The organism is Kangiella spongicola, from assembly GCF_003194565.2.
GTDB classification, from domain to species: Bacteria; Pseudomonadota; Gammaproteobacteria; order Enterobacterales; family Kangiellaceae; genus Kangiella; species Kangiella spongicola.
On sequence record NZ_QICH01000001.1, the window covers coordinates 1,036,281 to 1,093,951 of the forward strand.

The 57,671-nt window shown below is 44.3% G+C and carries 51 protein-coding genes (1 of these 51 only partly in view); 27 read left to right on the forward strand and 24 right to left on the reverse strand.

All coding sequences use genetic code 11. The features are described from left to right. Positions 1–152, reverse strand: partial view of a glutathione synthase gene (gene gshB / locus DL796_RS04735; protein WP_110200475.1) — the start only. Its footprint begins 805 nt before the window's first position; the window shows 152 of its 957 coding nt (coding positions 1–152); the start codon lies at positions 150–152; its stop codon lies off the left edge, out of view. A 392-nt stretch (positions 153–544) separates the two neighbouring features. Here gshB and pilG point away from each other — a divergent pair, with 392 nt between their 5' ends. The 8 genes from pilG to DL796_RS04775 are packed head-to-tail and all read left to right on the forward strand — an operon-like array spanning position 545 to position 13,174. Continuing rightward, complete coding sequence (pilG, locus tag DL796_RS04740; RefSeq protein WP_110200477.1) at positions 545–946, forward strand: twitching motility response regulator PilG; 402 nt, start codon at positions 545–547, stop codon at positions 944–946. 36 nt (positions 947–982) lie between these two features. Continuing rightward, positions 983–1,348: a response regulator transcription factor gene (locus DL796_RS04745; protein WP_110200479.1), complete on the forward strand. Its 366-nt coding sequence runs from the start codon at positions 983–985 to the stop codon at positions 1,346–1,348. Between the two features lie 21 nt (positions 1,349–1,369). Beyond that, a complete protein-coding gene (locus DL796_RS04750; RefSeq protein ID WP_227592967.1) occupies positions 1,370–1,903 on the forward strand; it encodes a chemotaxis protein CheW in 534 nt (177 codons plus the stop codon). Positions 1,904–1,950: 47 nt separating this feature from the next. Then, positions 1,951–4,383: a methyl-accepting chemotaxis protein gene (locus tag DL796_RS04755; protein WP_110200483.1), complete on the forward strand. Its 2,433-nt coding sequence runs from the start codon at positions 1,951–1,953 to the stop codon at positions 4,381–4,383. Between the two features lie 59 nt (positions 4,384–4,442). Further along, entirely contained in the window at positions 4,443–5,285 is an 843-nt protein-coding gene (locus tag DL796_RS04760) for a CheR family methyltransferase (RefSeq protein WP_110200485.1), read from the forward strand. Positions 5,286–5,304: 19 nt separating this feature from the next. After that, the gene (locus tag DL796_RS04765; protein WP_110200487.1) at positions 5,305–12,096 is read left to right on the forward strand and encodes an Hpt domain-containing protein; all 6,792 of its coding nucleotides are present in this window, start codon (positions 5,305–5,307) and stop codon (positions 12,094–12,096) included. A gap of 11 nt (positions 12,097–12,107) precedes the next feature. After that, positions 12,108–12,701: a chemotaxis protein CheB gene (locus DL796_RS04770; RefSeq protein ID WP_110200489.1), complete on the forward strand. Its 594-nt coding sequence runs from the start codon at positions 12,108–12,110 to the stop codon at positions 12,699–12,701. A gap of 8 nt (positions 12,702–12,709) precedes the next feature. Then, a complete protein-coding gene (locus tag DL796_RS04775; protein WP_110200491.1) occupies positions 12,710–13,174 on the forward strand; it encodes a chemotaxis protein CheW in 465 nt (154 codons plus the stop codon). Between the two features lie 73 nt (positions 13,175–13,247). Here DL796_RS04775 and DL796_RS04780 read toward each other — a convergent pair whose 3' ends face one another. From DL796_RS04780 to metK, 5 genes are all read right to left on the reverse strand, one after another. Further along, positions 13,248–13,982, reverse strand: a complete 735-nt coding sequence (locus tag DL796_RS04780) for a 16S rRNA (uracil(1498)-N(3))-methyltransferase (protein WP_110200493.1) — start codon at positions 13,980–13,982, stop codon at positions 13,248–13,250. 29 nt (positions 13,983–14,011) lie between these two features. Beyond that, entirely contained in the window at positions 14,012–15,361 is a 1,350-nt protein-coding gene (locus tag DL796_RS04785; RefSeq protein WP_110200495.1) for an adenosylmethionine--8-amino-7-oxononanoate transaminase, read from the reverse strand. 300 nt (positions 15,362–15,661) lie between these two features. Next, positions 15,662–16,171 (reverse strand): YdeI/OmpD-associated family protein, encoded by a 510-nt coding sequence (locus DL796_RS04790; RefSeq protein WP_196597951.1) that lies wholly within the window; start codon positions 16,169–16,171, stop codon positions 15,662–15,664. Positions 16,172–16,969: 798 nt separating this feature from the next. Next, positions 16,970–18,367 carry an adenosylhomocysteinase gene (gene ahcY, locus DL796_RS04795; RefSeq protein WP_110200501.1) on the reverse strand — a complete coding sequence of 466 codons (1,398 nt, stop codon included), beginning with the start codon at positions 18,365–18,367 and terminating at the stop codon, positions 16,970–16,972. Between the two features lie 71 nt (positions 18,368–18,438). Beyond that, positions 18,439–19,599, reverse strand: a complete 1,161-nt coding sequence (metK, locus tag DL796_RS04800; RefSeq protein ID WP_110200503.1) for a methionine adenosyltransferase — start codon at positions 19,597–19,599, stop codon at positions 18,439–18,441. Positions 19,600–19,843: 244 nt separating this feature from the next. On the opposite strand from metK, the gene DL796_RS04805 reads away from it, so the two are divergent. Further along, a complete protein-coding gene (locus tag DL796_RS04805; protein WP_110200505.1) occupies positions 19,844–20,710 on the forward strand; it encodes an ion transporter in 867 nt (288 codons plus the stop codon). Between the two features lie 13 nt (positions 20,711–20,723). Here the strand turns inward: DL796_RS04805 and DL796_RS04810 are convergent, their stop codons facing one another. Together DL796_RS04810 and coq7 are read right to left on the reverse strand one after the other, a co-directional pair. Beyond that, entirely contained in the window at positions 20,724–21,098 is a 375-nt protein-coding gene (locus tag DL796_RS04810; RefSeq protein WP_110200507.1) for a DUF6746 family protein, read from the reverse strand. 93 nt (positions 21,099–21,191) lie between these two features. Continuing rightward, positions 21,192–21,839 carry a 2-polyprenyl-3-methyl-6-methoxy-1,4-benzoquinone monooxygenase gene (gene coq7 / locus DL796_RS04815; protein WP_196597967.1) on the reverse strand — a complete coding sequence of 216 codons (648 nt, stop codon included), beginning with the start codon at positions 21,837–21,839 and terminating at the stop codon, positions 21,192–21,194. 74 nt (positions 21,840–21,913) lie between these two features. Between coq7 and DL796_RS04820 the strand changes: the two genes are divergently transcribed. Next, positions 21,914–23,413 carry an AAA family ATPase gene (locus DL796_RS04820; RefSeq protein WP_110200511.1) on the forward strand — a complete coding sequence of 500 codons (1,500 nt, stop codon included), beginning with the start codon at positions 21,914–21,916 and terminating at the stop codon, positions 23,411–23,413. A gap of 28 nt (positions 23,414–23,441) precedes the next feature. Further along, positions 23,442–24,038 (forward strand): glutathione S-transferase, encoded by a 597-nt coding sequence (locus DL796_RS04825; protein ID WP_110200513.1) that lies wholly within the window; start codon positions 23,442–23,444, stop codon positions 24,036–24,038. Between the two features lie 42 nt (positions 24,039–24,080). Here DL796_RS04825 and DL796_RS04830 read toward each other — a convergent pair whose 3' ends face one another. The 9 genes from DL796_RS04830 to prmA form a co-directional block, all read right to left on the reverse strand. Further along, positions 24,081–24,416: a YdbL family protein gene (locus DL796_RS04830; RefSeq protein WP_110200515.1), complete on the reverse strand. Its 336-nt coding sequence runs from the start codon at positions 24,414–24,416 to the stop codon at positions 24,081–24,083. Positions 24,417–24,494: 78 nt separating this feature from the next. Continuing rightward, entirely contained in the window at positions 24,495–24,689 is a 195-nt protein-coding gene (locus tag DL796_RS04835; protein WP_110200517.1) for a YnbE family lipoprotein, read from the reverse strand. Between the two features lie 95 nt (positions 24,690–24,784). Next, complete coding sequence (locus tag DL796_RS04840) at positions 24,785–27,475, reverse strand: intermembrane phospholipid transport protein YdbH family protein (protein WP_110200519.1); 2,691 nt, start codon at positions 27,473–27,475, stop codon at positions 24,785–24,787. 181 nt (positions 27,476–27,656) lie between these two features. Further along, positions 27,657–28,946, reverse strand: coding sequence for a phosphoribosylamine--glycine ligase (purD, locus tag DL796_RS04845; RefSeq protein WP_110200521.1), 1,290 nt, complete (start codon positions 28,944–28,946; stop codon positions 27,657–27,659). A 21-nt stretch (positions 28,947–28,967) separates the two neighbouring features. Beyond that, positions 28,968–30,533 carry a bifunctional phosphoribosylaminoimidazolecarboxamide formyltransferase/IMP cyclohydrolase gene (gene purH / locus DL796_RS04850; protein WP_110200523.1) on the reverse strand — a complete coding sequence of 522 codons (1,566 nt, stop codon included), beginning with the start codon at positions 30,531–30,533 and terminating at the stop codon, positions 28,968–28,970. A gap of 74 nt (positions 30,534–30,607) precedes the next feature. Then, entirely contained in the window at positions 30,608–30,934 is a 327-nt protein-coding gene (fis, locus tag DL796_RS04855) for a DNA-binding transcriptional regulator Fis (RefSeq protein WP_110200525.1), read from the reverse strand. Then, complete coding sequence (gene dusB / locus DL796_RS04860) at positions 30,931–31,911, reverse strand: tRNA dihydrouridine synthase DusB (RefSeq protein ID WP_110200527.1); 981 nt, start codon at positions 31,909–31,911, stop codon at positions 30,931–30,933. The genes fis and dusB overlap by 4 nt, the downstream gene beginning before the upstream one ends. 190 nt (positions 31,912–32,101) lie before the next feature. Beyond that, the gene (locus DL796_RS04865) at positions 32,102–32,872 is read right to left on the reverse strand and encodes a zinc-ribbon and DUF3426 domain-containing protein (RefSeq protein WP_110200529.1); all 771 of its coding nucleotides are present in this window, start codon (positions 32,870–32,872) and stop codon (positions 32,102–32,104) included. Positions 32,873–32,918: 46 nt separating this feature from the next. Further along, complete coding sequence (prmA, locus tag DL796_RS04870) at positions 32,919–33,812, reverse strand: 50S ribosomal protein L11 methyltransferase (RefSeq protein ID WP_110200530.1); 894 nt, start codon at positions 33,810–33,812, stop codon at positions 32,919–32,921. 364 nt (positions 33,813–34,176) lie between these two features. On the opposite strand from prmA, the gene DL796_RS04875 reads away from it, so the two are divergent. Then, positions 34,177–34,443, forward strand: coding sequence for a hypothetical protein (locus tag DL796_RS04875; RefSeq protein WP_110200531.1), 267 nt, complete (start codon positions 34,177–34,179; stop codon positions 34,441–34,443). A gap of 42 nt (positions 34,444–34,485) precedes the next feature. Further along, positions 34,486–34,797: a hypothetical protein gene (locus DL796_RS04880; RefSeq protein WP_110200532.1), complete on the forward strand. Its 312-nt coding sequence runs from the start codon at positions 34,486–34,488 to the stop codon at positions 34,795–34,797. A 71-nt stretch (positions 34,798–34,868) separates the two neighbouring features. Here DL796_RS04880 and accC read toward each other — a convergent pair whose 3' ends face one another. Genes accC through aroQ form a run of 3 tightly spaced genes read right to left on the reverse strand, consistent with a single transcriptional unit; the run spans position 34,869 to position 37,164 of the window. Then, positions 34,869–36,218 carry an acetyl-CoA carboxylase biotin carboxylase subunit gene (accC, locus tag DL796_RS04885; RefSeq protein WP_110200533.1) on the reverse strand — a complete coding sequence of 450 codons (1,350 nt, stop codon included), beginning with the start codon at positions 36,216–36,218 and terminating at the stop codon, positions 34,869–34,871. A gap of 25 nt (positions 36,219–36,243) precedes the next feature. Then, on the reverse strand, positions 36,244–36,705 hold the full coding sequence (gene accB, locus DL796_RS04890; protein ID WP_110200534.1) for an acetyl-CoA carboxylase biotin carboxyl carrier protein: 462 nt from the start codon (positions 36,703–36,705) through the stop codon (positions 36,244–36,246). Positions 36,706–36,720: 15 nt separating this feature from the next. Continuing rightward, positions 36,721–37,164 carry a type II 3-dehydroquinate dehydratase gene (gene aroQ, locus DL796_RS04895; protein ID WP_110200535.1) on the reverse strand — a complete coding sequence of 148 codons (444 nt, stop codon included), beginning with the start codon at positions 37,162–37,164 and terminating at the stop codon, positions 36,721–36,723. A 333-nt stretch (positions 37,165–37,497) separates the two neighbouring features. Here aroQ and DL796_RS04900 point away from each other — a divergent pair, with 333 nt between their 5' ends. The 4 genes from DL796_RS04900 (at position 37,498) to DL796_RS04915 (ending at position 43,564) form a co-directional block, all read left to right on the forward strand. Continuing rightward, positions 37,498–38,211, forward strand: coding sequence for a response regulator transcription factor (locus DL796_RS04900; protein ID WP_110200537.1), 714 nt, complete (start codon positions 37,498–37,500; stop codon positions 38,209–38,211). A gap of 66 nt (positions 38,212–38,277) precedes the next feature. Further along, complete coding sequence (locus tag DL796_RS04905; RefSeq protein WP_110200538.1) at positions 38,278–39,915, forward strand: FecR domain-containing protein; 1,638 nt, start codon at positions 38,278–38,280, stop codon at positions 39,913–39,915. Positions 39,916–39,946: 31 nt separating this feature from the next. Next, the gene (locus tag DL796_RS04910; RefSeq protein ID WP_196597952.1) at positions 39,947–42,454 is read left to right on the forward strand and encodes a CHASE2 domain-containing protein; all 2,508 of its coding nucleotides are present in this window, start codon (positions 39,947–39,949) and stop codon (positions 42,452–42,454) included. Positions 42,455–42,577: 123 nt separating this feature from the next. After that, the gene (locus tag DL796_RS04915; protein ID WP_110200540.1) at positions 42,578–43,564 is read left to right on the forward strand and encodes a DMT family transporter; all 987 of its coding nucleotides are present in this window, start codon (positions 42,578–42,580) and stop codon (positions 43,562–43,564) included. 106 nt (positions 43,565–43,670) lie between these two features. Here the strand turns inward: DL796_RS04915 and dsbD are convergent, their stop codons facing one another. Then, complete coding sequence (dsbD, locus tag DL796_RS04920) at positions 43,671–45,539, reverse strand: protein-disulfide reductase DsbD (protein ID WP_110200541.1); 1,869 nt, start codon at positions 45,537–45,539, stop codon at positions 43,671–43,673. Positions 45,540–45,647: 108 nt separating this feature from the next. Beyond that, a complete protein-coding gene (gene cutA, locus DL796_RS04925; protein ID WP_110200542.1) occupies positions 45,648–45,989 on the reverse strand; it encodes a divalent-cation tolerance protein CutA in 342 nt (113 codons plus the stop codon). Between the two features lie 122 nt (positions 45,990–46,111). Here cutA and DL796_RS04930 point away from each other — a divergent pair, with 122 nt between their 5' ends. The 7 genes from DL796_RS04930 to DL796_RS04960 all read left to right on the forward strand — a co-directional run bounded on the left by DL796_RS04930 (position 46,112) and on the right by DL796_RS04960 (position 52,163). Continuing rightward, complete coding sequence (locus DL796_RS04930; protein ID WP_110200543.1) at positions 46,112–46,612, forward strand: FxsA family protein; 501 nt, start codon at positions 46,112–46,114, stop codon at positions 46,610–46,612. Positions 46,613–46,727: 115 nt separating this feature from the next. Further along, positions 46,728–47,018: a co-chaperone GroES gene (groES, locus tag DL796_RS04935; RefSeq protein ID WP_110200544.1), complete on the forward strand. Its 291-nt coding sequence runs from the start codon at positions 46,728–46,730 to the stop codon at positions 47,016–47,018. A 33-nt stretch (positions 47,019–47,051) separates the two neighbouring features. Beyond that, positions 47,052–48,698 (forward strand): chaperonin GroEL, encoded by a 1,647-nt coding sequence (gene groL / locus DL796_RS04940; RefSeq protein WP_110200545.1) that lies wholly within the window; start codon positions 47,052–47,054, stop codon positions 48,696–48,698. Between the two features lie 247 nt (positions 48,699–48,945). Further along, the gene (locus DL796_RS04945) at positions 48,946–49,629 is read left to right on the forward strand and encodes a hypothetical protein (protein WP_110200546.1); all 684 of its coding nucleotides are present in this window, start codon (positions 48,946–48,948) and stop codon (positions 49,627–49,629) included. A 205-nt stretch (positions 49,630–49,834) separates the two neighbouring features. Continuing rightward, the gene (locus DL796_RS04950) at positions 49,835–50,587 is read left to right on the forward strand and encodes a hypothetical protein (RefSeq protein ID WP_110200547.1); all 753 of its coding nucleotides are present in this window, start codon (positions 49,835–49,837) and stop codon (positions 50,585–50,587) included. Positions 50,588–50,657: 70 nt separating this feature from the next. Further along, on the forward strand, positions 50,658–51,290 hold the full coding sequence (gene can / locus DL796_RS04955) for a carbonate dehydratase (protein ID WP_110200548.1): 633 nt from the start codon (positions 50,658–50,660) through the stop codon (positions 51,288–51,290). Positions 51,291–51,383: 93 nt separating this feature from the next. Further along, positions 51,384–52,163, forward strand: coding sequence for a hypothetical protein (locus DL796_RS04960; RefSeq protein WP_110200549.1), 780 nt, complete (start codon positions 51,384–51,386; stop codon positions 52,161–52,163). A 13-nt stretch (positions 52,164–52,176) separates the two neighbouring features. On the opposite strand, the gene DL796_RS04965 is transcribed toward DL796_RS04960, so the two are convergent. Then, the gene (locus DL796_RS04965) at positions 52,177–53,544 is read right to left on the reverse strand and encodes a substrate-binding domain-containing protein (RefSeq protein ID WP_110200725.1); all 1,368 of its coding nucleotides are present in this window, start codon (positions 53,542–53,544) and stop codon (positions 52,177–52,179) included. 156 nt (positions 53,545–53,700) lie between these two features. Further along, positions 53,701–54,144 (reverse strand): YiiD C-terminal domain-containing protein, encoded by a 444-nt coding sequence (locus DL796_RS04970; protein ID WP_110200550.1) that lies wholly within the window; start codon positions 54,142–54,144, stop codon positions 53,701–53,703. Between the two features lie 164 nt (positions 54,145–54,308). On the opposite strand from DL796_RS04970, the gene DL796_RS04975 reads away from it, so the two are divergent. Genes DL796_RS04975 through DL796_RS04985 form a run of 3 tightly spaced genes read left to right on the forward strand, consistent with a single transcriptional unit; the run spans position 54,309 to position 57,659 of the window. Further along, positions 54,309–56,111, forward strand: a complete 1,803-nt coding sequence (locus DL796_RS04975) for a vWA domain-containing protein (protein WP_110200551.1) — start codon at positions 54,309–54,311, stop codon at positions 56,109–56,111. Next, the gene (locus DL796_RS04980; RefSeq protein WP_110200552.1) at positions 56,086–56,838 is read left to right on the forward strand and encodes a sigma-70 family RNA polymerase sigma factor; all 753 of its coding nucleotides are present in this window, start codon (positions 56,086–56,088) and stop codon (positions 56,836–56,838) included. Before DL796_RS04975 ends, DL796_RS04980 begins: the two co-directional genes overlap by 26 nt. Continuing rightward, the gene (locus tag DL796_RS04985; protein ID WP_110200553.1) at positions 56,835–57,659 is read left to right on the forward strand and encodes a hypothetical protein; all 825 of its coding nucleotides are present in this window, start codon (positions 56,835–56,837) and stop codon (positions 57,657–57,659) included. Before DL796_RS04980 ends, DL796_RS04985 begins: the two co-directional genes overlap by 4 nt. The last annotated feature ends 12 nt before the right edge of the window (positions 57,660–57,671 follow it).

Sequence of the window (57,671 nt, forward strand, 5' to 3'; positions counted from 1 at the left end):
ACTTTACCTTCCGCTAAATAAAGATCCTGCGGTTGGCAGTAATAAAGTGTCCAATTGCGACGCTGGGCTTCCAGCATCAAAGCAAAACTGGTGTCTTTTTGTGTTTTGACGGAGTCAATGGGATCCATCACCACGAGTACAGAGTGGGCCATAAATAATAAAGAGTAGTGATTTTGTACTAAATTACCATGTTCTTAGGGTAAGCTAAATAAGTATATAGACAAAAGGTCAATTGCAGACGAAGGCAAAGACCGCGCTATATTCACAAATACGCAAGAAATATTCAGGAACCACTTTCAGAAAACAGTTGGACACTATAAAGTGGGCAAATAAATAGAAGGAGAGTATTTTTCCTTCTTTAGTAGAAATATCGATTAAAAAGCTTGCAAGCAAAAGGCAAGCAATTTAGTCTTAAAATGTGATCTGCTTTGCGAGTTTGGTACTTTTGTGGTAAAAGTTACCTATAAAGTTAAAAAACAGTTGAAGAAAGATCGCTAACTTATTATTAAATAGTGAATTTTCGCTATTCATAGGTAACCATTAGATGAGTGATTTATTTAACGGACTAAAAGTGATGGTAGTGGATGATAGCAAGACTATCAGACGTACTGCTGAAACACTTTTAAAAAAGCAAGGCTGTGACGTGGTCACAGGAGTAGACGGTTACGACGCACTCTCCAAAATTGCTGATTATAAGCCCGAGATAATATTTATTGATATAATGATGCCAAGGTTAGACGGGTACCAAACCTGTGCCTTGGTTAAAAGCAATCAAGCTTTCAAGAACACCCCAATAATTATGCTTTCGAGTAAAGATGGGGTATTTGATAAGGCAAAAGGCCGAGTAGTAGGGTCGGATAATTACTTAACCAAACCTTTTAGCCGAGATGAACTTTTAAACGCTATTTCCGCACAATTAGATGGCAAGGCTAAAGCCGCCGTTTAATTGACGCGATTGTTATTATTAGAGAGGTAGAAAAACATGGCGCGTGTACTGATAGTTGACGATTCTCCAGCAGAAGCACATAGCCTGACCAAGATTTTAGAAAAGAATGGTCATCAGGTTATTACAGCTCCTGACGGTGAGTCAGGCATAGCATCAGCAAAGGCAAATACGCCGGATTTAATTTTAATGGACGTGGTAATGCCTGGGCTGAATGGATTTCAGGCAACTCGCCAATTAAAAAAGGATTCAGGCACTTCAGCAATTCCAATCATAATTGTTTCAACAAAATCGCAAGCGACGGACCGAGTCTGGGGTATGCGACAAGGTGCAAACGATTATATTACGAAGCCTGTAGACGAGTCTGCATTGGTAGAGTCTATTAACAACGTATTGGGATCGTAACGACTTATGCCTGAAACACACATGAGCAGTGTTGTCCAACTACTCGACGATATTCGTCAGCGAGGACAAGATCATAAGGACTCATTGCCTCAACGTGATGTTCGAGGCGAAGCCTTTTGGAGTGGAATTGGGTTTAGTTTGAACGGTGTGAACTATATCGTTCCGATTGATGAAATCGTCGAACTCATCCCAGTTCCACATACAACGAAAGTGCCAGGAACCAAAAGCTGGCATAAGGGCGTCGCAAACCTTCGTGGTGTCCTACTTTCGTTAGTTGATTTACAAGAATATCTCGGGCGTTCAAGCTCACGAAGTATCCTCAAGCAAAGAGTTTTGGTCATCGACCAAGAGGGATCCTATTTAGGTCTGGTAGTGGATGAAATTCGTGGTCTACATCATTTCGACGAAGATGAGCAGGTAGAAGCAGACTTGACCGCTGACGCCGTTTTAGCACCTTATATTATTGGTGGCTTTGAGCGTGACGGGGAACTTTGGCGAATTTTTGGGATAAAAGAGCTTTTTGAAAGCCCTGAATTCCATCAAGTCGCTGTTTAATTTAATTTTTACAACAATATGAAGTCAAAAAGTCTCGGGAGCAACCTATGAGTGAGACCACTAATAACAGGAAAAAAGCAGGCCGTTCAGGAATCGGTATCTATGCGTTTCTTTTGGTCGTAATTTTGATCGGACTGGCGGTTAACGCTGGTTACGGCTTTTTACAAAGCCAAGATCAAAGTAAACGGATTGAATTAGCGTCGGATATGAAGGTATTGTCGCAGCAGATCGCGACCAACGCCTCAGAGTCTGCGCAGGGTACCCAAAGCGCATTCGGCGACTTGGATGCGGCTGCAAAGCAGTTTGAAGGTAACTTGCGTGATCTGATCGATGGAGAGAAAGTCAGTAACCTTCCTCCAGCACCAGCCAGTATCCGTCAGGCAGAATTAAAAACTCTCGAAGACACTTGGAATAATGTTCGCCCGCGAACTCAAGCAATTTTAGCTAACCAAGAAGTCGTAAATCAGATGTTCTTAAAAGCTGATGAGTTGTCCGAGCAGATTCCTGCAATGCAACGTAAATACGATAGCGTGATTGATATTCTGCTTGATAACCGAGCAAATGCAGAGGAAGTTCACCAAGCAACGCGCCAAAAATGGTTGGCAGAGCGTATTTCATCGGGCATGCAGAAAGTATTGCGTGGTGGTGAAGAAGCAGCGATTGCAGCGGAAGACTTTGGCCAAGACGTAGGTACGTTCGGTGTATATCTTGAAGGGCAGCTTTATGGAGATGACCTGTTAGAAATTCGCCGTGTAACAAACCCAGAAGCTCGTGCAGCTCTTGAATCTATTGTTGATGACTTCCAGAGCGTTAACGAGAACGTTGATTACATCGTTTTCAGTACACCTAAGCTGTTTGAAGTACAAAATGCATCAAACGCAGTTTATGCAAACGCTCAAGCACTTCTAAACAGTACTAACGAAGTAGAAGAAGCTTTCACTGGTCAAGCGACTAGTTTTACAGATTTAGGTAGTGTTTATATTTCTGCAGCACTGTTCGGTGTCATCATCTTACTATTGATTGGTATGTATCTGAGCCAGCGTAAAGCTGAGAAGAAACGTTTAGCCGAATCAGAAATTGCTGCTGAACGCGAAAAAGAAGAAAACGCGCAGAACCAGGAAGCGATTATTCGACTACTGGACGAGATTGACAGTCTGGCAGATGGTGACTTGACGGTAAAAGCAACGGTAACCGAGGACTTCACGGGTGCAATTGCTGACTCATTCAACTTAACCATTGACCAGCTGAGAGGCGTGGTAAGTGCGATTAACGAAGCGGTTGACCAAGTATCGAAATCTGCGGAAGAAACACAGCAAACGTCGACAGCACAAGCCGATGCATCGCGTCAGCAAGCACAAGAAATTACAGGAGCTTCTGCTGCGATTAACGAGATGGCAGTGTCGATTGAGCAAGTATCTGCAAACGCATCTGAGTCGTCTCAGGTAGCGGAAAAGTCGGTAGAAATCGCTAAGAAGGGTGGTGCGGTTGTACGTAACACAATTCGAGGCATGGACACGATTCGTGAGCAGATTCAAGAAACCTCTAAGCGTATTAAGCGACTAGGTGAGTCATCGCAAGAGATTGGTAACATCGTATCATTGATTAACGATATTGCTGACCAAACGAACATTCTGGCACTTAACGCTGCGATTCAGGCATCGGCGGCAGGTGAAGCCGGTCGTGGTTTCGCGGTTGTTGCGGATGAGGTACAGCGACTGGCAGAGCGTTCAAGTAACGCGACGAAGCAGATTGAAGCACTTGTAAAAACGATTCAGACGGATACTAACGAAGCGGTAATCTCGATGGAGGATACGACTTCTGAGGTTGTTCGTGGTGCTCGATTAGCACAGGACGCGGGTGTTGCACTGGAAGAAATTGAGTCGGTATCGACTAACCTCGCTGACTTGATTCAATCGATTTCGAATGCGGCGCGTCAACAGGCAGCGTCAGCAGGTCATGTATCTAATACGATGACTGTTATTCAGGAAATTACTACTCAGACTTCTGAAGGTACACAAGAAACTGCTAAGTCGATTGGTCAGTTAACATTGTTGTCTGATGAATTGCGTCGCTCAGTATCGGGCTTCAAGTTGGATTCAACCAACGACGATATGTTTGGTGCTGATAGTGCAGCCATGGAAGACTTCTCATCTGACTTCGCGAAAACTGGCGAAGAGTTGAATGAAGACAAGGCTGGACTAACTGATGACTTTGATAGTGACACTTCGCTAGAAGAGTTTTTAGAACAGAGCGAAAATGATGAGATAGACGAGTCATCTAACGATGACGATCTTTTAGATGAAATCCCAGAGGTTGATGATGAAGATTCTGAGCTAGATTCAGATGACGATATCTTTGGTGAAGAAGAATTAAAAGATTTGAACGAAGACGAAGAAGATTTCTTAAAAGAAATTGATGAAACGTTAGACGGTTTAGATGACGACAGCGACTCTACTGACAGCGAAAAAACTCACTCTTAAATAACAATTAGTATAGGTAGAGACGCTTGAGGCAGAATTCACTCACTCATGTTCCTGAAATGAAGTCTGCTAGCTTTAAACGCTGGCAGTCTTTAATTCGACAATATTCAGGAATTTGGATCCCGACAAATAGGGCTTTGTTCTTAAAGACAAGTTTGTTAAGAAGAATCAGAGCCTTAGATTTGACGGATTATGAGGAGTATTACCAAAAGTTACAGGATAAAAACTGGGCTTCAATTGAATGGTTTCAGTTAATAGATGCTTTAACCATTCACGAAACCAGCTTTTTTAGGCATAAGGAATCTTTCGACCTAGTTCAACATGTATGCCAGCAAAAGGTAATACAATCAGCTAACGCGAATAGCGATTGTAATATCCAAATCTGGAGTGTTGGATGCTCTACGGGAGAAGAGCCATATAGCTTAGCCATAGCTTTGGAAGAGTTAGCCCTCGGAAGTTTAAACGAAAAAGGTTTACGATTTTTCTACGGCATAACAGGGGTGGATATTAGCTATCCATCGCTTACTGCAGCAAGAAAAGCCATATACAGTGAGCGTAAGATCCATATGATAGCTCCAGAAATTCGTGAACGTTATTTTAATCGTCATGATTCAAACCACTGGCGGGTAAAGGAAAGCTTAAGAAATAGGGTGCTTTATTTGCAGAGTAACCTAAATCAGTTATCCAAAGCTCCCAAAAGAAATTACGACGTAATTTACTGCCAGAACGTGTTAATTTATTTTCGACCAGAAGATCGAGTCGAAATATTGAACGAGTTGGTTGAACGGTTAATCCCGGGTGGTGTGTTGATTCTAGGAGTCGGTGAAATAATTAACTGGCAACATCCTGAGTTAGTACGAATAGACGAAAAGAATTGTTTGGCATATCAGCGACAATTATAGCTACAAACACGGTGTAAGCATGAAAGATAATCAAACAAAAGTAGCTTTTAACTGGGTTAAAGAAGAAGTAGAGACGACCCTAGAGCAAGCGCAACAGGCAATCCAAGCGTTTGCCGACGATGAGTCGGATAAAACCCAGTTACACTTCTGTGCAAACTGTATGCATCAGATCAGTGGAACCATGCAAATTCTTGAATTTGCTGGTGCATCGTTACTAGCCCAGGAAATGGAAGCATTAGCAGAAGCCATTGGTGAAGGTACAGTTGAATCGAATTCTGCTGCTTATGAAGAGTTTTTATCGGCAGTGCTGCGTCTGCGTAGCTATCTATCACGATACAGTGAAGGTAAAGCTGACTTACCCGTTCTATTATTACCTACCATTAATTCAATCCGTACTTGCCGTAAAGCTGAGCCTTTAGGCGCGGGTGATCTGATTAATATTGATGTTGAAGGCGTTGTAGCGCCTCCTGCCCCAGAGCCAGTTGAGCTTAAGGGCGATATCGTTGCTGAAGTAAAAGCATTGCGCATGAAATTCCAGCAATCGTTACTAGGGGTTATACGCGAAGTCGATACTGAAAAAAATATCGCAACTATGCAGTCAATCACTCAGGAGCTTTGGGGCTTAGGTGAACGAGTTCCATACAATACGTTATGGTGGGTATCGACAGTATTCTTGAGCAAAGTAGAGTCTCTGCTAGCTGAGCATAAAAACTCGATTAAAGGCTTATTTGGCCAAATGGATCGTCGTATTCGTGAATTAATTGAGCAAGATGTTAATAAAGAAGGTGAAAAGAAGTTACTCGCCAATATGCTTTTTTACGTCGCGCAGTTAGATAGCCATGACGAAGCGGTAAAAGATGTTCAAAATAGATTCAAGCTCAATCAGCTACTAGAAACCTTAGGTGACTTTGCGCAAGAAACTGAACAACTGCAGGGCCCTGGTACTGAAAGTTTGAGAATTGCTTTAGGCGCAATCAGCCAAGATCTGTCAGAGATAAAAGAGTCTTTAGATCTTTATATTCGTACTAAGTCGATTGATGATGAGCCGCTAGAAGAAATGTTGCCAATGATGCGAAAGATTGCGGATACATTGGCGATTCTAGGCTTAAATGAGTCGCGCGAAGTTGTAGAAACAAAAATGAAGGCAGTTTCAGACCTAGTCGATGGTACTGAGACTGATCGCGAAAAAGGCTTAGTTTCAATCGCGGAAACAGTCCTTAAACTCGAAGATTATATTCAGCGAGCAATGTCGATGGACAGCCATCAGCTTGCACGAGAAACAAAAAGCTCTGATATCAATGATTCATTACAGCTGGTGAACGCTCGTTATCAGTTAGTGCAAGAAAGTCGTGGCAACTTGTATAAAGTAAAAGATGCAATTACCGACTACCTTGAAGAAAGTCATAACATTAAGCGCTTACATAAAGTGCCAGAGCTGTTATCGGATGTTGAAGGTGCGTTAAGCTTCGCTCAACTCGATAACTTGTTAGAGGTTGTGCAAAAAACAAACCGTTTCATCAGCAAGTATTTAATCAGTGAAAAGGTTGTACTGAGTGATAAAGAGGTTGAAACCTTAGCTGATGCCTTGAGCTCGGTTGATTATTATCTTGAAGGCTTAATGTCTTCTGGTTTGCATGGCCTGCCAATCGTACTTGAAAAAGCAATTAATAGTATTGCTGAATTAGAAGATCACTACGGAAGTTTAGAAGCAGAGAAGCTTCCTGTGCTTGAGGATTCTGTAGAACTTCCAGAAATTGAATTGGTTGGTGTTCAAGAGCCTGAAGAAGATTTAATCGATGATAATTATGGTTCTGAGGCGAGCGAAGAAGTAGCACAAGTAGCTGAGCCCGAAGAGAATGCAGACGACGATGATTTAATTGATGATGAAGTTCGAGAGATCTTCATCGAAGAAGCAGAAGAAGTCTTAGAAGAAATGCACAGTTTATTGCCTGTTTGGAAAAATGACCAAGCCAATGAAGATGCATTAACCACGATCAGGAGAAACTTCCACACCTTGAAAGGTAGTGGACGCATGGTCGGAGCAACTGATGTCGGTGAGTTAAGCTGGTCAGTTGAAAACATGTTAAACCGCTTAATTGATAATAGCATCAGCTATAGTCCAGAGTTAATGGAAACAGTTGAGGCGGTAGCGAATGCACTTCCAGCAATGGTGGAAGATTACGCTAAAGGTAATACTAGCGAATTCCCACAGGAGCTTGCAGATCGTGCAGAGAGAATCAGCAAAGGTGAAGCGGTCACTACGGAATCTACCGAAGTTGTGGCGGAAGAAACGACACAAGAAATTGAAGAAGTAGAAGAAACAGTAGAAGAGACTGTAGAGGAGCCGGTAGAGGAGCAAACACCAGAACAGGAGCTGTTCGAAGTCTTTAAACAAGAAGCTGATGATCATATTGAAAACTTAGAAGCCTTCTCTAGCCAATTAGAGCAAGGCATCACACAGTGCCACATTAGCGATAATTTATTACGCTCGCTACACACCTTAAAAGGCGTAGCGCATATTGCTGACCTAAAATCCTTGGCAAAAGTCATTGGTCCTATAGAAAGCTACTTCCAAGAGCTTAACGCTCGAGGCTTGATGGCTGAGCAGCAAGATATGGCCTTAGTCGCTCATACTAAAGAGCTACTACAGCACATTATTTCTACGCCAGAAGATGAAGGTGTAATTCAAGCACATGAGCAATCCTTACTAGAAGAAGTTTCTGTTGCTAAATCGCGCATAGCTGAAAACGACAGCGGTTCCGACGAAGGTCGTGACCCAGAGTTGTTAAAAGATGTCTTCAATATTGCCGCGGATGTGCTTGCTGATATTGATGCAACGAATTTACAAGAAACGCCAGAAGAAGTACGTGCTGACGCAGTTGCTAATCTATTCGCCTCTGTTGAGCGTTTATCGACAATTATGGCTGAGGTAGAAATCGATGAAATAAAATCTACCGTAGACAGCTTAGCGGGTGCATTACAACGCAATATGTCAGCACCGAAAGTTGATACATCTTTAGGTGTGTTATTGTCAGAAGCTTACCTACAGCTTGAAAATCAATTCGATTGTCTGGCTGCAAATTTATCTATTCCTACTGCTAAAGATTTAATTCAAGCGCTAGATACTTGGACACCAGAAATTGTAGAAGAAGACGGTGGCTTTGACCTAGTTGATTTACAACTTGAGAATCTCGACGACGAAGACAGCAGCGAATCTGAGCAGCAAGTTACAGAAGAAACCTCAGAAGACTCATCTGAAGACAGCTTAGAGATAGATGAGTTAGATGATGCTTTATTTGGCGATTTAGAGCTTGCTGATATAGACACAGTAGACAGCTCAGAATCTGATGAGGTAGATGCTGTAGATGAAGCTGCAGAAGAAGACAATACTGTTGATCTAGAGACTGAGCTTGATGTATTTGGGTTGATTGATTTCTCTACTGATGAAAAAGAAACCGAAGATACCACTGCAGACTCTGCTGACGATGAAGCCTTGGAGTGGGATTTGGATCTTTCTGGAATCGATACAGAAAGCTCAGAAGCAGAGGAAACTATTGAAGAGTCACTTGTTCAAGCTGCTGATGAGGCAGAAAGCGACGAGCCTATAACTGATGATACCTACGTTAGTGATGAAAACCTTGGCCAAGATGAGGTTGAAGAAACTGCTAGAGAAACTGAGCAAGTTGAAGAGTCAGAAGCCGAACTTGTTGAAGAAAGTGAGCTGATTGACACTATAGAGAGTGAAAAAGACTTAGAAGAAACAGTTGATACGATAGAGTCGGAGACATCAGTTGAAGAGCTTGTGGCTTCTGACGAGGTTGAGACTGAATCTGTAGATGATCCTGCTGATGATGAGCAAGAAATTGTAGCAGAAGAAGCAGATTCAGAAGAAGCCTCTGATGAATCGGCTACAGTGGCAGATGAAGAATTAGAAGAACCAGTATCTGAGCCTATGGCAGCGAAAACTGCTGACACAGTAAGCCTAGATATTGAGATGGATGATGAGTTGCTGGAAATCTTCACAGAAGAAGCAGAAGAGTTATTCGATAATGATATGCGACTTCTTGAACAGTGGCGTGAAGCACCATCAAATCTAGAGCCTATTGCGGAACTACAGCGTAACTTACATACCTTAAAAGGTAGTGCGCGTATGGCCGGCTTTACACCAATCGGTGATTTAGCCCACGGTTTAGAAGATTTATATACTGCAATTATCGAAAAGCGTATAGATGCAAGTCCACAAGCGATTAAGCTTGCAACTAAAGCAGAAGATAAATTGATCTCAATCTTCTCAGCTCGTACTAATCCAGATGCGATTCCATCTCCTCAATCAATGCTCAGAGAAATTGAAGAATTCATTGAGGTTGAGAAGTCTGGTGGCACTGCGGTTGTCGAAGATGCTGTTGTAGAAGATAAAGTTGCTTCACAAGAAACACCGGACTCAGCAGCTTCGAAAGAAGAAGTTATAGAAGAAACCGCGCCAGTGAAAGACGATATCTGGGAGCAAGAGCTGGTTGATCTATTCTTGAGTGAAGCCTCAGAATTGTTGGCTAACTACCAAGAGTCAGTTAATAACTGGTCGAGTAACTTCTCTAAAGTTGAGCCGTTAGAAGGTGCTGCAAGAAATCTACACACCTTAAAAGGTGGAGCTAAGCTGGCTCTAATTCGTCCGATAGCAGACGTAGCAGAGTCGCTTGAGAAAATTGTAGGCTTACTGCAAAGAGATGCTCGCGCAGGCCAACAACGTTGGGTCGAGCTGCTTAAGACAGGACATGAAGCATTAACAGAGATGGTAGAAACCGTTAAAGACGGTAAGATGCCAGCGGTTTCTGCAGAACTTGAGCGTCGACTCAGCAATGATAAAGATGCCATTGTTGCTCAACTATATCAGCTCGATAAGAGTGACTTGGCCGAGTCTGATGAGCAAGCAAAAGTTAATATTGTTTCGCTGGTCGAGCGTCAGAAACAGAAAGAAGAGCAAGCTAAAGATGCTGCTTCTCGTGACGTTATCCGTGTTCGTTCAGAGATTTTAGACAACTTAGTAAACCTATCGGGCGAGAGTTCTATTTACCGTTCTCGTCTAGAACAACAGGTAGCGGATCTTAACTTCAACTTAGGCGAGATGTCGTCAACGGTTGATCGTTTAAGAGAGCAATTACGTAATCTTGAAATCGAAACCGAAGCACAGGTTTTATACCGTCGTGAAATTTCTGGTGAATTCGATGACTTCGACCCACTTGAAATGGACCGTTATACGCGTCAGCAAGAATTAACGCGAAGCTTGCTTGAGGCCGCGAGTGACTTGATGTCTATTCAAGAAACACTTGATACCAAAGTGGGTGACGCGGAAGCAACCTTGCTTGCCCAAGGTCGTGTAAATACCGAGCTTCAAGATCGCTTGATTCGTACCCGAATGGTACCGTTCAACAGTATCGAAAGTCGTTTGCGCCGAATGGTTCGACAAATTTCTTCGGAACTTAATAAAGACGTCGATCTGATCTTAACCTCAGAAGGTGAGATGGACCGTACGGTAATTGAACGTATGGTTGCACCGCTGGATCACATGCTACGAAATGCAATTGACCACGGTATCGAAGATAAGGAAGAGCGCAAGCGCGCCGGTAAACCTGCTAAAGGCCAGATCAGGCTGAACTTAAGCAGACGTGGTAATGAAGTTTACATCGAGATTGAAGATGATGGTGCTGGTATCCGTAAGGATAAAGTAAAGCAGCGCGCGGTTGCGCAAGGCATGATCGACGAGTCGTATCAGCCTTCAGATCGTGAGCTGTACCGCTTGATTCTACAGCCAGGCTTCTCAACAGCCGACACAGTCACACAGATTTCAGGTCGTGGTGTTGGTATGGATGTTGTGCATAGTGAAATCCTGCAGTTAGGTGGCTCATTAAACGTTAACTCTGAGGACGGTAAAGGCACAACCATGACGGTTCGTTTGCCATTCACCTTGTCGTCGAATCAGTCGCTAATGGTTAAAGTTAAAGGCGAGCCATACGCAATTCCATTGTCGAATATCACAACGGTAGCGCGTGTCAAAGCCAGCGACCTCTTAGATATTTATCAAAGTAAGAAAGATACTTTTGAGCACCTTGGTGAAGAATATGAGCTGCGCTATCTAGGTCAGATCTTAGAGCGTAACTCAGAAATTACACCGCCGACCTCTGATTTTGTACCGGTATTGATTATTCAGGGCGAAGGTAAGCCAATTGCGGTTCACGTTGATGAGCTACTTGGCTCGCGAGAAATCATTGTTAAAAACGTAGGTCGTCAAATTTCAGCAGTACCTGGAATTTCAGGTGCCTCGATTACAGGTGACGGTACGGTAGTACTGATTCTCGATATGCAAACCTTGGTTGATAGATTCCACGAGTGGGATTTCTCACACGAAGGCGGCATAGTCGAAGAGGTGAAGCAGGAAGATCGCGTACCTACAGTAATGGTAGTGGACGACTCGATTACGGTACGTAAAGTAACAGCGCGTCTGTTACAGCGCCACCAATTCCAAGTGATGACGGCGAAAGACGGTGTCGATGCGATTACGCAGTTGCATGATGATATACCAGATGTCATGTTGCTGGATATCGAGATGCCTCGAATGGATGGTTTCGAACTTGCAACTATTATTCGTCACGATGAACGATTGAAGCATATCCCAATCATCATGATTACGTCACGTACCGGTGAGAAACACCGTGAACGAGCCGAGGAAATTGGTGTAAACCAATATCTAGGTAAACCGTATAATGAAGATAAGCTGCTTTCAACCATCGATGAAATGCTTGAGCTGGAAATATAGAAAGGCGGCTCATGAATACAGTATTAGTTTTGCTAGGTGGCTCTACTGGCGGCCCAGCTGCGGTGAAAGCGTTCATCGACGCTCTACCTAACAAAACTTTGCCTGTATGCTTTGTGTTGGCAAACCATATAACACAGGAGTTTTTGCCAGGGTTGCAGTCAATGCTAAATGAGCACCCTTACATTAGTGCAGAAGTTGTTGATGGAACAAAGCCAATTGTGCCCGGTAAACTGTATATCGCGCCAATTAATCAAAAAATAAACTTCAATCCTAACGGACGAATCTATTTAGAAGAAGCCTGTTGGGAAGCGCCGTTCGCGCCAAACATTAGCCAGATGTTTAGCGCTGTAACGAGCCTAGAGCAGTTCAAGAAATTAGCTATAATTTTCAGTGGTATGGACGATGATGGCGCATCTAGTGCCGATATACTCGACGAGAATGATGTCGAAATATGGTGCCAAACGCTTGAGACTTGTGTTCAAGCTTCTATGCCGCTAAATATGATGCGAACTGGTAAAGTAATCTATAAAGACAGCCCCGAAGGGCTAGCAAGACAGTTGTGTGACTACTTAGAGAGTCATCATTCACTTGATCAATATGCGTGAGAATTTGCATGAGCAAGACAGTTAAAGATGTATACAGCTTTTTGGTACCGATGCTTGAAGATAGCCTTTTGTTACCAAATACAGTAATTGCCGAGATTGTTCCATTTATGAACGTAACCCTTGATGAAGGGGTTGAGGACAATGATGAGTGGAAGGTCGGAACCGTTGTTTGGCGTAATATTAGCATCCCAGTAGTTGCATTGGAGCGCTTACAAGGCAAGAAGGACTTGGGCGATATTAAGCGTTCTCGAATTGCTATTTGTTACACCCTTAACGGTAACGAAGAGATTCCGTTTGTTGCTATCATGGTACGCGGTATTCCACGTCTGATTCCAGTCGATAGTGATAATAGCGAATTTGTTGCTGATGAAATCCAAGGTACAGACGATGGTGTAAAAGCTTGGGTCACCGTCAACGGCAAGAAAGCTCTAATACCTGATTTGGATTTGATTGAGTCTAAGTTAAGCGCTTAGTCATTGAATCGTTAATAAAAAGGCTACTTAATGTAGCCTTTTTTGATCTAAAGCTAATCTACTAATTGTTGTGCTAAAAATCACCCCATACTGAGTTAATCACTGATACCGCCGCCAAGGCCGCAGTTTCAGTTCTTAAGACTCTCGGTCCTAATGCGACCGGGGTAATATCGCTGCGCTTAACTTCGTCAATTTCCGATTCGCTGAAGCCTCCCTCCGGGCCGACCCAGAGTGTAATGGCTTGATCTTGGCTCACTTCACCATAGTTTTTAAACTGAGTCTTGGCATCAGGATGTAAGAAAAAGTCTTGCCCAGAACGCTGGGTAATAGCTTGTGAGAGTTGTGTTACTGGGTTAAGCCTTGGGATCTGATTCCGGCCACATTGCTCGCAGGCGCTAACAATGACCTTTCCCCAGTGTTGTAGCTTTTTGGCCCAGCGCTTTTCATCAAGTTTTACGCCACAGCGCTCGGTAATGATTGGCGTAAACTCTTTAATGCCAAGCTCAACACCTTTCTGTAACGTCAAATCCATCTTATCGCCACGGGAAATCCCTTGATATAAGTGGATATGCAAGGGTGACTCTAGGTTTACCTCTTGAGTCTGTAGCAGGTGCACCTGTACCTGATTCCGCTCTATGGCTTCGATTTTGCCCTGGTAATCATGGCCATCGCCGTTAAAAAGTACAACTTCACTGCCAACTCGCAAGCGTAATACACGGCTTAGATGGTTACTGGCTTCGCGATCGAGCGCTACCATAGTGCCAACCTGTAGCTGCTCGTCAGCGGTATAAATACGAGGAATGCGCATAGTTGAGTCCTTACTCAGAATTCTTAGCTTTAATCCTTAGTCGCCAACTGGATGCCTTTCCATGCGATATCGGCAAGAGTGTCGATTTCCTCAGGCGTAATCACATACGGTGGCATAAAATAGACCACATTACCCAGCGGGCGTAATAAAGCACCACGCGATAAAGCATATTCATAAACGCGCATACCGCGACGCTCTTTCCAGTCATAACCTTGACGCGACTTTTTATCCTGTACCATTTCTGCTGCAAGGATCATGCCCGTCTGGCGAACTTCGGCGACATTCGGGTGCTCAGCGAAGTGAGCAGTCGCTTGCGCCATGTGCTTCGCCAGTTCTCGGTTGTTTTCAATAATTGGCTGTTCGCGGAATATCTTAAGAGTAGCGTTAGCAACGGCACAACCTGTCGCATAGCCGGTGTAGCTGTGCGAGTGTAAGAAAGCTTTTAGCGTTTCATAGTCGTCGTAAAACGCTTCAAAAATTTCTTCGCGAGTTAGCATAGCTGACAAAGGTAAAAAGCCCGCGGTTAAACCTTTAGAGATACACATGAAGTCAGGAGAAATATCTGCTTGTTCGCAGGCAAACATAGTGCCGGTACGGCCGAAGCCCACAGCGATTTCATCTACTATTAAATGCACCTGATATTCATCACACAGCTTACGCAGTTCGGTTAAGTAAACAGGGTGATACATACGCATGCCGGTAGCGCATTGGACTAATGGCTCTAGGATAACTGCGGCAACGGTTTCATGCTTTTCCTCGATCATCTTGCGCATATGCACAAACTGACGCAAGGAATACTCTTCCCAGCTTTCGCCTTCCTCGCGGTAATAACAATCAGGCGATGGCACCGTCATGACGTCGAACATCATGGTTTTATACGGCTCTTTATAAAGCCCCACGTCGGAAACCGCTAATGCGCCTGTGGTTTCACCGTGATAACCATTCTCTAAGGTCACAAACTGAGTTTTTTGTGGCTTATCTTTTAACTGCCAGTAGTGAATACTCATCTTAAGCGCGATTTCTACCGCAGACGAGCCATTCTCACCATAGAACACACGGTCTAAGCCCTCGGGCGTAACCTTGACTAGGTTTTCAGCTAACTCGATAGCTGGCTCATGGGTAAAGCCAGAAAAGATAACGTGCTCAAGCTGATCGACCTGATCTTTCATCGCCTGCGCAATAGTCGGGTTGGCATGACCAAAAAGATTGACCCACCAAGAACTCACCGCATCAATATAGCGATTACCATCGAAATCTTCGAGATAGACCCCATCGCCTTTTTTAATCGGCGTCATCGGGTATTTTTCGTAGTCCTTCATCTGACTGCATGGATGCCATAAAACGGCCAGATCGCGCTCTTTCAGACTTGCGTTATTCATAAGTTAAATCTTTTGATTGAATCAATCGTGGCGATATTATCGCGTATTTGAGTGGAAGTCTCAAAGGGGGATAAATTAATGATGTGATGAAAGGATAGCTCTAGTAGGGTGCGTCGAGACGCACCGTAATATACAAAAGTTCCAATGGTGCGTTATAACGCAGGGTCTGCCCCACGGGGTACCCTACGCTAGCTATAACGCCCGCATTTGCGGTTGGTTTGGAGCGCAGCGGAAAACCAATCCGACAACATGCGTTTGTTATGCATTGGCTTAATCCTTCGCTTTGTTTTTCACTATTTCTTACTTCTTAGAATTTCTTTCGATAGCGGCTTCCAGTGCTTCCTGAATTCGCTTTTCCCTCGTAATGGGTTTAGCAGCCTCACCGATCCTTCGGATTAAATAGTTCCTTTTTCCAGGCGGAAGATCTACGAATCCATCTATCATGCCACTATTTTCTAATGTAGCTAGTAGATCATCTGGTACATCTACGTCTTCTGGGTCAATTACAACGAAATCAAGTTTGATAGAATCGCCCATTTTAATATTCGTCAGCTTACGTACCTTTGATTTAATACGAATAAAATGCTTCCCACCGCCAACAGGAAACAGGCTTACTTGAAATGGCTCTGAATTATTAACTCTTGCATGAACCAATACAGGCCCTTTAGTTCCAAGTGCTTTGGTTACGCTTGAAGGCACGCTAACAGCACAGTAATCCATACCTTCAGCCCAATTCTCTAATGTCGCATTGAATTCAAACTGCTTTCCAATTAAAGACCTATCTATCATGGATTGTTCCCAGTTTTGCATAACGCCGTGCTAAGCCGGCCGCACCGAGAGTGTAGCACAGCGCATACAATGGCGAAGCCATGCGCTGGGCGGAGCGTAGGTGAAGGTTCGGCTTGAGCACCTTGTTAGGTTTCACGGGTTTTCTGGCTCGAATTTTTCATTTTTTTCGATTTTATCTATAGCTTCGAACGCACCACCCGATCCATGGTATGTTTCTGCGTGCAGATGAAAAAGTTGGGTGCAATGAGTACACCTGAAGAAATTTGTTACAAAATCCCCCCAAGAACCACCATGTCGAATTTTAGCGAACCTATCTCCCCAATAGCCCTTGCCCAAGTATTCTAGCTTTTCTGAATCAACTAGTTCCGATGCTTTACGTAAGCTTCTTTTTAACTCTTGAGGTGAACGTATTTGACATGGAAAACGGCTACATACCTCGCAGCTCACTATACCTCCTCGAGAACCTAACATATTATTATACGAATTCTTTCATAACACTTTATTATTCTTAATGTTTTTTTACAAGTGTCTACTTTCTAGATATTTAGAGGGTTAGCGGATCTTCATACCGCTATATCCGGTATATTTCAGACAAAGTAGGTAGGTTTCCATGCCATTACCACCGCTATTTACTGGTAATGATATTTTTATAAAGTTTGTGCTTACTTTTATTTTGCAATTAGGACTTCGAAATAGACTAAGGTTCACCGATTCGTGGTTTTGGTTGAGGATGTTAGGCACAAAAAAGCCGGCAGAAGCCGGCTTTTTTACTCAAAGACACTAGATCCCGTGGTCAAGCCACGGGATGACGCTAATGTATTAATAACGATAGTGTTCAGGCTTGTAAGGGCCATCTACTGTTACGTTAATGTAAGCTGCTTGCTCGTCAGTAAGTGTCGTAAGGTTTGCACCGATACGCTCTAGGTGAAGCTTGGCAACTTTTTCGTCAAGGTGCTTTGGCAAGATGTAGACGTCGTTTTCGTATTTGTCACCGTTTTTCCAAAGTTCGATTTGAGCAAGAACTTGGTTAGTGAAGGAGTTCGACATTACGAAGCTTGGGTGGCCAGTAGCACAACCAAGGTTTACTAAACGACCTTTCGCTAGCAGAGTAATACGCTTACCGTCTGGGAATACCACTTGGTCAACTTGGTCTTTAATGTTGATCCATTCGTAGTCTTCTAAACTAGCGATATTAATTTCGTTATCGAAGTGACCGATGTTACAAACGATTGCCTGGTCTTTCATGCGCTCCATGTGCTCATGGCGAATGATGTCGTAGTTACCGGTTGCTGTAACGAAAATGTCAGCTTGCTCGACTACACCTTCATCTTCAAGGTTAACCACTCGGTAACCTTCCATCGCTGCTTGTAATGCACAAATTGGGTCGATTTCAGTTACCCAAACGGTCGCGCCAAGGCCACGTAGCGATTGCGCAGAACCTTTACCCACATCACCATAACCACAAACGATAGCGACTTTACCAGCGATCATAACGTCAGTTGCACGCTTGATACCGTCTACCAGTGATTCACGGCAACCGTATAAGTTGTCGAACTTAGACTTAGTTACTGAGTCGTTTACGTTGATTGCAGGGAATGGTAATTCACCAGATTTTTTCATTTGGTAAAGACGGGCTACACCTGTAGTCGTTTCTTCAGTAACGCCTTGAATCTCGGCTAATGTGCGCGAGTAGAAAGTGTCGTCTTCAGCCAATTTCGCTTTGATTGATTTGAATAGGGCAGTTTCTTCTTCGCTACCTGGGTTATCCAATACGCTGATATCTTTTTCCGCACGGCTACCTAGGATAAGTAGCATGGTCGCGTCGCCACCATCATCAAGAATCATGTTTGGTGAACCGCCGTCGCTCCACTTCATGATGCGGTGCGTGTAGTCCCAGTATTCGTCTAGTGTTTCGCCTTTGTATGCGAAAACTGGAATACCTTGGTCAGCCATCGCTGCTGCCGCGTGATCTTGCGTCGAGTAGATATTACAAGAAACCCAACGGACTTCAGCGCCAAGCGCGATAAGCGTTTCCATTAACATGGCGGTTTGGATCGTCATGTGTAATGATCCTGCGATGCGTGCGCCTTTTAGTGGCTGTTCGCCTTCGTATTCTTCACGAATTTGGATCAGGCCAGGCATTTCGCTTTTCGCCATTTCAATTTCTTTGTGGCCCCATGAAGCGAGGCTAATATCTTTTACAATGTAATCTGTCATGTTGTTCCCAATAATTGGTTACGATTTACGTAAATACTTAGTGTGTTGCTGCTTTTCTGTAAGCAGATAATTTATAGCCCAGCGGCGGCGCGCAATGCGTCGGCCTTGTCGGTGCGCTCCCACGTGAAAGTGTTTTCGGTGCGACCGAAGTGACCGTATGCTGCTGTGGCTTTGTAAATAGGGTGTAATAAGTCGAGCATCTGAATCAGACCGCGAGGGCGTAAGTCGAAGTGCTCACGAACTAGTTCGACTAATTTATCTTCGCTGACTTTGCCTGTTCCAAAGGTATTAACGCTAATCGACGTCGGCTCAGCAACACCAATAGCGTAGGACACTTGAATCTCACAACGTTCCGCTAACCCTGCGGCAACGATGTTTTTGGCGACGTAACGGCCAGCGTATGCTGCGCTACGGTCAACTTTTGATGGGTCCTTGCCCGAGAAGGCACCGCCACCGTGACGCGCCATACCGCCGTATGTGTCGACGATAATCTTACGGCCAGTTAAACCGCAGTCGCCCATTGGACCGCCGATTTCGAACTTGCCCGTTGGGTTTACGAAGTAATTAGTGTCCGCTGTGATCCATTCGCTCGGTAACACCGGTTTAATGATTTCTTCGATGACCGCTTCTTTTAGATCTTTCTGTGAAATGTCTGGCGTGTGCTGCGTTGATAACACTACCGCATCAATACCCACAGGCTTATCGTCTTCATAACGGAAGGTTAGCTGGCTTTTTGCATCAGGACGCAACCAAGTAAGCTTTCCGTTTTTACGAAGCTGTGCTTGGCGTTCGACTAAGCGGTGCGAATAAGTAATTGGTGCAGGCATTAGCACATCAGTTTCGTTGCTGGCGTAACCAAACATAAGACCTTGGTCACCGGCGCCTTGAGCATCCGGATCGTCGCGATCGACGCCTTGAGCAATATCAGGGCTTTGTTTACCAATAGCATTTAAAACAGCACAAGAACTATAATCAAATCCCATGTCCGAGCCGGTGTAGCCAATATCTTGAATGGTTTTTCTCGCGATACCTTCGATATCAACCCATGCGGTTGTCGCCACTTCACCAGCAACAATGACCATACCTGTTTTAACCATAGTTTCGACGGCAACGCGAGCGTTAACATCTTGCTCTAAGATGGCATCGAGAACTGCGTCAGAAATTTGGTCAGCGATTTTGTCTGGATGGCCTTCTGAAACCGATTCAGAAGTAAAGACGGAATAATTGCTCATTGTCTAACTAATACCTTTAGTTTGTGTGGGTACACTTACATAAAAACCGTCATGGTTACTCCATGGCGGTCAAAAAGTAATCGAATTTTACATGGTTTGGACGTCTAAAACACCCTATTTTTACATCTTTTGATGTGAAAAACACATGAATATAAATAATTAGTCTATTGTTGAATATTATAAGCATCTGTTTATGATTGCCTAATAACCGAAACTAATGACATAAAAGGAATCGTTATACTTAATGGGCCGAACAACGATCCACAGAAAGCACAACTTTGATGAAGGCGAGCCTTTGGCTCCTTGGCGCGAAAAAATTCATGAAATTATTTTCGAGGCCGATACTCCTTGGGGGAAAACCTTCGATGTTGTCTTGATTATCAGTATTTTCGCCAGTGTTGGCGCCGTTATGCTGGATAGTGTCGAAAGTATATCGAGCAAGTATCGCTGGGCATTATGGGTAGCGGAGTGGTCTTTTACCGCCTTATTCACTATTGAATATATTCTACGGCTCATTTGCGTCAGAAAGCCGATGCTCTATGCCAGAAGCTTTTATGGCATCGTCGACTTACTGTCTATATTGCCGACATATTTAGCCTTATTCCTCGCCGACGCGAAATACTTCCTGGTTATTCGAATTCTGCGTGTTTTGCGGGTTTTCCGTATTTTTAAACTCGCCAGTTATATTGATGAAGCCGGTGTCATGATGAAGGCGCTGAAAAACAGTCATGCCAAAATTAGCGTGTTCCTTTATACCGTGGTCTTGCTGGTAGTGATTTTCGGTTCGCTAATCTACGTTATCGAAGGCGAAGAAAATGGCTTCACCAGCATACCCAAATCGGTCTACTGGGCTATCGTCACACTAACTACCGTCGGTTATGGCGATATTTCACCACAATCACCGCTCGGCCAGTTCCTCGCTTCTTGCATCATGATCATGGGTTATGGCTTAATCGCCGTTCCGACTGGAATCTACAGCGCAGAAATTACGCGCCAAGCGATTAAAGACCATAAAGCCAAAGAGATAACCAATAATGCCTGCCCATCCTGTGCCTACGAAGGTCATGATGCCGATGCGGTACATTGTAAAAAGTGTGGCGCGGAGCTATAGAGCTCCGTCGTCATCATTTTTTATCGGTATAAAAAGCCGCGCCTTCTAGGTAAAGCCCGCCGTAGATCTTGGCTTTTTCTGTTTCCATGCGCTCGGAAGACAGGTGAAGTTCTTCAAGGTTACGCTGGGTGATTTTTAGAGAGCCTTCAAGAATCTTTAAAGCATTCTCCATGGTGTAGGTCATTTCATGGATTTTCCCCATGTCTTGCGGGTTTAGTTCCTCCGCTTCGAGCATGACTTTAAGTTTTGGGTTGTATTCTTGTAATACCGCGATAGCTTCTTCAACGGTGTTGATGTCTTTGCCTTTGTAGTGGCGAATTTCTGAGGCGTTTACGCTGGCGCTAAAAGCAATCGCAAGGGCAAACATGCTACTTGGAAGTAATTTCATATGGATTCCTATATAAGTTGTAAATAATAATCATTCCCATTATAAGCTTAAGTGCCACCTATTTGAATGGCTTAATGAAATCTTTTATAGAACTTAGATGTAATAGACTGTGCCGGTCATAACTTTAGACATGGCTTTCATTCCTAGTTTTATTGGCGCAGGTAATTCGGCGGCACCATTTTCAATGGCGGTGGTGGCGTGTTTTAATTCTTCTGTGTGCATTTGCGACAATATAGCTTTGCTTTTGTGATCTTGCTCAGGCAACTTTTTTAAGTGATCTTCGAGGTGTTTACAGACTTGGTTTTCCGTTTCAGCGACGAACCCGAGGCTCCACTTGTCGCCAACTAGCCCAGCTACTGCGCCAATGGTGAATGAGCTGGCATACCAAAAAGGATTAAGGTAACTTTCGTGGCTGTTAAGCTCGTTGAGGCGTTGGCTACACCAAGCAAGGTGGTCGACTTCCTCTTGCGCCGCGTGTTCCATCTCTTGGCGGATTTCAGGTAGCTTAGCGGTTAGTGCTTGACCTTGATACAAGGCTTGCGCACAAACCTCTCCTGTATGGTTAATGCGCATCAGATTTGCTGCATGCGACTGTTCTTCGACACTCAACTCTGGTTCTGCAATTTCAGCCGCAGGGTTCGTGCGTGGAGCCGTGTCATAGATGCCATTAGTTGTTTTAAGGGCTGAGTCGGCGACCATACATAGTCGATCGAAAAAACTGTATTGGCGCATAAGAATTATGAGTAAAATCGTGTTATAAATTCATTTTAGCGTCAAATCATAATAAATAGAACAATGGAGTCGGATTAAAATTTATGGCGAGCATCACGGAGCAGAATGACCTTCATATCTTGATACGGTCGAAAAATCCTATTTTAGTGATTGAAACTCACGAAGAAAATCGTGCGATGCAACTGATTAATCAAGTTGCGATTAATATTAACAAGCCAGTATTCGGCTGGCACCTGACCGAAGGCTTAAGACGGCAGGAAGTTGCTGGGGATAGCTTTGCTGCCTTGGGTAATACTAAGACTGCTGAAAGCTGCTTAACGCATATTAAGAAAATGGAGCGAGAAGGGCTCTATGTGTTGTGTGATATGCATCCTTTTTTGGACGCGGAGCATCCACAAAATATTAGACTGCTGCGTGATATTGCACTGGCTTACGGTAAGCATAAGCAAACCATCATTCTGATTAGCCATAAGATTAAGCTTCCTGACGAACTGAGAAGGCTTTCCCGTTCATTTCAGTTGAAATTACCCGATGAAAAAGATTTAGAAAGTATTATTCGCAAAGAGGCGGCGCGCTGGGGCATACAAAATCCTGATAGGAAAGTACGCACCGATAAAAAAGTATTGTCACGTTTAATCAAAAACCTGCGTGGTCTGTCTTGGGCGGATGCCGAACAAATGGTGCGCAACTTGATCTATGATGATGGTGCGATTACCGAAGATGAAGTGGATGAGGTTAATCAGGCTCGATACAAACTGCTAGATCTAGACGGTGCTGTTCATTACGAATGTGAAACGGCGCATTTCGCTGAAGTTGGCGGCATGGTAAATCTGAAAAAATGGTTACAGTTACGTCAGAAAGTCTTTTTAAGCGAAACAGATATAGGCTTGGATATCCCCAAAGGCATCATGCTGATGGGGGTTCAAGGCAGTGGTAAATCGTTAGCAGCGAAAGCTGTCGCGGGAATGTGGGGAATTCCATTACTGAGACTAGACTTTGGTGCTTTATACAATAAATGGCATGGTGAAAGCGAAAAGAACTTACGCGAAGCATTAAAGCTTGCTCAAACTATGTCACCTTGTGTTTTATGGCTTGATGAAATCGAAAAGGGTTTAAGCACATCAGATAGCGATGGGGGAACCTCTAAGCGGATGCTTGGTACCTTGCTAACCTTTATGCAGGAGAATAAAAGCCCAGTATTCTTTGTGGCGACGGCAAACGATATTAACGCGTTACCACCAGAGTTAATTCGTAAGGGGCGTTTTGACGAATTGTTTTTTGTCGATTTGCCGGACGAAATGGCACGACAAGAAATCTTTAGAATCCACTTAGAAAAGCGAAAACAGTCTGGTGTGAACTTTGATCTCGTGTCTCTTTCAAAGCATACTGAAGGCTTTAGTGGCGCTGAAATTGAGCAGGCGATTGTCGCTAGTTTATACGCCGCTCACTATCAAGAAAGTCCTTTAACAACACAAATGGTACTTGATGAAATAACGCAGACAAGGCCTCTATCGGTAGTGATGTCGGAGAAGGTATCTGCGCTACGAGCATGGGCTGAGCAGCGGGCAGTTAAAGCTAATTAAGTCAGTTTGAAACAAAATTAGGTGAAGTATGAAATTAATTTACTCCGATGCATCGCCTTACGCGCGAACCGCACGAATTGTGGTGCGAGAGTTGGGTTTAATTGAACAGGTCGAAGAGATCGCACAACATCCGTTTGATAACCCCAAAGAGCTAATCGAGGCTAATCCTTTGTGCAAGGTTCCGTGCTTGATTGACGATGACGGCATGGCGATTTTCGATAGCCAGGTAATTGCAGAGTATTTAGATAGCAATTTTGGCGCCGATAAGAGTCTGTTCAAAGCAGTAAATACTGATTGGCAATTGAGAACGTTATATTCGCTAACAAGAGGCCTGCTAGATACAGCAGTGGCATTACAACAAGATAAGATGCGTGGTGAAGGTCAATCTGAGTTCTGGCAAGAGCGATTTTATGGGGCATTAGATCGCGGCTTAGCCTATTTACAAAAGCATTTAGCGAGCTATCCAAAGCAGTTTGAGGTATTGTCGATTAATACGCTAGCGCTTGTCAGTTACTTACGCTTTAGACACCCTGAGTATACTCGGCTGGATGGTTTTACGAAACTTGGTATGTGGTTTGATGAACTAGAAAACCGCCCGAGCGTGACTCAGACGGTTCCTAAATAGTCGTTTTTTAAAGAATAAAACAATGAAGACGTGGTTTCTTGACTACTTCTTCTGCCAAGCGCCACCGACTTTAATGTAGTGACCAGCTTGTGTGCGGTCGATGTTTCGACGTGCAGCTATGGCCTCGATCTCTGCAAGTGTTTTGTTATTTGCTTTAGCTTGCTCAGCGTAGATATCACGGCGCTTATCATTGACAGATTCGACCAAAGCTTTAACGTCAGGAGTCGCTTTTGACATGTCGACAATGCCAACGTAGCCATTTGAAAGTTCACCGACAACACCCTGATCTTTTAGAGTACCAAGGTTTGCGGCGAAAGCTTGCGCCGTTAAAAGTAAAGCGGCAGATACTGTTAGTGCAAATTTTGTTAGAGCTTTCATCTTACTCTCCTAATTTTAGACCTATATTCTAGAAAGAACTAAAATCGTTACGATCCTTATTAATGTAGGGTTAGCGACTTAGAACAAGCCTGACTCTTCAGTGAGAGCTTGATCGAGCGCCTTTTCAACTTTTACCACAATCTCATGCTTAATGGTGAAGTCACCAATGATGTGAATGGGCTTGTCAGGTGCTTGCAGCTTTACTGTGCAACCACTGGCGACTAATAAAGCCGTCAAGATGGCGCTGAAAGCGAAGTATTTTTGCTTGGTCATAACCAAATCCTTATCATTTATTTCAAGCGCTTATTGAGTATATGTCATAAGTGCTATGAGCCATGTTACACAGTATAAAACAATAACATGAATTATTACTGAATGTTGAGAATTTGCTGTTGCTTTAAATCATCCAATATAGGCTTCGTCATATCCCCAGTTACAATCATCGAGTAGAGAAGCTTGGGTAATTTCCCTCGCAAGGTCAGATCGAGCTTTACTGGGAAACCATTATAAAGGTTTGGATTCGAACCAAGAACACTCAAAGCGATAGTATAATCACCTTCTAGATTGTAATTAATCGTGCCAGAAAACTCTTTATAGTGAAAATTTTCAAGGGCTTGGAAAGCAATATTGGCATTTTTACTATCTTTGGATTTAAGCTTTATGATGCCCTCACCTAAGGCTTTAAAGTGGCCATTGGTGATTTGTTGTCCTTGCTCACTAACGGTCAAGGGCAAAGTAAAGTCAAAGCGACCCGTTAATGTTAAATCTTGGCTATTCAATGCTTTGAGTAAAGCATTAATATCAATGGAGCGGAGGTTAGTGATAAATGGTGAAATTCCGTTTTTGTTAATGGTGAGGTTAGGAATACCTATTGTGCCATTTAAAAGCTTACCCTTTAGATCGATGATCTCAACACTATCAATCGTGTGTGGCATTAAAAAGGAGATATCGGTGATCGCAATATCTGTCGCCAGCTCAATACTTTCGATATGACTTTTTAGGGTACCGGATAGTTTAGAACTCGGGGTTAGGGAGTCTTCGATGGTCCAATTCTTAACCTCAAACTCATCATATTTAAGATTGAATTTGTCGAGTTTGAGCTTGCCGTTAAAGAATAGTCCTACCGGATCGCCATCGAGGGAGCTGATCTCCAGATTACCGGCATTAAAGCTAAGTTGAGGATAGTCTTTAAGCACTGTAACCCAGCTTCTAATAGTGGAAACGGGTAACGAAGACTGCTTGATTTTAAGGTTATGTTTGGAGTTGGCTAGATTGAACTGGTAATTAAAAGGGACCTTCGACTGTTGGTGGCTTAAGCTTCCTTGAGCAAGAAAGCGATCGTTTAACTTGCTCCAGTCAAGTACGCCTGAAATATTTGAAAAACCTACTTGTTGACCTTTGTAGTTGGCGCTGGAAAAGGAGAGATGACCTTTTGGCGACTGATTGGTGACAAACTGTATGCTGCCTTTGAGTCCGCTTAAATTTAACGGTTGCTGCTTTAACGATAACTGATTGAGCTGGTAGTTACCGGTGAGCAAGCCACTAGGGGCTTTTGTGTTCTGGGTGTAATTAAGTTGTGCCGAGACACCCTTGGCTGAGAACTGCTCGGCATCAAGCTGTAACGTTGGGTTGACGGGTTTGTCTAAACTCAGATTCCATTGATGATTATTCTGTTTGGCATTTGCAAAATGAATAGCGGACTGACCTTTTAGGGTCCAGCTATTCTGCGCAACTGTGGCGGTCGAGTTATTACCGCGGTAGCTTACAGGAGCTAAGCTAACTTTTGCACTAGCGTCCTTAATCAACAAAGAAGATTGATGTAACAGAGCCTGCGTGGTCATCGAGAAATTCAGAGTGTCTGACTTGGCTTGATGTTCGGGCGACTTAAACTTTGCACTTATGCCATTGACCGCTAATGAGAGCATCATTTGTGCCCGTTGCGCTTCAGCGGTCAGGGCTTGATTAAGATCAAGTTGCAGTTGGGATAAGGATACCGCTGCAGTCACGGCAGGGTTCATCACATTAATATCTAATCGCCCATGTTCTATCGAAAATTGCTGCTTGGTAGGGTGGTATAGAAAATTAGCGCTTTCTACAGGCGATAAAGCTAGGTGGTACTGAGGGTTTAGTTGCTTGAGGTTTGAGTTGATATAGTTTGCCTGAAGCAACTCGTCGATTTTCGTGATTAAGCCGAGCTTCTGGGCATCGAGCTGAGTCGATAACAAGCTAGTGTCGAGCAAGTTCAAGGAGATGCTATCATCGAGCTCAAGCGATCCTACAAGATCAAATTGAACCGGTTCAATACTAGGCTCAATACCGGGCTCAGCATAAAATTCAGTGATGTCTAGTAGCCCCTTAGCATCAAACTTCCAGTGTTTCGTCGAGTGCGGTTCGGCTTCTACGGTAAGCTGGCTTCCAGCCTGTGTCACTCTTGCTGAAAGTTGTGTCAGTGTCTGCTTTACTCTTTGAGCCTTAGCCTCAATCACGAACTCTTTATCAAGAAAAACAAGCTGGGAGCTTAGGCTGACGCTATTGGGAGTTTCTTTTATTGTAATATCATTGGCAAGGATGGACTGAACGGTCAGTCCGTCGAGTGTTAGCTTTTTAATAACAATGTCAGAGACAGGTAAGTTAGGTAAAGGGATAGTCTGGGCTACTTCACTTTGTTGGTTACCAGAGCGTGACTCTGGCCATTGTAAGTGTGCGCTTTGTGCTGAAATTGAGGTAAGTTTGCGCTGCCATAGAGAGTAGCCTAACCTAACCTGTTTTAAGTTTACGGTGTAACTATTGCGGGCATCAATATCGTCGCCTTCCGGTACAGACGTTGATAGCACCAGTGTTAGATTGTCGATATCGGTCGAGGTAAGACCTGGTCTTTTGAATTCTAGGTTTTGTAGTTTTATAGACGGTGGCAGAAATTTACTAATTTGGCTCGGAACCCACGAAGGGGCTGTCCAGTAGGCGATGGCTAACGTTAGTGTGATCAGTAGTAAAAACCACAGAGTTATTTTTAGTGTTGTTTTAAGCCAGCTTTTCTTAGGGGTTGCTTTTGATTGCACGAGAAAATTCTAAATCCTTATTATTTCACTACTCGAAAGTCCAAACCAGTGTAACACGAAGTGGTTTATCTATTAGAGTAAAGCACATAAGAATCGTTTCATAGAATTAAATAGTTTTCGCATGCATGAAAAAAGGCGCCGAAGCGCCTTTAGAACAGTCAGTCGAGACTAATACTTATGATTACTGCTCACGAGCGATAGCGCGATGACCAATATCAGTACGGTAATACACCTTATCCCAGCTAATCTTATCGACCGCTTGGTAGGCTTTTTGCTGAGCTTCTGTAACGCTGTCGCCTAAGGCAACAACACACACAACACGACCACCGTTAGTCACGATTTTGCCGTCTTTTTCAGCAGTGCCAGCGTGGAACACCTTACCAATCGTGTTGATATCATTGACTGCGTCTAGGCCAGTAATAACATCACCTTTAGGATAGCTGTCCGGATAACCGCCTGCGGCCATGACCACACCGATTGCCGCGCGAGGATCCCACTCGGCTTTAGCCGTGTCTAGCTTGCCATCAACTGCAGTTAAGCACAGATCTACCAGGTCCGAGTTGAGTCGGCTCATGATAGGTTGAGTTTCTGGGTCGCCGAAGCGGCAGTTAAACTCAAGAACTTTCGGCACACCGTCGCTATCAATCATGACGCCAGCATACAAGAAGCCTGTGTAAGGATGGCCTTCTTTAGCCATACCTTCAACTGTTGGCACTATCACTTGCTGCATAATGCGATCATGCATTTCAGGCGTCACCACAGGCGCAGGAGAATAAGCACCCATGCCACCAGTATTAGGGCCTTTGTCGCCATTATCGCGGGCTTTGTGATCTTGAGAAGTGGCTAATGGCAAAATATTTTCGCCATCGACCATAACGATGAAGCTCGCTTCTTCGCCTTGTAAAAACTCTTCTACCACCACGCGGTGACCAGCATCGCCAAACTTATTGCCAGCAAGCATATCGTCGATCGCAGCATCAGCCTCGGCTTCATTTTGCGCAATGATAACGCCTTTACCGGCAGCTAAACCGTCGGCTTTGATGACAATTGGCGTGCCCACTTCACGAACGTAAGCTTTCGCAGGCTCGATCTCAGTAAAGTTTTGATAGGCCGCTGTTGGGATCTTGTGACGTGCTAAAAAGTCTTTGGTAAAAGCTTTAGAACCCTCAAGTTGTGCGGCACCTTTGGTTGGGCCAAAGCACTTAAGGCCGGCGTTATTAAAGGAATCAACAACACCAATCACTAGTGGCGCTTCTGGGCCAACAATGGTCAGTCCTACCTGATTGTCTTTAGCGAAAGCGACCAATTCATCGATCGCTTCAACACCAATATTCACGTTTTCAACTTTGTCTTCCAGTGCGCTACCAGCATTGCCAGGCGCAACGAAGACTTTAGTTACTTTGTCAGACTGGGCAGCCTTCCATGCCAAAGCATGTTCGCGACCACCACTTCCGATAATTAATACGTTCACTCGTCGTTCCTTAGATCTGTTTTAGTGACGGAAATGACGCATGCCAGTGAAGACCATGGCCATATCATTTTCGTTTGCAGCTTCGATAACTTCGTCATCACGAATCGAGCCACCCGGCTGGATTACAGCGGTGATGCCCGCCTTAGCTGCCGCATCAATACCATCGCGGAATGGGAAGAAAGCGTCAGATGCCATGACAGAGCCACGAACTTCAAGATTCTCGTCAGCTGCTTTTATGCCAGCAATTTTAGCACTATAAACACGGCTCATTTGACCAGCGCCAACACCGATTGTTTGGCCATTCTTGCAGTAAACGATAGCGTTTGATTTAACAAACTTGGCAACTTTCCAGCTGAATAACAAGTCGCGCATTTCTTCTTCAGACGGTTGGCGCTTGGTAACGATACGTAGGTCATCGTCGAACACCATACCTAAATCGCGATCTTGGATTAACAAGCCACCGTTGACGCGCTTGTAGTCGTAAGAAGGAACGGCTTGTTCCCACTGACCACACTCTAATAAACGTACATTTTTCTTTTCGGCAACGATTGATTTCGCATCGTTATTAATGCTAGGTGCGATAATAACTTCAACAAATTGACGCTCAACGATAGCCTTGGCTGTTTCAGCATCAAGCTCACGGTTGAAAGCGATAATGCCACCGAATGCAGAGGTTGGGTCTGTGGCGAATGCTAAGTCATAAGCTTGGCCGATAGTATCAGCGATAGCCACACCGCAAGGGTTAGCGTGCTTTACGATAACGCAAGCTGGCTGTTCAAAGCTTTTAACACATTCTAGAGCAGCGTCAGTATCGGCAATGTTATTGTAAGATAGTGCTTTACCTTGCAACTGCTTTGCGGTTGAAACGCTTGCTTCTTGTGGGTCATGCTCGACGTAAAACGCTGAGTTTTGGTGTGGGTTCTCACCATAACGCATGTCTTGTGCTTTTTTGTATTGCACAGAATAGGTTGGCGGGAATTCACTATTTTCTTGAGCCGCTTGTACGCCTAAGTAGTTTGAAATAGCAGCGTCATAACGCGCCGTGTGGGCGAAAGCTTTAGCGGCTAGGCGGAAACGGATGTCTCTATCCACTGCGCCTTTTTCTTCGATTTGCTGTGCAACCTGGTCGAAGTCTTCATTTTCTACGACGATCGTTACATCTTGGTGATTTTTAGCCGCAGAACGAACCATAGTAGGGCCGCCGATATCGATGTTTTCGATAGCATCTTCCAGCGTAGAATCGCTTTTTGCGATAGTGCTTTCGAACGGATAAAGATTGACCACGACCATATCGATACCGATGATGTCGTGCTCGGCCATGACGCTGTCATCCATGCCACGGCGACCCAGAATAGCACCATGAACTTTTGGGTGTAGCGTTTTTACACGGCCATCCATCATTTCAGGGAAGCCGGTGTAATCAGCAACGTCAGTTACTGTAATATCATTGTCGCGTAATAATTTTGCAGTGCCGCCAGTAGATAAAATTTCAACGCCTTTTGCGCTGATTCTTTTGGCGAATTCAACTACTCCAGTTTTATCAGAAACGCTAATCAGGGCGCGCTTCACCGGACGATAGTTTGACATGTTGTAGCTCCTTAAAAATTAAGAGTTGGACTGTGATTAGCAGTTCTCAGAACTCTAATTTTAATTGGTCGATTTTACAGTAGGTTGTAACGTTTTAACTTTTTGCGCAAAGTACCACGGTTTAAGCCTAGGACTTTTGCAGCTTTAGTTTGGTTATTACGAGTGTGCTCCATGATGGCGCGCAGAAGCGGCTCTTCAACTTGTGATAAAACTAAGTCGTACACATCGTTCAAAGGTTGACCATGCATTTGCTTCAAATACTGCTGCATAGAGAATGCAACGTGCTCACGCAAAGTAGGGTTAGATTGGAAGCTTGAAGTGTCGCCCTGTGCAACTCCTTGTGAAAGAGGTGCCTGATTAAGAGCTGCTTGAGTGTTAGTTGTCGTGTCAAAAATTGTCATGCTGCTTTAGCCTGTTGCTTTTGTTCAAAATAAAGGTTTAAAACGTCTATTTGCTCAGCGCCGTCATCGATACGATTAAAGGTGCTGCGGAATTCTTTGCTGTCGGCCTGTTCTTGCAAATACCAAGAAACGTGCTTGCGAGCGATTTTAGGTCCCATGTGATCACCGTAAAACTGATGAAGGCCTTGGACATGACGAATCATGACCGTGCGAACTTCTTCAATACTGGGTGCTTCTAGGAACTCTCCCGTCTGCAAATAGTGCCAAATCTCACGAAATATCCAGGGGTTCCCCTGTGCCCCTCGACCTATCATCAAAGCATCTGCACCGGTATATTCCAGTACGAACTTTGCTTTCTCAGGGTTGGTGATGTCGCCGTTGGCAATCATAGGGATATCAATCGCCTGTTTGATTGCCGCCATAGTGTCGTACTCTGCAAACCCTTGATATTTACAAGCGCGGGTTCTGCCGTGGACAGCTAACGCTTGAATACCATTGTCCTGCGCAATTTTCGCAATCTCGACACCATTGCGATTATCAGGATTCCACCCTGTTCTTATTTTTAGCGTTACCGGCACGTCGACCGCATTAACCACCGCCTTGATGATGTCTTCAACCAAGTCAGGGTATTGCAGAAGCGCTGAGCCAGCTGCTTTTTTACAAACCTTCTTAGCTGGGCAACCCATGTTGATATCGATGATTTCAGCGCCATTCTCAACATTATGTTGAGCGGCTTGAGCCATCATCTCAGGCTCTGCACCAGCAATTTGAACCGAGCGGATACCGGGTTCGCCACTATGATCACTACGCATCAGGCTTTTTTTGGTATTCCACAGTTTGGGATTTGAAGCCATCATCTCCGAAACCGTCATACCTGCGCCAAGCTCTTTGCACAAAATACGAAAAGGACGATCCGTTACACCAGCCATGGGTGCAAGAATTAACGGATTATCGAGTTTGTAGTGTGCTATTTGCATAATGAGTCAGCTACTGTCCAACGCATCGCTTAAAACCGTGCAGATGCTTGAGTATCAACACTGTGGGTTCAAATTAAGGTCGCCGATCATACACTTTTTCATGGGGCTTTTGAACGAATATTGTTTAAAAAACCAACAATATTTTGCTTGACAAATGACCAGTGTTAACTAAGACACTAAAGTATAAGAACTATTTAACGAGTTCGACTTGGTAGCCACTATAGTCGGCGATTTCGTTATTGAAGGTGAAGGCGATGTGAACCGACTGATTAGGCTGGATCAAATCGTTGTGATTCACTTGTGGCAAATAATACTGCGGTTTATAGACAGGGCTAGGGAATTGCTTGCCTTTGATGTCACTTAAAATAACGCGCATTTTAGGGTAGGGCTGGGGGAAATCTGCTACATTTTTGAGCACCATACTGACCTCTTTTTGCCCGCCACGGGTAATATTAACCTCGATGGCGTTAACGCGATATTGATTAATATCTTGGCGTGGTGCGAGTTGGCAGCCAAATACCGAACAGGAAGCTTGATAGATTGGACGCCAGCCTTCTTGCTGCCCGAGCGTGGCTTGGTTGGGCCAAAGATAAAAGAACCAGAAACCTAAATAAATAAGTATCAGGCTTGCAAGGCCGTAAAAAGACCATTTGATGTAATGTGGTTTGTCCGTGATTTCCTGGGTATCTTCTTCGATCTCTAGTTGATAGTGGTCTGTTTTATCGATTTGAGTCAGCTCGGGAATGGCGCTTGAAACCACTTGCTCTTCAGCTTCCTCAACAGTCTCAGACATTTGTGCCTTTTGACTTTCTTTGTCTAAAGAAACGAGGGAGTCGGTGGCGAGGAATAATGAGTGACAGTTACCACAACGGACGTGCCCCGAAGCAACTTCAAGGTGCTCCTTACGCAGTTTAAACACTGATTTACAGTGGGGACAGTTGGTTAAAAAGGTTTCACTCATAATGCGTTATTCAATCATCAAGCCAAAGGCAGAAGGTTATTATTGTCTAAGGTGTCGCTAATTTTTGGCCAGAAAGTCGCGCCCAGTCTTCTTCTTTGGCTACTGGACCCATAGTAAACCACTGACTGTAAAGCTGTTTTAATTCTTCGGCCTGACTTTCGAGCAGACCCGATAATACCAGATTTCCGCCGCTTTGCACCGAATTTGCAATGGATTCTGCCAACTGACGCAAGGGTTCAGCCAAAATATTCGCGACTAAAATATCAGCCTTAGGCAGTTCGACCTCATCAGGTAGCCCGAGAACTAGACGCTCACTTTGAATGCCATTGCGTTCGAGGTTTTGCTTGGTTGCTTCAATCGCCTGCGGATCGATATCTACCGCATACACTTTTTCAGCACCAAGCAACAGCGCGGCAATGGCTAGAATGCCTGAGCCACAGCCATAATCTATAACGATTTTGCCACTTAAATCAGAACCGTCTAACCACTGTAAACACAAAGAAGTTGTCGGGTGAGTGCCAGTACCAAAAGCCAAACCCGGGTCGAGTTTAATGTTCACGGCATTCGGCTCGGGAGCTTCACACCAGCTAGGCACGATCCAAACGCGCTCGCCAAACTTCATCGGCTTAAAATTATCCATCCAGCTTCGCTCCCAGTCTTGGTCACGAATAATTTCCCACTCATAACTGTCACCAAAGTGCTGATAAAAGTCGCTATTTTCGAGCAAACCGTCCATCATCTGCGTATTCGTTTCCGCATCGAACAGCGCCAATACGATCAGGTGTTCCCAAAGGGGCGTCTCGCCAGGAAGCGGCTCTAGGATAGGCTTATCTTCTGCATCAAGAAATGTCACCGCCAGCGCACCAAGCTCCATCAAATGATCGCTTAAGCTGTCGGCGTCGGAATGTTTATAGTCGAATTTAAGCTGGATCCAAGCCATAACTTTATAAAGGGTGAAGAGGTTTTGATAGTATTATAAGGATGCATACAATAAGTAATAGTATATTTTTAATATTATATGGAATTGATTTAATTGTACGAGTGAAGTACTTTATTGGTGCCCGCATATTTGATGGGTTGAAAAAGTAATAATAAAATCATATAGCAAGAAGAAATAATGAAATTTTTATCAATCGTAGCCCTTAGTTGGCTCCTACTAGCAACTTTCCCACAGCCTGCTTATGCAGATGAGGTGGTTAGGTGTAAACCGTCAGGCAATGGAAATGTGACGTGCTTAATGAGAAAGGCTAATGGTGATTTATGTGAGGACTTATTATGCACGAGAGCCGTAAGGATTTGTCTTTATGAATACAAAATCAGTTATAGTTTTAGCACTAGTAGCGGTTGCTGCTAGTGCTATACTTCTCATTTACTCGACAAATAAGGTTGGAGATTCTGAATTAGGAATAGCAGAGGAAAATAAAACGTCAATAATACCTGTGGATAATGAAAAGAATGAGGCTAAATTTGAAAAGACATCACCAGAGGTTGAAATAGAGGTAAGCCAACAAGAAAAAGGTGAGGAAAAACTAAATAGAAGTTTGAGTCCTATCGATCAAGAAAGTACATGAGTCAGCAGGTCGGATTACTCTAAAAATAAGCCTGAGGAAAACTTGACCAAGTTCGGTTCTGACTACAGAACTGATCTGTTAACACGTTTTATGCAGGATGATTTTGAGCAGTTTTTTGAGGCCAAAGATTTACAAGTCAATCAGGTACAGTGCGAGGATGCTGTATGTGATATTGATTTTTACTCTAAAGTGCCCTTAAACAATGATGAAGATTTGCGTAACGATCTTATTCTGGACATTGCAATCAAGTTACAATCAGAGGGACTATTAAGTGAACAAAACCAGATCTCTGATGCAGATAATAACTATGAGAATATTAAGTTTAGTGTGCGAATGGATGAAGAGGATAACTAAGCCTTAATGAAAAAAGGTCTTTAAAACAAAAGGCCGGCAGTTGCCGGCTTTTTGCTTACATATATCGACGTTTAGTCTTTATCGCCAAACATATGCTGTTCCAAATAGTGGATGTTGGTTCCACCTTTTTGGAAGTTGGCGTCGGCAAGAATGCGTTGTTGAAGCGGTATGTTGGTTTTAATACCGTCAATAACAATCTCTTCTAGCGCCATCTGCATACGCTGAATCGCGACTTCACGAGTTTCGCCGTAGGTGATCAACTTACCGATCATTGAGTCATAGTAAGGTGGTACTTTATAGGAGGCGTAAATGTGTGAGTCGATACGGATGCCTGGGCCACCTGGTGCGTGGAAACGCTTGATGACGCCTGGAGATGGAATGAAAGTTTCCGGATCTTCGGCATTGATACGACACTCGATGGCGTGACCTTTCAGTTCGATATCTTCTTGCTTGAACGACAGCGGTTGATTGCTGGCGATTCTAAGTTGTTCTTTAATGATATCGACGCCTGAAATAAGCTCCGACACTGGGTGCTCGACCTGAACACGGGTGTTCATTTCGATGAAGTAGAACTCACCTTTTTCGTACAAAAATTCGAAAGTACCAGCACCGCGGTAGCCAAGTTGTTTACACGCTTGAACACAGCGCTCACCAATATGCTTACGCATTTGATCAGTAATACCAGGAGCTGGAGCCTCTTCGACCACTTTCTGGTGACGACGTTGCATCGAGCAGTCACGCTCACCTAGGTGAATCGCGTTGCCGTGTCCGTCAGCTAGGACTTGGATTTCAATATGACGTGGAGTTTCTAAGAATTTCTCCATATAAACCATGTCGTTACCGAAAACAGAACCGGCCTCTGACTTGGTTAAAGAAATAGCGTTAAGCAATTCTTCTTCTTTACGCACCACGCGCATACCACGACCACCGCCACCGCCGGCAGCTTTGATGATCACTGGATAGCCGATACGCTTACCCATCGCTAGGTTTTCTTTATCATCATCACCTAGCGGGCCGTCAGAGCCTGGTACGCAAGGTACGCCAGCTTTTTTCATGGCTGAGATGGCTGATACTTTATCGCCCATCAGGTTAATAACTTCAGCGCTTGGACCAATAAAGGTGAAGCCACTTTGTTCAACCTGCTCGGCGAAGTCAGCGTTTTCTGCTAAGAAACCGTAACCTGGGTGAATGCCCACGGCGTCGGTAATTTCGGCGGCTGAGATAATCGCTGGAATATTGAGGTAGCTGTCTGTTGCTGACGGTGGGCCGATACATACCGACTCGTCAGCTAAACGAACGTGCATCAAGTCTTCATCGGCTGTTGAATGAACCGCAACCGTTTTAATACCCAATTCACGACAGGCTCGCAATATGCGCAGTGCGATCTCGCCACGGTTGGCTATGACCACTTTTTCTAACATAACAAATTCCTACTCGTTTAGAGGGTTACTCGATGATGAATAAAGGTTCGTCGTATTCGACTGGCTCACCGTTAGACACTAGGATCGCTTTTACTGTGCCTGAAACGTCAGCTTCGATTTGGTTCATCATTTTCATCGCTTCGACGATACATAACACATCGCCAGCTTTGACTTGTTGGCCAACTTCAACGAAATCTTTAGCGCCTGGAGATGGTGCCGCGTAGAAAGTACCAACCATTGGCGATAGTACCTTGTGGCCACTCACTTCTTCTTTAGCTGGTGCAGATTCGGCTGCTGGAGCAGCTTGTGGTGCTGGCGCAGGTGCTGCCTGTGGCGCTGGAGCTGCCGCATAATGAACAGGAGCTGGCGCTGGAGCGCTAGATGAACGTGAGATTCGAACCGACTCTTCGCCTTCTTGAATTTCAAGCTCAGCAACGCCCGACTCTTCAACGAGTTCAATTAACTTCTTAATTTTACGTAAATCCATAGTCTCTACCTACTATTAATTTTTCTGGATGATTTTAATGGCTGCATCAAGTGCATATCGATAACTATCAGCACCGAAACCGGCGACCACTGCTTCAGCGATATCGCTAAAGTACGAGTGATGACGAAATGGCTCACGACGGTGAGGGTTCGATAAGTGCACTTCAATAAATGGAATTTCCACCGCTAGTAAAGCATCGCGGATAGCCACGCTGGTATGCGTATAAGCCGCTGGGTTAATAACAATTAGTGACACGTTATCAGCTTTTGCCTGCTGAATGGTGTCTACTAGTTGGCTTTCTGAGTTGCTTTGTAGACTTCTAAATTCGATATTTGCTGCTTCTACTTGCTTTTTCGCAGCCGAATTTATGGCTTCTAGCGTCAAGTCGCCATAAATATCGGTCTCGCGCTGCCCTAAAAGATTCAAATTAGGACCATGCAGAAGCAGTAATTTCGCCATTCAGTCTCCAAAACTCTTTAATATCGCTTAAAATTGTTTAAAATCGCTAAAAGTGATAACTTGCTTGTAGCGACCTTTGAAAATCCTGCAAATAAGCAGTTTTTTAAAGTTGGTGCATTTTACAGTAAATTACCAACAAATAACCACTTTTTGCAAGCGTGGTCAGACTTCTTTGATAATTTTATGTTTTGCTTGGCACTAGGGGGAAACCCCTATTTTACATTTGTTTAAAATCTGATAGCGTTAAACACTATACTATACGGAACTTGCACAAATAGGAGCTAACAGTTGCTCCAGTTCAAATAATAAAAGCTTTCCCAGAAAGGAGACACCATGTACGAAGATTTAAAGTTGCTATACCTTGAAGACGACAAAACTCAAGCGGACGCACTAATGGCAATTTTGCAAGATTCGGGCTATCAAGCCACTCACTGTGAATGTGCCGAGTCTTTCCTCGAGACTCTACAGACGGACGAGTTCGATTTGTTAATCCTCGACTGGGAGCTGCCAGATATGTCAGGCATCGAAGCTTTGGAGCAGGTTCGTTCTTTTATGAATTGGCAAGGTCCTATCCTATTTGTAACCAATCGTGATGCTGAGCAGGATATCGTAGCTGCGCTAGAGAAAGGCGCCGACGATTATATGATTAAGCCATTTAGACGTTCTGAGCTATTGGCTCGACTGAATGCATTAGTGCGTCGTGCTGGGCTACTTGATGAGGAAGAACAGATTGAGGTTGGGCCTTTTACCATCGATCAGCAGCATCGTAGAGTGTTGGTCAACGGTGAGCCTGCAACCTTAACCACCAAAGAATACGAGTTGGCGTTAATTTTATTTAAAAATGTTGGCCGACTTTTCTCAAGAAAATACCTACTCAAACATATTTGGGGCATCGAGTCTGAAATCAGCACCCGAACTGTTGATGCTCATGTGAGCTCGCTGCGCCGCAAGCTCAGTATAAGAGCGGAAAGTGGCTATCGAATCAAAACCGTTTATCAGCACGGCTACCGTTTAGAAGAACTTATGGAGCCGAGTGTTGCAGTATAAGCTTGCGTCGCTATTGCGTGCAGGCTAAATTAAGCTTGTCTTAATATTCTGAACAAAGGAAATTCGATGAAGTCTAGTCGCGGTATTTTATGCTCGGCGGTGTTACTTATAGCTCTATTGGCTCCTCAGTGCTTCGCTGAGGACTGGCTTTATACCGTACGAAAAGGCGACACCATCTGGGGCCTGTCACACAAATACCTAAAAGATCCTCTGAAGTTCCAAGAGATTCAAAAGTACAACAATGTAAAGCTTGATCGCCAGCTACCGCCAGGGGTGACCCTTAAGTTCCCTATGGAATACCTTAAGTTTGCTCCGGCCGAAGTTTCAGTAAGTGCGATTAACGGTGAAGCTTACTTTGTGCGTAGAGGGGTGAGGGCTACTTTAAACAAAGCGCATAAGCTGGTGTTGGGCGACATCCTTGTAACGAATAAAAATTCCAGTGTGGCATTGCTGTTTGCTGATGGCTCGGAATTGTTATTGGGCGAAAGCTCAGAGCTGATCTTCGACGTCCAAACCAAGTGGGGTGAGACGGGGATGGTTGACAGCCGTGTGCGCTTGATGCAAGGCTCCGCCGAAGGGCGTGTCGAACACTTGCGTGGCCCAGGGGCGAACTTCGAAGTACAAACGCCTTCTGCGGTAGCCACAGTTCGAGGCACCGAGTTTCGAGTGCGTTTGGATAAAGAGGATGACGGGATTGTCTTTAACGAGGTCAACGAGGGAACTGTTTCAGTTCAATTGCATGAAAATAAAGAGTCAGTTAAAGAAGGCTATGGACTGATCACCTCGGCGAAACTACCGCTAGCGAAGCCAAAAGAGCTGCTGGCTGAACCTAAACTTGTTAATCCACGCAGTAAATACCTAGGGCATCCAGTGACTTTAACTTGGCAACCGATTGATGAGGCGAAAAGTTACCAAGTGGAACTGTTTAAAGATAAAGCCTTAACCACTTTAGTCCACAAAGCACAGGTTAGTAGCCACCAGGTGAGCTTACCAGAAGTTAATCTTGGCGAGTACTCACTACGCCTAAGGGCTATAGATAAAGACGGTTTGCAGGGCTTAAATACGATTCACCATTTTACCATATCGCCCGTGCCTAGAAGTCCTCAGTTAAAAGCTTTTGATGAGCAATATATCGCTGGGCAGCCACTAGAGTTTTCGTGGGAAGAGTCAGTTAGCGCGACACAATACCGTTGGCAGCTAGCGAAAGATCGCCAGTTTAGGAATATTGTTACGCAACAAGAACTAAAGAATAACACTCATCAGCTACCAGAAGGCTTACCCGCGGGCACTTATTATTGGCGTGTTGCTGCCGGTAACATTCATGGTTTTGGGCAATATTCGACGCTTAAACGATTCGATGTAAAGCGACCAAAACCACCAGAATTGTCTTTATCTGATAAAACGATAACCACAGAAGATACATTAACCGTGGACTGGCAGGCGGTGCCACTCGCTGAGCAATACTTGTGGCAAGTCAGTAGTGACGAGACTTTCAGCAATATCGTTTCTGAGGGTAAAAGCCAGACCAGTCATTTAGTGTTAGAAGAACTACCCGAGTCAGAGCTATACATCCGAGTGGCAGCGCATGGTCCCTATAATCAGGGACGCTTTTCTGAAACGAAAAGTGTCGTCGTTGAACCCGAAGGTAATGGTAAAACCGCCTTCGGAATCGGTTCAATATTACTCTTTATACTAATACTTTAAGGCTTTTATATTGTTCGTTAACCGTCGATTTTTGACAAAAGCGGGTATCGCCTTTGCAGCGATACTGGCCATAATCACCTTCTTTCTCGCCTACTTTAAGGTTTTACAACCTCTAGAGTTGTTGGTCTATGATCGAATGCTCCGTGTGCAGGAAAAGGGCTATTCTGAGGAAGTTGTGATTATCGCTATGGACGAAAAGAGCTTGCGGGAATATGGGCCCTTGCCGTGGCCAAGAGAATTGCATGCTAGAGCTATCGACAGACTAACAGAAGCTGGAGTAAAAGCGGTTGGTTACGATGTTTTGTTCGATAAGTTGAGTGGCTCCGGCGACGAAGCCTTAACGCAAGCGGTAAAAAATAATGGCAAAGTTATTTTTCCAGTCGTGATTGACGAGCTGATCCAGGGTGGCCAGCTGGTTGAATTACAACCCTATCCAGAGCTCTACCAAGCCAGTGTTGGGCTCGGCCTTGTTCACTTCGAACTAAGCAAAGACAATATCGCGCGGGGTGTCTATCTAAAGTCGGGCTTGGGTGAGCCTTATTGGCGCACATTTGCGGTGGAAGTTCTCGATGTTGCGGATGGTCATGAAGTTTACAGACTCCCCTTTGAAAGCCATCAGAGCGCTGAGTATTCGTATAATCTTACAAAAATAGAAAAAACTCACTACGCGTTAATTCCTTATAAAGAAAATAAAGACTTCTTCACAAAAATCAGTTTTGTTGATTTGGTTGAAGGCAGAGTTGACGTAAATGCGCTACGAGATCGTGTGGTATTTGTTGGGGTGACGGCGACCGCCGCGCGTAATGCGGACTTCTTACCCGTACCGGTGGATCGTGATGGTCAGGTAATGTCGGGCGTTGAAATAAACGCTACCTTGTATGAAGGCCTTGCCAACAACACTCTAATTCTGCCGATGAGTCAGAATTTTGTCAGTGTGCTATCGGCGCTATTGGTTTTTGCACTATTTATGCTGATTCCGAGATCTTTGCCGAGGCACAACGTATATTTGGTGTTATTACTGGCCTTTACGTTGCTTTTTGCAAGCTGGATGCTGCTTCACGGGGCGGGCTATTGGTTGCCGTTAGTAACACCAGCTATCGTCATGGTTTTAGGCTATTTGATGTGGGTATGGCGCGCGGTAGTGGCCAATATGACCTTTTTCATCAATACAGTTAAACGCTTGCAGTATGAGGTTAAAAACAGTTTTGAGCCTGAAGTGAAGTCGAGTTATGAAAAACACTTTCAATTCTGGAAACGACTAAACTTAATCCAAGGTTGGTCTGAAGGTGTCGAAGATATTGCTGCGTTTGATAGAAGTATCCCTATTGATATCAACAAGAAACGATGGTTGATCGATGTCGGAGAGCAGACTGATGACGAGCGTAAACTTTTTTATAAGCTATATCGCCAGTCAACATTTGTGCAGAAAAAACAGGCTCCGGCTGCAAGCGTTGTCGAAGAAAAGGTCTCGCAGGTCGAAGTCGCAATTAAGAAAATAAACTTCCTGCGCCGATTTGTCGAAAAAACCATGGATAAGATGTCGGAAGCGGTGCTGCTGGTTGATATTTCTGGCGTAGTTTTTTATGCCAATCTGGAAGCTAAAAAATATCTGAGTGTGTCTCTTGGCAAAGATATTTTCGAGGTTTTTAATCAGTTGACCTTGCAAGTTGGCTCGGATTGGTCCGAGGAAATTAAAAAGGTCATGGTGGATGGCATAGGCCGTGAAGTGCAGGCGCTAAACGCTCGAAAGCGCTATTACAAAATCGGTATCTCGTTACTGGATAATGTCGAGGGGCAAGATTTCCTGATTATTAACATGTCCGATATAACCTTGATTAAGCGTGAACAGCAGCGTCAGTTAGAGATGATTGACTTTATCTCGCATGATCTTCGCTCGCCTATGACTTCTGTGTTAGCGCTTTTAAATCAGTATCAAAATAAACAAAGCGACCTCACGGTAGATGAACTTAATGCTGAAATTGAGCGCTTGACCAAGTCGAGCTTGTCTTTAGCTGAGCACTTCTTGATGTTATCCCGTGCCGAAAGTGGCATTGAAATGCCTTTATACCCCGTGGAAATCCTCAACAGTATTGATAATGCTTTAGCGATAGCGCGACCGCTTGCTCGTGATAAAGAAATAGAACTAAAATTTGATTTTGCCAGCTATGATGATATTTGGTTACAGGCGAATGAGGACCTGCTAGATCGGGTTATTGTTAACCTACTGACCAACGCGATTAAGTATTCGCCGGCTAAGAGCCAAGTGGAAATTACCCTTGAAGAAGCCGAAGATGGAGTAAGGGTTATGGTCTCGGATCAAGGCGAAGGGATTGATAAAGAGCAGATGAAAACCATATTTAAACCATTTTCAAGAATACGTCGCCACGAAATGGCGAAGATTAAAGGGATTGGGCTTGGATTACGCTTTGTTAAAGCGGCCATGGCACGCTTTAATGGCACAGTCTCTGTTCAGAGTGAACTGGGTAAAGGCTCCTGTTTTGTTTTGTTCTTTCCGACCTCTGCTGTAGTTGATGATTAATTACTAATATTGGTTGTGATCCATTATTTATATTAATTGTGATAATGAAAAAAGATCGTTGTTCTTATCAAGCATAGCGCCATAGAATAGGCCTTTTCGGCTAAGCCACCTTTGGAGCAGGGCATGTACAAAAACGTTCAAAAGCATTTGGCAATGATTGGTTTGATATGTGCCATTGTCATGTGGGCTGGATCCTTTGTCGCAATGAAGTATGCGATAGCTGAGTTCGGACCTATTTTGACGGTCTTTTTACGTATGATTCTTGCTGCGGCGGTATTGATATTCTTTTTGCCATCTATGGGCAAGAAGCAACAGCATCAAAAGGGTGACTGGTGGCTATTGTTGCTACTGGCACTTTGTGAGCCTTGCCTGTATTTCATTTTCGAAAGCTACGCCTTAACCTACACTACAGCGTCCGAAGCAGGCATGATAACCTCTTTACAGCCGATCATGGTTGCCGTAGCGGCTTATTACTTGCTCAAAGAAAAGCTCAACAGCCGTCTTATCGTAGGCTGTTTAATGGCTGTAGCTGGAGTGGTTTGGTTAACGCTCAGTGGCGAAAGCTCTGAGCATGCGAGTAATCCATTGTTAGGGAATACCTTGGAGTTTGGTGCCATCACGGCGGCAGCTGCATATTGTTTGCTAGCGAGAAAATTATCCCAGCGTTATTCGCCAGTATTTTTAACCTTGTTACAGATGATCGTAGGAACGATATTTTTCCTGCCGTTCTTATTGATTCAAGACACGGTGATACCTACCGACGTTTCGACAGAAGCGATCGTCGCCATCTTGTTTTTGGCCTTCGGTGTTAATATTTTCGCCTTTACCTGCTACAACTATGCCTTTAAAACCATGACCGCGAGCAAAGTCGGTAGCATGATGAACCTATTGCCTATAGGCACTTTATTTTTCGGCTGGTTAATATTGGATGAGCAGCTTAATGGCGTGCAGTATATGGCCGCTGGACTGGTGTTACTTGGCGTAATTTGGTCGCAAACACAACCTCGAAGCACGGTCTTTATTGAGCACTATGTGGTCCGTAAGTCGATGCGCGAAAGAGCCAAGGATAGGTTGCGAAGATTGAAGCCAAATAGAAGCAAAGCTTCATAAACGTATTTAGTCTAAGCAATATTGAAATAATAGCTTAATAAATAATAAGCCCTGAATGTTCAATAAAAAGACGTTCAGGGCTTTTTTGTTGAGGGCTACTAATTAGCTAAAGGTTGAAGGCGGCGCGAATTCGTTGTTCGAATTGCTCAGCCTCTTCAAAGCCAGTGGCGCGAAAGCTGGGTAGCTCCTTACCTTCGAGGTTAAAAAACATAATACTTGGCAAACCCAACACATCATAAGCCTGTAACAGCTGCACATCATCAGCATCGTTAGCGGTAACGTCCGCTTGAAGCAACACAGTATTGCTAAGCGCCGCTATCACTTTAGGGTCGGTAAAGACCTTTTCTTCAAACTCATAACAGGCCGCACACCATTCCGCGAAGAAATCGAGCATCACGGTTTTACCCTGAGCACTCGCCTCTTTAACCGCCAAATTTAGCTCACCAAGAGTTTTAACGCGCTTAAAGCTCAAATGCCCAGACTGTGCCGTCATATCGCTTGTAGCGCTTTGCTTGCTCGCCTGGCTGATGTGCCCAAGAGGTTGCAATAGGTTTTTCTGACCTTGTGCGCCACCAATAAAAAGCAGGACTCCGTAAAGCATTGCGGCTAGGCCCAGTCCTTTAAACAGGTTACTCCAGCCCGCTCGAGGCAGTTGGTTACTGAATAGGTAATATCCCGGAATAATCGCCAACAGACCCCAAGCGTACATGTATAAGTAGCTAGGAAGTAAGTGTTTAACCAAGTAGAGCGCAACGCCCAGCATGGCAACACCAAAGGCTGCCTTAATACCATCCATCCAAGGGCCTGCTTTCGGTAGCAACTTGCCGCCAGTCACACCAATAATGATGAGTGGTATCCCCATGCCAACACCGAGGCCGTATAACGAAACTGCGCCAAGTACCACGTCGCCAGTTTGGGCGATGACCAATAATATCGCAATTAAAGGAACGGTAACGCAGGGCGAGACGATAACGGCTGAAATAGCGCCCATGATGGCGGTACCAATATAGCTGCCTTTTTTCTGCTGATTACTGCGCTCGCTAAGTTTAGCCTGTAGGCTGGAGGGTAGCTGTAATTCATAAAAGCCAAACATCGAAAGCGACAAAAGGACAAAAATTATGGCCGCCGTAATCACCACAACCGGATTCTGGAAATAGCCTGAAATAGACTGGCCGGCTAAGGCGACGACGATGCCAAGAATGGTATAAACAATGGCCATCGCTTGGGTGTAGGTCAGCGACAGACCAAAAGCCTTGCGCGTCGAAATATTTTTGCCCTGGCCGGCGATAATCCCCGAAATAATTGGCATCATCGGGAAGACGCAAGGGGTGAAGGCAAGACCAATGCCAATCAGTAGAAACGAGAAGAAGTTTGACAGTAAGCCTGAAGTGGTCAACTGTTGTGACAGCTTTTGCTGTTCACTGACGTAGGCTTGGCTTTGGCTGTCACTCGTAGGAGTTGATTCTGCTGTTGAATTATTACTCGCTGTATCGACATTGCTCGTTGTACCTACAGTGCTCGCTGTGCCAACGAAATGGTTGAGTTTTACTTCAGTTGTGGTTGGCGGGTAGCACAAGCGATCTTCGGCACAGCCCTGATAATCGACGACTAACGTGAAATCTCCATTGGCCTGAAGAATAACGGCGGATGCTTCGAGGAAGTTGTAGTGAACTTGGGTGAGACCTAAATAAGGATCGTCTTTGACTTTGCCTTCGGGGATATAAAGCTCACCTAATTCGGCGTCTGGACTCGATATATGCATTCGCTCAGAATACATATAGTAGCCATCGGCGATATCAAATTTCACCAAAGCCTTATCGTCAACAATATCGACGCTGAGCTGAAACGCTTCCTCGACTTTTAGTAAAGAGTCCTGCTCACCCAGGATCGCATTCAGATCTATGGTGTTAGTAGCATAAAGGTTGCTGCTAGCGAGAACCAACAAGGCTGCCAAAAGCTTAATTAGAATATTCATATCTCGAATGTCATTATCGGTTAAAAATCCACCGTTATAATACCAGTTTGGGCGGTAAAATCTTATGATTTACAAGGACTTTACATTAGGATGCAAATTCAAAAGAAATCACACCGAGTCATTGAGCCACTGCAAATAAGCCGTCGCGGCTTGCTCGATGTTGCAACTAATCAGCTCAAACACTTCATAAGGATGCTCTTCATTAAGCAATTCCTCGAGCTCTAGCATTAATTCTTCAGCCGTTTTGATGACCAATAAAACTTCTGGCTCTTTTTCAATCTGCCCCTGCCACTGGTACACACTGGTGATTGCTGGAATGATATTGACGCATGCAGCGAGGTTTTGTTGCACCATTTTTTCAGCTAATGACTCAGCTGTAGCTTGGTCGGGTGCGGTGCATAGCGCTATTTGAAAATTACGTTCAATCTCTTTGGATTTAGAAAAAACCATGGTGAAGCAGCCTTATTATGAACTTGTTATCGAGTATCTTGTCCCCATTATAACGGTATATAAAGCTTTGATAAGCTTTCCATTAATACACTTCAGCGAACGCTGATGGGAAACACGAATTTATGTGGTTCAGAAATTTTTTCTTACTTTTCATAGTTTTAGCGGTTGCTGAAATCTATGTCCTAATTAGCGTAGGCAGCTTAATTGGAGCTATTCCGACCATTGGCCTGATCCTATTGACCGGTATTATCGGCGTCACCATGCTAAAACAGCAGGGTTTTAGCGTCTTCGCCAAGCTGCAAGAAAAAATGCGCCAAGGGCAAGCGCCAGCGCAAGAAATGGTCGAAGGTGTCTTATTAATTATTGCTGGGGCTTTCTTAATCACACCAGGCTTTGTCACCGACGCTATAGGCTTCCTTTGGCTAATTCCACAAACTCGCGAATATTTCGCTAAGGCATTGATTAAAAAGGGAATGTTCAAAGTTCAAGGGATGCACGCTGGTGCTTCATATCAGGCTGGGGGCAACCCTTTTGGTCAGACGCGACCGCAGGATGATGAGAACACGGTGGATGGTGAATACGAACGAACGGATAAGCCAGAGCGCGATAGGTTAGAAAAATAGAAAAAAATTTAAAAAATTAGCACTCGATCCCCTTGAGTGCTAAAAAATTGACCCCATATCTTTTCCAACCAATTTTTCATAGTAAGTAAAACACTTTCTATTAGGAGAAAAAAACATGAGCTTACGTCCATTACATGACCGCGTCATTGTGCGTCGTTTAGAAGAAGAAACTACAACTGCTGGCGGTATCGTCATTCCAGACAATGCAAAAGAAAAGCCAAGCCGTGGCGAAATCATCGCTGTAGGTAATGGCAAGCCTTTAGAGTCTGGCGATGTACGTGCCCTAGACGTTAAAGTCGGCGATAAAGTTTTGTTCGGTAAATTTGCCGGTACAGAAGTTAAAGCCGATGGCGAAGAGCTTCTAGTATTACGCGAAGACGACATCATGGCTGTAATTGAAGGCTAATAAGAATACACTCAACGAATTTAGAGGAATTTAATCATGGCAAAAGACGTACGTTTTGGTGATGAAGCCCGTAAAGGTATGTTGCAGGGTGTTAATACACTAGCAAATGCTGTTCGCGTTACATTAGGCCCTAAAGGTCGTAACGTAGTTTTAGACAAATCATTTGGCGCACCGACTATCACTAAAGATGGTGTTTCTGTAGCGAAAGAAATCGAACTAGAAGATAAGTTCGAGAACATGGGCGCACAGATGGTTAAAGAAGTTGCATCGCAAACCAACGATATCGCTGGTGACGGTACAACGACTGCAACAGTACTAGCGCAATCTATCGTTAACGAAGGTTTAAAATCAGTTGCCGCTGGTATGAACCCAATGGATCTTAAGCGTGGTATCGACAAAGCTGTAGTTGCGGCGGTCGAAGAGCTAAAGAAAATCGCTGTACCATGTGAAGATCAAAAAGCTATCTCACAAGTAGGTACTATCTCAGCTAACTCTGACGAAAACGTTGGTAAAATCATTGCTGAAGCAATGCAAAAAGTTGGCAAAGAAGGCGTTATCACGGTTGAAGAAGGCTCTGGCCTAGACAACGAACTAGAAGTTGTTGAAGGTATGCAGTTTGACCGCGGTTACTTATCGCCATACTTCGTGACTGACACTGAAGGCATGATCGCCGATCTTGAAAACCCATACTTATTATTGGTCGACAAGAAAATCTCAAACATCCGTGAATTGCTACCAACATTAGAAGCAGTGGCTAAATCAAGTCGTCCGCTATTAATCGTAGCAGAAGATGTTGAAGGCGAAGCGCTAGCAACACTAGTTGTCAACAACATGCGCGGTATCGTAAAAGTTGCAGCTGTAAAAGCTCCTGGCTTTGGCGACCGTCGTAAAGCAATGTTAGAAGACATCGCAATCCTAACTGGCGCTACAGTAATTTCTGAAGACTTAGGTATGAGCTTAGAAAACACTGAGCTTGCACAGCTGGGTCAAGCGAAGCGTGTTCAAATCAGCAAAGACAACACTACTGTGATTGACGGTGCTGGTGACAAAGCTCAAATCGAAGGTCGCGTGAAGCAAATTCGTGCGCAAATCGAAGAAACGTCTTCAGACTACGACAAAGAAAAGCTTCAAGAGCGTGTGGCTAAATTAGCTGGCGGTGTTGCGGTCATCAAAGTTGGCGCAGCAACTGAAGTTGAAATGAAAGAGAAGAAAGACCGTGTTGACGATGCATTGCACGCAACTCGTGCAGCGGTTGAAGAAGGTGTTGTAGCCGGTGGTGGTACAGCTCTAGTACGCGTACTATCAAACCTAGGCGAGCTTCGTGGTGATAACGAAGACCAAAACGTAGGTATTAAAATTGCACTACGTGCGATGGAAGCTCCATTACGTCAAATCGTATCAAACGCTGGTGCAGAGCCTGCAGTAGTTGTTGCTAAAGTTAAAGAAGGCGAAGGTAACTTCGGCTATAACGCAGCAACAGGCGAGTTCGGCGACGTAGTAGAAATGGGTATCCTAGACCCAGCAAAAGTAACGCGTAGCGCGCTACAAAACGCAGCCTCTATCGCCGCACTAATGATCACTACCGAAGCAATGGTTACCGACCTACCTAAGAAAGACGAAGGTGCTGCTCCAGATATGGGCGGTATGGGTGGTATGGGTGGCATGCCAGGTATGATGTAATTTAACTTGCTGTTTTGATTTGTAACTTTGTTGCAGGCCTAATTGCGGTGCTCATTGGCTAGAGCCAACTCCGCGCCTCATTACAGCCTGCGCCGCGTTACAAAGCCAAAACATCTGCGTTAAATAGTTACTCTAAAAGGCTCTGCACTGCAGGGCCTTTTTATTATGTACAAATATTATAAGAAGCTAAAATAGCGGTGAATTGAAGCAGGGCGAAAACTAATACGGCAACTAATTGGAGAAAGGAATGATAAAGTTTATTACAGGTGTGTTTATAGGGTTTATGGCATGTTTTATAGTGCTTGAAGATATGGATAGTGGTACTAGAGTTGCTCAAGAGGCGGGTAACTCAAATGAGGCAATAAAAGAGTATGAGCAGAATAGTGATGTTATTGGTATGGATAACTCTGATAATAACTCACTGGTTATAAAAAGGCTTGAAGCTAAAAATAAAGAGTTAAGTGAAGAGCTAGCTGAGCTTAAAGCTAATAAAGGCGCAGCGCCTATTAGACCTATCAAGTCTTTGCAAGAGCCTGATGTAGAGAAAGCATTTTATCAAGACTTACCTGAAACCCATAAGGATATGTTAAATTTCGATAACATTGGGACGAGATTTGGCTTTCTAGAGTCTGTGCATGCGGAGTTTATAACTGAAGAGAAAAATGATCATTGGGCGCTTGAAAAAGAACAGCAAATAGAGAGTTATCTGTATAGCCACCCTAGCTCAGAGCTTTTTAGACTTATAGGGGTTAAGTGTAAAACAAGCATTTGTGAAATTTATGCAACAGTGTATTCATTAGACAACGCTGTGTGGAGCCAGGTTGTTAATGATATGAAGCTACAAGCTTGGTGGGAAAGCAAATTTAATACGGTGACTGTTCAAAAAAGAAATACTAAAGGTGAACTGAACGTTTTTACGGTATTACAATAAATGCTAATTATAAGAGCCTCGCAATCGCGGGGCTTTTTTTCGTCTGTAATAAAGTGTCGGATTTGTGTCAATAGTCTCTATATGCGGTATTTTTTGTCTGCTTAGCGTAATGGTGCTAGAAATAAGCGGAAGTGTTGGTAAAGTAGGTCGCTCGTATAAACTTCGAACTTTAATTAAGTAAGTACAGTAGGGAGAGGATGTAAATATGGAGACGATATTAAAAGTTGCTCTTGGCGTTGTTATTGGGGCCGTAGGTTATGGGCTTTTGCAACCAAAGCAGGAAGTGCTGGAGCCTGCGATATCTGAAAACGTTGTAGAAAAAGATGAGGGAAGCGATTCGGATGATTTCTTTAGCGCAGATCCTCGAGTGGATGAGCCTGCAGGCGGCGATAAGGAAGACGAAACTAGGGGTAAGAAGAAAGCTGTTTCGCTGGATGAGCTTAATAAAAACAAGAATATAGGGCCTTCTTCTAATCCAAATGGCGTTGTTGTTGGTGGCAATAAACCTTCGTCTGGAGTAGGGGCAACACCGACGGATTTTTCACAGGCAAACTCTGAAAATGAAGTGAGCGAGTATCTTCGCGACTTTCCTGAGGAGTATCATCAGTTATTAGACCCGCCTGAGCGTCGTAAGGATTTGCCAGAGCTACATCGCGATTTAATGAATGAGGAGCAAGACTTGAGCTGGGGCCCTGCGATAGAGCAGCAAATAACAACTTTTGTTATGAATCATCCGTATTCAAACTATTTGTTGGATTTTCGAGTAACTTGTAAAACGACAATGTGTGAGATGATGTCTAAAGTCGACATTGAGCATACCAAGAAGTGGAATGAATTGGCGATCGAAATGACTAAAGAGGGGTGGTGGGAGTTTACGGGGACTAGCTCTTCTGGAACTTACACTAAAGATAAGCGCTATTATGTGAATATTCGGGTGATGCAAAGAAAGAAAAAGTAAAAATTTGTTGCTGAGTTAGGAATAAATTCCATGTTATTATGTGCCTACGGTCTAAAACACGTTACAAACAATGAGCGACGTAAAAAAACTTCTTGAGCAAAATCGTGAGTGGGCAGCCAATAAACTGGGTGAGAAGCCTGATTTTTTCAATGAGCTTTCTGAGCAACAAGCACCAAAGTATTTTTGGATCGGTTGTTCTGATAGCCGCGTTCCTGCAAACCAAATTACAGGATTGATGCCAGGTGAGGTTTTTGTTCACCGTAATGTGGCTAACGTAGTATCGCACGTTGACTTGAATTGCTTGTCAGTGATGCAGTTTGCGGTAGAAGTATTAAAGGTTGAGCATATTATTGTCTGTGGCCATTATGGTTGTGGTGGTGTTAACGCAGCTTTAAGTAACAAGCAACTAGGCTTAATCGATAGCTGGTTAACCAACATTAAAGATGTGTATATTAAGCACGAAGAGAAATTTAAGACTATAACTGATGAGTCAGAGCGTTCTGACTTAATGTGTGAATTGAACGTAATTCAGCAAGCGCAAAACGTCTGTGAATCAACCATCGTACAAGATGCTTGGAAGCGCGGACAAAAACTTAGCGTTCATGGCTGGTGCTACAGTCTGAAAAATGGTCATATCAAAGATTTAGAAGTGTCCACTAGCGGGCCGTCAAAGAATCATGAGATATACCAGTACGAACGTTAATAGAAAAAGGTCAGCAATCGCTGACCTTTTTTATGGCTGACTTATAAGCGTTTGTTCTTAGCCTTGTATAAAAAGGCGTAGTGAGGGGGGAGTATGGCTAGCGTGAGAGAGAAGTTAGAGGCTGAATGGGCGTATCGACTGATGTCGCCAATCGGTGTTTATCCTAGAAGCGAAATACATGCTGATGATATCTCCTTAGTGGTTACCGATTCATTGGTCGCGTTCGCCTCTAGCGGTGACGGCACTAATCAAGAGCTTTTTTATACGGCAATACTTACTTCGTCAGTCGCTGCAAGCGAGCATCTACGGCTATACCCCTTTCCGTATCAGCATCAATTGCTGGATTCATGCAGCCCGCAGGGGCTTGGCAAGCAACTAGAGTTTGATGTGCGGCAGAAGCTTGTTGCAGAGTTTGCGACAGAAGGTGAAACCGTTCCAGAGTTTGATTGGTACGAAAATGCAAAAGGTGCTTCGCTTCCCCCCATTCTAAACGGCACAGGGTATCACTTTGCGGATATTGAAATCGATATCACCTGTGCGCAACATATCTATCAAATCCTAAAAAGCTCTGCCTGCCCAAAGTTGGCGGGCGCAAGCAAGGCTCTAAATCAATGTAATGCGCTGAGTGCTCATTTTCAGTTTCGAGAGGAAGCAAGCGGGCTGCTATTCGATTGTTTACGCTTAATGCAAGAGGTCGATGACTTTCACGCAGTCAGTGCCCAGCTGTCGACTATGCTTGCACAGCTGGGCGATAGCGCCGAAGATTATTTGATTTCGCGTCAGCAAATGTCGAAGAACCTCAGTCCTATTGAGTTCCATCGAGTATTTGTTCAGACCTGTAGCCAGCTTCGTAAGCACTTACTTGGCTTGTAAGCGATGCATTTACTTAGCGTCCGACCCAAATCTCAACTCGCTGGTTTTTGGCCCGACCATTTGCAGTATCATTAGAGGCAATGGCGCCGCGACTGCCATAACCTTGGGTGTAGAAAGGATTCACGCCCAGTTTTTCAAGTTTTGCGCTGATGGTGTTGGCTAACTCTTTAGATAGAGTCTTGTCGTGGGAAGCGTCTAGACTTTCTGCGCTAAAGCCGAAAACAAAAACATCACTGATAGCGTTGTGTTTTATGTAATCGACAAGGCGACCGATATCTCGTTGCCCTTTATTATCAAGTTTTAGATTGTGATCAAAGTGAAAGGTGACCGATAAACGCTTTGATTCACGAATCATATTTAAGTAACGAGGTGGATAGTTTCGATTAAAGTGTACTGTGGCATCATTGATCATTAACGAGACAAGATTACTTTCCTCGACAACTTTTTGAGCTTCATCTTTCAGTACGAAATCAATAAATTGCTGTGCGTAAGGGTTAGTGCTGTTCGCCGGTAGATATAAATATAAACGACGACTTAGGGCGTAATCCTCGGTGCTAACGGTAAATGTGTTAGGCATGAAATATAGGGATGCTCCTGCTTCTGCGACAGCGATGGGCTTGGCGTCATTGACATAAGGCAGGGCAACAAAGCCGATAGCGCCCTGAGTCGTGCTTACTAGTTTTGATAACTTTCCCGAAGACTCAAAACGCTTAGCCTGCGGTGACAGCGCGACTTTGTGGCGCTTTAAGACGAGGGATTTAAAAGTATCGTAGGTTCCAGACTGCTCGTCACGAGCAAATAACTTAATTGGTCTATCGTTACCCCCAAGCTCACTCCAATTGGTGACTTTCCCTGAAAAGATATGAGCCAACTGCTCGGTATTTAACTGTTTAATGGCGATATCGGGATGGACAATCACCGCAAGACCATCAACGGCTATGGTATATTCACTGTCGATAGCACTTAAGTCGCCATGCTTTTCTAAAAGTTCGCTACGTTCACTGTCCTTAATTCTCCGCGAAGCCATGGCAATATCGGTTTCATTATGTGCTAAAGCTTTAAAACCTGTGGAGCTACCGTGAGCCTTTATTTCAATGGCTGAAGATTTGCCATTTGGCAGAACTCCTGAGACTGTTTTTTCGACGGCGTGAGTCTGAGATAATTGAATATTTCGAGCGCCTAACTTTTCAAGGAAGCGCTGAGCTAAGGCCGGGGCAAGCTTTTCACCGATAGTGTTAGAGCCACTTAGGGTGAAGAGTATTTCGGACTCGGTTAAGGCACTGTTTCTTGAGTCACCTTGAGGCTCACTGGCTGAGCCAACTGATAAATAAAAGCATAATAAGCAGGCCGCTATAAAGCGGCTGAAAAGGGAATTGGGCATTAACAAAACCTCTATGCGCATAATCTGCGCACTTATATAAAAACAGAATGGCGCTAATTATAGAGGTTGGTTATAGGCTCAGTATGACAATTTCATGACAGCGAATTGAATATATCGTGATGACGACGCAAAGTGTGAGAAGGCTCCTTGTTGTTACTATTTTCCCACAAGGGCAAAGTTAGCACTGAGGATTGCTTTGATAATGCCATCTTCCACAAGGTTAATCTCAAGCTCTATTCGTGCACGGTTCTTTCGCTTAAAAGATGCAACAAAAGAGTCGATGAGATCATCGCTCTCCACTCGACATTCAGCAACAATGTCACCATTGATAGGTTTTTTATACTGAATATTAGCTTTGGCTAAAACCACCGAGCCTTCGAGGTTATGTTGTAGCGCTAAGCTTGTGACCAGTGACCAACCGGCGATTGTTGCAACGGTATAAATACTTCCAGCAAAAGCGGTGTTATGAATGTTTTTATTGGCTTCGAAAGGAGCCATTACACGAATACTGCTCTCGGTAAGTTCTTGAATTCGAATATCAAGTGCTTGAGTAATTGGGATTTCCTGGTGCACCAGGCTTTCTAGCTGTTTGTGGTTCATGGTTGGAATGGTTTCGACTAATTAAGCTCACTCTATCAATTTTTTAAAAAAAGTTAACCCTTTTTAGGTACGACCACGTTTATAGAGGTAAATCGAAGGCTTAGAGCCTGTTACTGGGGACTGAGCGCTAGAGAATGATGAAAATACTTAAATAGGAGTTAAGCATGAAAACGAATCACAAATCTGCAACCTTTAAATACGCTTTAGTCGCTAGTTTGGTGATGGTTTCTTTAAGCGCTTGTCAAAGCTCAAAAGACCATAAGTCTGATGACGTTAAGGTTGCCACTTCCGAGCAGCGTGAATTAACAGATCGAGTTAAGAGTCATGCTAAAAAAGAGCAAGCACACAACAGCGCGAAACAACGAGCGTTACAAGTCGAGCGTAAGCAAAGACAGGTAGCAAAAGAAGCTGAAAAGGTAATTGTCGTTGGCTCAAGAGTCGCTCTTAGTGAATTAGACTATGCAGCGCCACAAAAAGTAATGGTGTCGAGCCCACACCCTGTTGCGGGCACACCTTTGGTTAATCATGAGCAGTATCGAAACGAAAAGTACCAAAAGATAGAAGCTTCTGACGTCCACTCTACAAGAGAGCAGCCTGTTTCTACCTTTAGTATCGATGTCGATACAGGGTCTTATTCCAACGTTAGACGCATGCTAAATAACGGACAGCTACCGCCGACCGATGCGGTTCGCCTAGAAGAGTTTGTAAACTATTTTAATTACGACTACCCAACGCCAGACTCGAAGGAGATGCCTTTCTCAGTATCGACAGAAGTCATGACGGCGCCGTGGAATAAGGAGGCGAAGTTACTACAAATTGGTATTAAAGGTTATGAAGAGGCATCGAGTGAGTTGCCCCCTTCTAATTTGGTTTTCTTAGTCGATGTGTCTGGTTCAATGCGCAGCCCTAACAAGTTAGGCTTGGTGAAAAAGGCGTTAAAGATGTTGGCTAAAGGCAGTCGTGAGCAAGATACGATCTCGCTGGTGGTGTATGCCGGCGCATCGGGCGTGGTGCTAGAGCCTACGGCAGCTAACGATCGTATAAAAATAGAGCAAGCGCTCGACAGCCTGATTGCTGGAGGCTCGACCAATGGTGGAGCAGGCATCGAGCTGGCTTATAAAATGGCGGAAAAAGCTTTTATCAAAGATGGTATTAACCGCGTGATCTTAGCGACGGATGGCGACTTTAATGTGGGTACTGTAAATCGTGAGCAACTGATCGATATGGTTGAGCGCAAACGCAAAACGGGTATTGGTTTTAGCGCGCTAGGTTTCGGTACGGGTAACTATAACGAACACCTTATGGAACAGCTCGCAAATAAAGGCAACGGCAACTACGGCTATATAGATAACTTGCTGGAAGCTAAAAAGCTGCTTGTCGATCAGCGAGCTGGAACCTTAATGACCATTGCCAAAGACGTAAAAATTCAGGTGGAGTTTAATCCAGCTGTGGTCGCTGAGTATCGATTGCTAGGCTACCAGAATCGTATGTTAGAGCGTGAAGACTTTAATAACGACAAGGTGGATGCGGGTGAAATTGGTGCCGGCCATACGGTGACAGCTTTGTATGAGGTGGTGCTGCAAGACTCTGAGGGTAAGCGAATGGAGCCCTTGCGTTATAGCAGCAACGAAAAAACTGAGGACCATAAGCTGACAGAAGCGGCGATGATCAGCTTGCGTTATAAATTACCTGATGAAGATAAAAGTACTCTTTATCGCGACTACCTTCAGGCAGAAACACTAAAGCAATCAAAAGGTGGTGACAACATACGATTCGCGGCTAGTGTGGCAGGCTTTGCCGAGTTACTCCGTGGTGGACAGTTCTTAGGTGACTGGAGCTGGGACGAAGCACAACAATTAGCGCAAGCCTCGAAAGGGCAGGATGTTAACGGCTATCGAGGTGAGCTAATGCAGCTGATCAGTATGGCAAAATTGTTGGACGATGAAGCGGTTGTTGGCGCACGCTAGGAATCGCAAAAGAGCCATGACGATTATGAAGATGCTTGCACAAAGCCAAGTCTGCAGTCACTATAAAGAGGTTACTTTAACCCCAGAGATCGATAATAAGGCTAGGTATTTGAAAGACAGTGCAGGTTGTACCCATTCTGAGTCTAAGGAGAAAGAGCCTGCCATTAGCGATGAGGCGCTGATGGCGGGCTTTGCTACAGGAAACATTAAGGCGTTTGAAACGTTGTATGGTCGCCATAAAGATTCATTACTGCGCTTCTTTTTGCGTCAAGTGAGTAGCAAAAGTGAAGCCGAAGAATTGTTTCAAGATACCTGGCAACGTCTGATAAAACACAGCAACTCCTACAAAAGCTCGGCTAAGTTCACGACCTACTTATACCACATTGCTCGCACCCGCCTGATCGACTTATACCGAAGTAATGGCCGTCAAAAAGAATTTACTCAGGCCAACGAGGGCTGGGAAGATAAAGCCGAAAGCGAGCAAAGTTTTGAACCACAAAGCACACTAGAGTATGAGCGCTCTAAACAGCAATTCCTAAGTGCGCTGGAAAAGCTGCCCGCCTTGCAGCGAGAGGTGGTGGTGATGAAGCTTGAAACTGGTATGACGGTGAACGAGATCGCAGAAGTGGTACAGGAAAAACCTGAGGCGATTAAAAGTCGATTACGTTACGGAATGGAAAAATTAAAGCATTATCTAAGTGACCTTGAAACGGAGGTCGCGTCATGAGCAACGATATGAAAAACGAGCAAGACACAAAGCAGAAGCTAGCGAAAGCATATCAAGAGGCTAGCGATGAAACGACGAGCCCAGAGCTTGATGCGTCTATTATGGCGTTTGCTCAAAAAGAGTTAGAGTCGCGTCAGCAGGCTGAGAATAACCTAAGCTGGTGGACGCGCTTAAAACTTCCGGTATCTATGGCGGCGGCGTTGGTAGTTACAGTTGGCATTGCTCGCTTTATGGTTGAGCTAGGTTATGGCCAGCCGGACTTTGCCGAACATTATTCGTCAGAGTCTACGGCTGCTCAAAAAACGAACACCATTGTTTTGCAAGATGAACACTTTACAGAGCAAGATATAGTCGCTTCTGCGCCTGCTAAAAAAGAGAAAATAAGTCAGCGCCAGATTTTAGAACAGCGAGAGCAAGAGTTGCAGCGGCTTGCAGTTGTTGGAGCAAGGGTTCAAAACGAAGAGGTGGCGCGGTCAAAAAAGATACAACAGGCTGAGCAAGAAAGGTCGTACATGGCTGATGCCGCCGCGCTGGAAGCGAAAGAGATCATGCATGAAGATGCTACTCTAGCCTTAACGGCCAAGGCAGCAGAGCCGCCAGAAAAAAATCGCTTACCGTCGGCTGAAGTGGTTGAGTACACGGGGAGCCAAGACGCAATTGATGCGCCATATCTACCAGCAGAAGAGTGGTTAGCTAAAATCGAGTCGCTACTTGAAAGTGGTGACAAAGAAAAAGCCAAAGAGCAGTGGAAAAAATTTAAAAAAATATATCCTAATTTTCCGATTGAAACGCCCAAAAAACAACGACTGGAGCAAATCTAGCAGGGGTTATTG

What these genes read in the sequence shown, in the direction of transcription:
- pilG (WP_110200477.1), top strand. Translation starts at nt 545, where the DNA reads ATGAGTGATTTATTTAACGGACTAAAAGTGATGGTAGTGGATGATAGC.
- DL796_RS04745 (WP_110200479.1), top strand. Translation starts at nt 983, where the DNA reads ATGGCGCGTGTACTGATAGTTGACGATTCTCCAGCAGAAGCACATAGC.
- DL796_RS04750 (WP_227592967.1), top strand. Translation starts at nt 1,370, where the DNA reads ATGAGCAGTGTTGTCCAACTACTCGACGATATTCGTCAGCGAGGACAA.
- DL796_RS04755 (WP_110200483.1), top strand. Translation starts at nt 1,951, where the DNA reads ATGAGTGAGACCACTAATAACAGGAAAAAAGCAGGCCGTTCAGGAATC.
- DL796_RS04760 (WP_110200485.1), top strand. Translation starts at nt 4,443, where the DNA reads ATGAAGTCTGCTAGCTTTAAACGCTGGCAGTCTTTAATTCGACAATAT.
- DL796_RS04765 (WP_110200487.1), top strand. Translation starts at nt 5,305, where the DNA reads ATGAAAGATAATCAAACAAAAGTAGCTTTTAACTGGGTTAAAGAAGAA.
- DL796_RS04770 (WP_110200489.1), top strand. Translation starts at nt 12,108, where the DNA reads ATGAATACAGTATTAGTTTTGCTAGGTGGCTCTACTGGCGGCCCAGCT.
- DL796_RS04775 (WP_110200491.1), top strand. Translation starts at nt 12,710, where the DNA reads ATGAGCAAGACAGTTAAAGATGTATACAGCTTTTTGGTACCGATGCTT.
- DL796_RS04780 (WP_110200493.1), bottom strand. Translation starts at nt 13,982, where the DNA reads ATGCGCATTCCTCGTATTTATACCGCTGACGAGCAGCTACAGGTTGGC.
- DL796_RS04785 (WP_110200495.1), bottom strand. Translation starts at nt 15,361, where the DNA reads ATGAATAACGCAAGTCTGAAAGAGCGCGATCTGGCCGTTTTATGGCAT.
- DL796_RS04790 (WP_196597951.1), bottom strand. Translation starts at nt 16,171, where the DNA reads ATGCAAAACTGGGAACAATCCATGATAGATAGGTCTTTAATTGGAAAG.
- ahcY (WP_110200501.1), bottom strand. Translation starts at nt 18,367, where the DNA reads ATGACAGATTACATTGTAAAAGATATTAGCCTCGCTTCATGGGGCCAC.
- metK (WP_110200503.1), bottom strand. Translation starts at nt 19,599, where the DNA reads ATGAGCAATTATTCCGTCTTTACTTCTGAATCGGTTTCAGAAGGCCAT.
- DL796_RS04805 (WP_110200505.1), top strand. Translation starts at nt 19,844, where the DNA reads ATGGGCCGAACAACGATCCACAGAAAGCACAACTTTGATGAAGGCGAG.
- DL796_RS04810 (WP_110200507.1), bottom strand. Translation starts at nt 21,098, where the DNA reads ATGAAATTACTTCCAAGTAGCATGTTTGCCCTTGCGATTGCTTTTAGC.
- DL796_RS04820 (WP_110200511.1), top strand. Translation starts at nt 21,914, where the DNA reads ATGGCGAGCATCACGGAGCAGAATGACCTTCATATCTTGATACGGTCG.
- DL796_RS04825 (WP_110200513.1), top strand. Translation starts at nt 23,442, where the DNA reads ATGAAATTAATTTACTCCGATGCATCGCCTTACGCGCGAACCGCACGA.
- DL796_RS04830 (WP_110200515.1), bottom strand. Translation starts at nt 24,416, where the DNA reads ATGAAAGCTCTAACAAAATTTGCACTAACAGTATCTGCCGCTTTACTT.
- DL796_RS04835 (WP_110200517.1), bottom strand. Translation starts at nt 24,689, where the DNA reads ATGACCAAGCAAAAATACTTCGCTTTCAGCGCCATCTTGACGGCTTTA.
- purH (WP_110200523.1), bottom strand. Translation starts at nt 30,533, where the DNA reads ATGTCAAACTATCGTCCGGTGAAGCGCGCCCTGATTAGCGTTTCTGAT.
- fis (WP_110200525.1), bottom strand. Translation starts at nt 30,934, where the DNA reads ATGACAATTTTTGACACGACAACTAACACTCAAGCAGCTCTTAATCAG.
- dusB (WP_110200527.1), bottom strand. Translation starts at nt 31,911, where the DNA reads ATGCAAATAGCACACTACAAACTCGATAATCCGTTAATTCTTGCACCC.
- DL796_RS04865 (WP_110200529.1), bottom strand. Translation starts at nt 32,872, where the DNA reads ATGAGTGAAACCTTTTTAACCAACTGTCCCCACTGTAAATCAGTGTTT.
- prmA (WP_110200530.1), bottom strand. Translation starts at nt 33,812, where the DNA reads ATGGCTTGGATCCAGCTTAAATTCGACTATAAACATTCCGACGCCGAC.
- DL796_RS04875 (WP_110200531.1), top strand. Translation starts at nt 34,177, where the DNA reads ATGAATACAAAATCAGTTATAGTTTTAGCACTAGTAGCGGTTGCTGCT.
- accC (WP_110200533.1), bottom strand. Translation starts at nt 36,218, where the DNA reads ATGTTAGAAAAAGTGGTCATAGCCAACCGTGGCGAGATCGCACTGCGC.
- accB (WP_110200534.1), bottom strand. Translation starts at nt 36,705, where the DNA reads ATGGATTTACGTAAAATTAAGAAGTTAATTGAACTCGTTGAAGAGTCG.
- aroQ (WP_110200535.1), bottom strand. Translation starts at nt 37,164, where the DNA reads ATGGCGAAATTACTGCTTCTGCATGGTCCTAATTTGAATCTTTTAGGG.
- DL796_RS04900 (WP_110200537.1), top strand. Translation starts at nt 37,498, where the DNA reads ATGTACGAAGATTTAAAGTTGCTATACCTTGAAGACGACAAAACTCAA.
- DL796_RS04905 (WP_110200538.1), top strand. Translation starts at nt 38,278, where the DNA reads ATGAAGTCTAGTCGCGGTATTTTATGCTCGGCGGTGTTACTTATAGCT.
- DL796_RS04915 (WP_110200540.1), top strand. Translation starts at nt 42,578, where the DNA reads ATGTACAAAAACGTTCAAAAGCATTTGGCAATGATTGGTTTGATATGT.
- dsbD (WP_110200541.1), bottom strand. Translation starts at nt 45,539, where the DNA reads ATGAATATTCTAATTAAGCTTTTGGCAGCCTTGTTGGTTCTCGCTAGC.
- cutA (WP_110200542.1), bottom strand. Translation starts at nt 45,989, where the DNA reads ATGGTTTTTTCTAAATCCAAAGAGATTGAACGTAATTTTCAAATAGCG.
- DL796_RS04930 (WP_110200543.1), top strand. Translation starts at nt 46,112, where the DNA reads ATGTGGTTCAGAAATTTTTTCTTACTTTTCATAGTTTTAGCGGTTGCT.
- groES (WP_110200544.1), top strand. Translation starts at nt 46,728, where the DNA reads ATGAGCTTACGTCCATTACATGACCGCGTCATTGTGCGTCGTTTAGAA.
- DL796_RS04945 (WP_110200546.1), top strand. Translation starts at nt 48,946, where the DNA reads ATGATAAAGTTTATTACAGGTGTGTTTATAGGGTTTATGGCATGTTTT.
- DL796_RS04950 (WP_110200547.1), top strand. Translation starts at nt 49,835, where the DNA reads ATGGAGACGATATTAAAAGTTGCTCTTGGCGTTGTTATTGGGGCCGTA.
- can (WP_110200548.1), top strand. Translation starts at nt 50,658, where the DNA reads ATGAGCGACGTAAAAAAACTTCTTGAGCAAAATCGTGAGTGGGCAGCC.
- DL796_RS04960 (WP_110200549.1), top strand. Translation starts at nt 51,384, where the DNA reads ATGGCTAGCGTGAGAGAGAAGTTAGAGGCTGAATGGGCGTATCGACTG.
- DL796_RS04965 (WP_110200725.1), bottom strand. Translation starts at nt 53,544, where the DNA reads ATGCCCAATTCCCTTTTCAGCCGCTTTATAGCGGCCTGCTTATTATGC.
- DL796_RS04970 (WP_110200550.1), bottom strand. Translation starts at nt 54,144, where the DNA reads ATGAACCACAAACAGCTAGAAAGCCTGGTGCACCAGGAAATCCCAATT.
- DL796_RS04975 (WP_110200551.1), top strand. Translation starts at nt 54,309, where the DNA reads ATGAAAACGAATCACAAATCTGCAACCTTTAAATACGCTTTAGTCGCT.
- DL796_RS04980 (WP_110200552.1), top strand. Translation starts at nt 56,086, where the DNA reads ATGAAGCGGTTGTTGGCGCACGCTAGGAATCGCAAAAGAGCCATGACG.
- DL796_RS04985 (WP_110200553.1), top strand. Translation starts at nt 56,835, where the DNA reads ATGAGCAACGATATGAAAAACGAGCAAGACACAAAGCAGAAGCTAGCG.